The sequence below is a fragment of the Scleromatobacter humisilvae genome, from assembly GCF_023231945.1.
Taxonomy (GTDB): Bacteria; Pseudomonadota; Gammaproteobacteria; order Burkholderiales; family Burkholderiaceae_C; genus Scleromatobacter; species Scleromatobacter humisilvae.
This window is the reverse complement of sequence record NZ_JAJLJH010000004.1, coordinates 165,469-222,206: the sequence shown is the minus strand read 5'-3', so window position 1 is coordinate 222,206 and position 56,738 is coordinate 165,469. Positions and strand designations below refer to the sequence as shown.

The 56,738-nt window shown below is 63.9% G+C and carries 50 protein-coding genes, 1 tRNA gene and 1 pseudogene (2 of these 52 only partly in view); 39 read left to right on the top strand and 13 right to left on the bottom strand.

What is annotated here, in order from left to right:
• Positions 1–887, top strand: the 3' portion of a protein-coding gene (locus LPC04_RS16845; protein WP_275683415.1) for a sensor histidine kinase. 190 nt of this gene lie to the left of the window's left edge; 887 of the gene's 1,077 nt are visible here — the last part of the coding sequence; the start codon falls outside the window, past its left edge; the stop codon is at positions 885–887.
• Positions 884–1,636, top strand: coding sequence for a LytR/AlgR family response regulator transcription factor (locus tag LPC04_RS16840; RefSeq protein WP_275683414.1), 753 nt, complete (start codon positions 884–886; stop codon positions 1,634–1,636). The genes LPC04_RS16845 and LPC04_RS16840 overlap by 4 nt, the downstream gene beginning before the upstream one ends.
• A gap of 3 nt (positions 1,637–1,639) precedes the next feature.
• Here LPC04_RS16840 and LPC04_RS16835 read toward each other — a convergent pair whose 3' ends face one another.
• Both LPC04_RS16835 and LPC04_RS16830 read right to left on the bottom strand, forming a co-directional pair.
• Complete coding sequence (locus LPC04_RS16835; RefSeq protein WP_275683413.1) at positions 1,640–2,818, bottom strand: alpha/beta fold hydrolase; 1,179 nt, start codon at positions 2,816–2,818, stop codon at positions 1,640–1,642.
• A 102-nt stretch (positions 2,819–2,920) separates the two neighbouring features.
• Positions 2,921–3,508, bottom strand: coding sequence for a PaaI family thioesterase (locus LPC04_RS16830; protein WP_275683412.1), 588 nt, complete (start codon positions 3,506–3,508; stop codon positions 2,921–2,923).
• Between the two features lie 57 nt (positions 3,509–3,565).
• Here LPC04_RS16830 and LPC04_RS16825 point away from each other — a divergent pair, with 57 nt between their 5' ends.
• The gene (locus tag LPC04_RS16825; RefSeq protein WP_275683411.1) at positions 3,566–4,039 is read left to right on the top strand and encodes a MarR family winged helix-turn-helix transcriptional regulator; all 474 of its coding nucleotides are present in this window, start codon (positions 3,566–3,568) and stop codon (positions 4,037–4,039) included.
• Positions 4,040–4,052: 13 nt separating this feature from the next.
• On the opposite strand, the gene LPC04_RS16820 is transcribed toward LPC04_RS16825, so the two are convergent.
• Positions 4,053–4,385 (bottom strand): hypothetical protein, encoded by a 333-nt coding sequence (locus LPC04_RS16820; RefSeq protein ID WP_275683410.1) that lies wholly within the window; start codon positions 4,383–4,385, stop codon positions 4,053–4,055.
• Positions 4,386–4,693: 308 nt separating this feature from the next.
• On the opposite strand from LPC04_RS16820, the gene LPC04_RS16815 reads away from it, so the two are divergent.
• From LPC04_RS16815 to LPC04_RS16730, 18 genes and pseudogenes are all read left to right on the top strand, one after another.
• Positions 4,694–5,515: an alpha/beta hydrolase gene (locus LPC04_RS16815; protein ID WP_275683409.1), complete on the top strand. Its 822-nt coding sequence runs from the start codon at positions 4,694–4,696 to the stop codon at positions 5,513–5,515.
• 47 nt (positions 5,516–5,562) lie between these two features.
• Positions 5,563–6,657 (top strand): sterol desaturase family protein, encoded by a 1,095-nt coding sequence (locus tag LPC04_RS16810; protein ID WP_338055444.1) that lies wholly within the window; start codon positions 5,563–5,565, stop codon positions 6,655–6,657.
• Between the two features lie 106 nt (positions 6,658–6,763).
• The gene (locus tag LPC04_RS16805; RefSeq protein ID WP_275683408.1) at positions 6,764–9,115 is read left to right on the top strand and encodes a Tex family protein; all 2,352 of its coding nucleotides are present in this window, start codon (positions 6,764–6,766) and stop codon (positions 9,113–9,115) included.
• Positions 9,116–9,206: 91 nt separating this feature from the next.
• A complete protein-coding gene (locus tag LPC04_RS16800) occupies positions 9,207–9,809 on the top strand; it encodes a superoxide dismutase family protein (protein WP_275683407.1) in 603 nt (200 codons plus the stop codon).
• Between the two features lie 4 nt (positions 9,810–9,813).
• Positions 9,814–10,884, top strand: a complete 1,071-nt coding sequence (locus tag LPC04_RS16795) for a patatin-like phospholipase family protein (protein ID WP_275683406.1) — start codon at positions 9,814–9,816, stop codon at positions 10,882–10,884.
• 26 nt (positions 10,885–10,910) lie between these two features.
• Positions 10,911–11,411: a hypothetical protein gene (locus tag LPC04_RS16790; protein ID WP_275683405.1), complete on the top strand. Its 501-nt coding sequence runs from the start codon at positions 10,911–10,913 to the stop codon at positions 11,409–11,411.
• 220 nt (positions 11,412–11,631) lie between these two features.
• Positions 11,632–13,551, top strand: coding sequence for a threonine--tRNA ligase (thrS, locus tag LPC04_RS16785; RefSeq protein ID WP_275683404.1), 1,920 nt, complete (start codon positions 11,632–11,634; stop codon positions 13,549–13,551).
• Between the two features lie 122 nt (positions 13,552–13,673).
• The gene (gene infC, locus LPC04_RS16780; protein ID WP_275683546.1) at positions 13,674–14,234 is read left to right on the top strand and encodes a translation initiation factor IF-3; all 561 of its coding nucleotides are present in this window, start codon (positions 13,674–13,676) and stop codon (positions 14,232–14,234) included.
• A 186-nt stretch (positions 14,235–14,420) separates the two neighbouring features.
• A complete protein-coding gene (gene rpmI, locus LPC04_RS16775) occupies positions 14,421–14,624 on the top strand; it encodes a 50S ribosomal protein L35 (protein WP_275683403.1) in 204 nt (67 codons plus the stop codon).
• Between the two features lie 32 nt (positions 14,625–14,656).
• Positions 14,657–15,013 (top strand): 50S ribosomal protein L20, encoded by a 357-nt coding sequence (gene rplT / locus LPC04_RS16770; RefSeq protein WP_275683402.1) that lies wholly within the window; start codon positions 14,657–14,659, stop codon positions 15,011–15,013.
• Between the two features lie 162 nt (positions 15,014–15,175).
• Positions 15,176–16,201 carry a phenylalanine--tRNA ligase subunit alpha gene (gene pheS / locus LPC04_RS16765; RefSeq protein WP_275683401.1) on the top strand — a complete coding sequence of 342 codons (1,026 nt, stop codon included), beginning with the start codon at positions 15,176–15,178 and terminating at the stop codon, positions 16,199–16,201.
• Positions 16,202–16,255: 54 nt separating this feature from the next.
• Positions 16,256–18,679 carry a phenylalanine--tRNA ligase subunit beta gene (pheT, locus tag LPC04_RS16760; RefSeq protein ID WP_275683400.1) on the top strand — a complete coding sequence of 808 codons (2,424 nt, stop codon included), beginning with the start codon at positions 16,256–16,258 and terminating at the stop codon, positions 18,677–18,679.
• Positions 18,680–18,724: 45 nt separating this feature from the next.
• Entirely contained in the window at positions 18,725–19,084 is a 360-nt protein-coding gene (locus tag LPC04_RS16755; RefSeq protein WP_275683545.1) for an integration host factor subunit alpha, read from the top strand.
• A 101-nt stretch (positions 19,085–19,185) separates the two neighbouring features.
• Positions 19,186–19,548: pseudogene (locus LPC04_RS16750) on the top strand (MerR family transcriptional regulator); the annotation flags it as partial.
• 405 nt (positions 19,549–19,953) lie between these two features.
• A tRNA-Pro gene (locus LPC04_RS16745) sits at positions 19,954–20,030 on the top strand.
• Between the two features lie 418 nt (positions 20,031–20,448).
• Positions 20,449–21,054, top strand: a complete 606-nt coding sequence (locus LPC04_RS16740; protein ID WP_275683399.1) for a hypothetical protein — start codon at positions 20,449–20,451, stop codon at positions 21,052–21,054.
• 395 nt (positions 21,055–21,449) lie between these two features.
• The gene (locus LPC04_RS16735) at positions 21,450–21,815 is read left to right on the top strand and encodes a type II toxin-antitoxin system RelE/ParE family toxin (protein WP_275683544.1); all 366 of its coding nucleotides are present in this window, start codon (positions 21,450–21,452) and stop codon (positions 21,813–21,815) included.
• Positions 21,816–21,870: 55 nt separating this feature from the next.
• Positions 21,871–22,155 (top strand): helix-turn-helix domain-containing protein, encoded by a 285-nt coding sequence (locus LPC04_RS16730; protein ID WP_275683398.1) that lies wholly within the window; start codon positions 21,871–21,873, stop codon positions 22,153–22,155.
• Between the two features lie 86 nt (positions 22,156–22,241).
• Here the strand turns inward: LPC04_RS16730 and LPC04_RS16725 are convergent, their stop codons facing one another.
• From LPC04_RS16725 to trfA, 3 genes are all read right to left on the bottom strand, one after another.
• Positions 22,242–23,264: a tyrosine-type recombinase/integrase gene (locus LPC04_RS16725; RefSeq protein WP_275683397.1), complete on the bottom strand. Its 1,023-nt coding sequence runs from the start codon at positions 23,262–23,264 to the stop codon at positions 22,242–22,244.
• A gap of 128 nt (positions 23,265–23,392) precedes the next feature.
• Positions 23,393–23,701 carry a hypothetical protein gene (locus LPC04_RS16720; protein ID WP_275683396.1) on the bottom strand — a complete coding sequence of 103 codons (309 nt, stop codon included), beginning with the start codon at positions 23,699–23,701 and terminating at the stop codon, positions 23,393–23,395.
• A gap of 706 nt (positions 23,702–24,407) precedes the next feature.
• Entirely contained in the window at positions 24,408–25,241 is an 834-nt protein-coding gene (gene trfA, locus LPC04_RS16715) for a plasmid replication initiator TrfA (RefSeq protein ID WP_275683395.1), read from the bottom strand.
• A gap of 127 nt (positions 25,242–25,368) precedes the next feature.
• On the opposite strand from trfA, the gene LPC04_RS16710 reads away from it, so the two are divergent.
• The 3 genes from LPC04_RS16710 to LPC04_RS16700 all read left to right on the top strand — a co-directional run bounded on the left by LPC04_RS16710 (position 25,369) and on the right by LPC04_RS16700 (position 28,266).
• Entirely contained in the window at positions 25,369–27,192 is a 1,824-nt protein-coding gene (locus LPC04_RS16710; RefSeq protein ID WP_275683394.1) for a tyrosine-type recombinase/integrase, read from the top strand.
• A 101-nt stretch (positions 27,193–27,293) separates the two neighbouring features.
• On the top strand, positions 27,294–27,977 hold the full coding sequence (locus tag LPC04_RS16705; RefSeq protein ID WP_275683393.1) for a ParA family protein: 684 nt from the start codon (positions 27,294–27,296) through the stop codon (positions 27,975–27,977).
• Complete coding sequence (locus LPC04_RS16700) at positions 27,970–28,266, top strand: hypothetical protein (protein WP_275683392.1); 297 nt, start codon at positions 27,970–27,972, stop codon at positions 28,264–28,266. The genes LPC04_RS16705 and LPC04_RS16700 overlap by 8 nt, the downstream gene beginning before the upstream one ends.
• Positions 28,267–28,318: 52 nt before the next feature.
• On the opposite strand, the gene LPC04_RS16695 is transcribed toward LPC04_RS16700, so the two are convergent.
• Complete coding sequence (locus LPC04_RS16695) at positions 28,319–28,978, bottom strand: HlyD family secretion protein (RefSeq protein WP_275683391.1); 660 nt, start codon at positions 28,976–28,978, stop codon at positions 28,319–28,321.
• 211 nt (positions 28,979–29,189) lie between these two features.
• Positions 29,190–29,879 carry a hypothetical protein gene (locus tag LPC04_RS16690; protein ID WP_275683390.1) on the bottom strand — a complete coding sequence of 230 codons (690 nt, stop codon included), beginning with the start codon at positions 29,877–29,879 and terminating at the stop codon, positions 29,190–29,192.
• 60 nt (positions 29,880–29,939) lie between these two features.
• On the opposite strand from LPC04_RS16690, the gene LPC04_RS16685 reads away from it, so the two are divergent.
• From LPC04_RS16685 to LPC04_RS16655, 7 genes are all read left to right on the top strand, one after another.
• A complete protein-coding gene (locus tag LPC04_RS16685; RefSeq protein ID WP_275683389.1) occupies positions 29,940–30,488 on the top strand; it encodes a hypothetical protein in 549 nt (182 codons plus the stop codon).
• A 156-nt stretch (positions 30,489–30,644) separates the two neighbouring features.
• Positions 30,645–35,978: a DEAD/DEAH box helicase gene (locus LPC04_RS16680; RefSeq protein ID WP_275683388.1), complete on the top strand. Its 5,334-nt coding sequence runs from the start codon at positions 30,645–30,647 to the stop codon at positions 35,976–35,978.
• Between the two features lie 6 nt (positions 35,979–35,984).
• Positions 35,985–38,837 carry a helicase-related protein gene (locus LPC04_RS16675; protein ID WP_275683387.1) on the top strand — a complete coding sequence of 951 codons (2,853 nt, stop codon included), beginning with the start codon at positions 35,985–35,987 and terminating at the stop codon, positions 38,835–38,837.
• 4 nt (positions 38,838–38,841) lie between these two features.
• On the top strand, positions 38,842–43,824 hold the full coding sequence (locus tag LPC04_RS16670) for an Eco57I restriction-modification methylase domain-containing protein (protein ID WP_275683386.1): 4,983 nt from the start codon (positions 38,842–38,844) through the stop codon (positions 43,822–43,824).
• Positions 43,825–43,832: 8 nt separating this feature from the next.
• Complete coding sequence (locus LPC04_RS16665; RefSeq protein WP_275683385.1) at positions 43,833–45,821, top strand: hypothetical protein; 1,989 nt, start codon at positions 43,833–43,835, stop codon at positions 45,819–45,821.
• Between the two features lie 66 nt (positions 45,822–45,887).
• The gene (locus LPC04_RS16660) at positions 45,888–46,610 is read left to right on the top strand and encodes an HNH endonuclease (protein ID WP_275683384.1); all 723 of its coding nucleotides are present in this window, start codon (positions 45,888–45,890) and stop codon (positions 46,608–46,610) included.
• Between the two features lie 246 nt (positions 46,611–46,856).
• The gene (locus LPC04_RS16655; RefSeq protein ID WP_275683383.1) at positions 46,857–47,300 is read left to right on the top strand and encodes a helix-turn-helix domain-containing protein; all 444 of its coding nucleotides are present in this window, start codon (positions 46,857–46,859) and stop codon (positions 47,298–47,300) included.
• A gap of 87 nt (positions 47,301–47,387) precedes the next feature.
• Here LPC04_RS16655 and LPC04_RS16650 read toward each other — a convergent pair whose 3' ends face one another.
• Positions 47,388–47,675, bottom strand: coding sequence for a hypothetical protein (locus LPC04_RS16650; RefSeq protein WP_275683382.1), 288 nt, complete (start codon positions 47,673–47,675; stop codon positions 47,388–47,390).
• A 527-nt stretch (positions 47,676–48,202) separates the two neighbouring features.
• Positions 48,203–49,324 carry a hypothetical protein gene (locus LPC04_RS16645; RefSeq protein WP_275683381.1) on the bottom strand — a complete coding sequence of 374 codons (1,122 nt, stop codon included), beginning with the start codon at positions 49,322–49,324 and terminating at the stop codon, positions 48,203–48,205.
• Between the two features lie 252 nt (positions 49,325–49,576).
• Here LPC04_RS16645 and LPC04_RS16640 point away from each other — a divergent pair, with 252 nt between their 5' ends.
• The 8 genes from LPC04_RS16640 to LPC04_RS16605 all read left to right on the top strand — a co-directional run bounded on the left by LPC04_RS16640 (position 49,577) and on the right by LPC04_RS16605 (position 54,972).
• Entirely contained in the window at positions 49,577–49,810 is a 234-nt protein-coding gene (locus tag LPC04_RS16640; RefSeq protein WP_275683380.1) for a hypothetical protein, read from the top strand.
• 27 nt (positions 49,811–49,837) lie between these two features.
• Positions 49,838–50,269, top strand: coding sequence for a hypothetical protein (locus LPC04_RS16635; protein ID WP_275683379.1), 432 nt, complete (start codon positions 49,838–49,840; stop codon positions 50,267–50,269).
• A gap of 51 nt (positions 50,270–50,320) precedes the next feature.
• Complete coding sequence (gene umuD, locus LPC04_RS16630) at positions 50,321–50,779, top strand: translesion error-prone DNA polymerase V autoproteolytic subunit (RefSeq protein ID WP_275683378.1); 459 nt, start codon at positions 50,321–50,323, stop codon at positions 50,777–50,779.
• A gap of 9 nt (positions 50,780–50,788) precedes the next feature.
• A complete protein-coding gene (locus LPC04_RS16625) occupies positions 50,789–52,123 on the top strand; it encodes a Y-family DNA polymerase (protein ID WP_275683377.1) in 1,335 nt (444 codons plus the stop codon).
• A gap of 83 nt (positions 52,124–52,206) precedes the next feature.
• On the top strand, positions 52,207–53,013 hold the full coding sequence (locus tag LPC04_RS16620) for a GIY-YIG nuclease family protein (RefSeq protein WP_275683376.1): 807 nt from the start codon (positions 52,207–52,209) through the stop codon (positions 53,011–53,013).
• A 562-nt stretch (positions 53,014–53,575) separates the two neighbouring features.
• Positions 53,576–53,782 carry a hypothetical protein gene (locus LPC04_RS16615; RefSeq protein WP_275683375.1) on the top strand — a complete coding sequence of 69 codons (207 nt, stop codon included), beginning with the start codon at positions 53,576–53,578 and terminating at the stop codon, positions 53,780–53,782.
• Entirely contained in the window at positions 53,754–54,410 is a 657-nt protein-coding gene (locus LPC04_RS16610) for an HAD domain-containing protein (RefSeq protein WP_275683374.1), read from the top strand. The genes LPC04_RS16615 and LPC04_RS16610 overlap by 29 nt, the downstream gene beginning before the upstream one ends.
• 151 nt (positions 54,411–54,561) lie before the next feature.
• On the top strand, positions 54,562–54,972 hold the full coding sequence (locus LPC04_RS16605) for an HAD domain-containing protein (RefSeq protein WP_275683373.1): 411 nt from the start codon (positions 54,562–54,564) through the stop codon (positions 54,970–54,972).
• A 95-nt stretch (positions 54,973–55,067) separates the two neighbouring features.
• Here the strand turns inward: LPC04_RS16605 and LPC04_RS16600 are convergent, their stop codons facing one another.
• The 3 genes in view from LPC04_RS16600 to LPC04_RS16590 are tightly spaced (each overlapping or abutting the next) and all read right to left on the bottom strand, a layout consistent with a single transcriptional unit that may run on beyond the window.
• Complete coding sequence (locus tag LPC04_RS16600) at positions 55,068–55,544, bottom strand: hypothetical protein (protein WP_275683372.1); 477 nt, start codon at positions 55,542–55,544, stop codon at positions 55,068–55,070.
• Positions 55,541–56,311 carry a metallophosphoesterase family protein gene (locus tag LPC04_RS16595; protein ID WP_275683371.1) on the bottom strand — a complete coding sequence of 257 codons (771 nt, stop codon included), beginning with the start codon at positions 56,309–56,311 and terminating at the stop codon, positions 55,541–55,543. The genes LPC04_RS16600 and LPC04_RS16595 overlap by 4 nt, the downstream gene beginning before the upstream one ends.
• Positions 56,308–56,738 carry the 3' portion of a hypothetical protein gene (locus tag LPC04_RS16590; RefSeq protein ID WP_275683370.1) on the bottom strand. The gene runs 274 nt beyond the window's last position, so 431 of the gene's 705 nt are visible here — the last part of the coding sequence; the start codon falls outside the window, past its right edge — the gene reads right to left on this strand; it ends in the stop codon at positions 56,308–56,310. Before LPC04_RS16590 ends, LPC04_RS16595 begins: the two co-directional genes overlap by 4 nt.

Genomic DNA, 56,738 nt, shown 5'->3' with positions numbered 1-56,738 from the left:
TCTGGCTGGGCAACCGCTGGCTGCTGTTCAAGCAGCGCGAGCACTTCGACTGGTTCAACCATCCGCTGCGCAAGCTCGCGATGCTGGTCGTGGCCAACGTGCTCTACACCGCGCCGATCACGGTGGCGGGCCTGCTCGCCTGGTTCGCGCTGGCCGGCCTGCCGGTCGACCGCACCGCGCTGCAGGTGGTGGTGCTGACCAACGTGATCTGCGTGCTGTTCGTGACGCACGGCTACGAGACGATGTTCCTGATCCGCGAGCGCGAGTCCGACCTCGTGCGCGTCGAGCGGCTCGACCGGATGCGCGTGCAGGCCGAGCTGGCGGCGCTGAAGTCGCAGGTCGACCCGCACTTCCTGTTCAACAGCCTCAACACGCTGGGCCACCTGATCCAGCACGACGCGCGGCGCGGCCGCGAGTTCTGCGACACGCTCGCCGACGTCTACCGCTACGTGCTCGACAGCGGCCAGCGCGACCTGGTGCCGCTGGCCGACGAGCTCGCCTTCGTGCGGCGGTACCACCGGCTGCTGGAGCTGCGCTCGGGCGGCGCGATCCGGCTCGCGGTGGACGCGGCCGTCGAGCGCGACGCGCGCCGCTGGCGCATCCCGCCGCTCGCGTTGCAGGTGCTGCTCGAGAACGCCGTCAAGCACAACCAAGCCAGCGCCGAGGAGCCGCTCGAGCTGGCGATCTCGCTGCGGGCCGACGACGCTGCGGCGCCGGCGATCCGCGCCGTCAACGCGCTGCGGCCGCGGCGCAGCGCGCTGCCGTCGGCCGGCGTCGGCCTGGCCAACCTCGCGGCGCGCTGCGACCTGGTCACCGGCGTGGCGCTGGCCGTCCGCCCGAGCCGCGAGGCCTTCGAGGTCGACGTGCCGCTGTGGGCGCCCGCATGAGGATCTTCATCGCCGAGGACGAACCGCCGGCGCGCGAGCGGCTGGTCGAGACGCTCGCGCGCGTCGCGCCGCAAGCCGTGGTCGTGGGCCACGCCGACACCGTCCAGGCCACCGCGGCCTGGCTCGCGCGCGAGCCCGCGCCCGACGTGCTGATGCTCGACATCCAGCTCGCCGACGGCCTCTCGCTGGAGCTGTTCGACGGCCGCGAGCTCGAGGTGCCCGTCATCTTCACGACGGCCTACGACCGCTTCGCGCTCGACGCCTTCCGCGCGCTGGCCGTCGACTACCTGCTCAAGCCGATCGCCGACGAGCCGCTCGCCGCGGCGCTGGCCAAGGTCGCACGCCTGCGGCGCCATTTCGGCGCGGACGTCGGCGAACTGCTGCAGCAACTGCGGCCCGGGCCCGCGCGCTGGCGCCAGCGCCTGCTGGGCCGGCTCGGCGGCCAGTTCCATTCGCTGGCGGTCGCCGACGTCGCCTGTTTCGTGTCGGTCGACAAGCTGACCTTCGCGGTGCTGCCCGACGGCCGGCGCTACCAGGTCGAGACGCCGCTGGCCGACCTGCAGGACGAGCTCGACCCGGCGCAGTTCTTCCGCGCCAACCGGCAGGTGCTGATCGCCGCGCACGCCGTGCAGCGCTTCGCCGCGGCCGGCAAGGGCCGGCTGCGGGTGGAGGCGAGCGCGCTGGCGATCGGCGAGCTGACCGTGAGCCCGGATCGCGCGGCCGCGTTCCGCGCCTGGCTGGGCGGCTAGTTCCTAGAGCAGGCGGCGCAGGCGGCGCGGCGGCTCCACGTCCGACACGTCGCCCGCGTCCTCGGCGATGGGCCGGACGTCGTTGACGAGGTGCACCAGCACCTTGCCCGGCTCCTCCAGCTCCATCATGTGGGCGGACTTGTCGAACTGCACCAGGCCCTTGCGCGGCGCCTGCAGCGCGGCGAGCCAGGTCTCGGCGAGCGCGGACGGCGTCTCGTAGTCGTGGCGGCCGGCGAAGATGAAGACGGGGCAGTCCAGGCGCGTCACGCCGCGCACGTCCCAGGCCATCATCGCGGGCAGCAGGCGCGGCAGCGACTCGCCGATGCCGTTCTCCGGATTCAGTTCCTGGCGCGTGTACTCGGGCGAGAACTTCGCGGCGTCCTGTGCATAGTCGAAGTCGGGGCGGCCCCAGGTCAGGCCGCCGTAGTGGATCACCCAGGTGCGCTGGGTGATGATCTGGTCGACCGACACGGAACCGTCCGCGCGCGGGTACGGCGCGATCGCGAGCAGCTGCGCGACGGCCTTGTCGTTGTGGTCGGCGCGCGCGGCCTGCAGCGCCCACTCGTAGCCGAGGCGCTCGTTGTCGCGGCCGTAGATCATCTGGCCCATGCCGATGTAGGCGTGCAGCCAGTCGGGATGCTTGCGCGCCAGCTCCAGGCCGATGATCGAGCCCCAGGAATGGCCCAGCACGAAGATCTTCTGCTTGCCGTAGGTGGTGCGCAGCCAGGCCACCAGCTCCTCGCCGTCGGCCACCATGCGGTCCTTGGCGAGCGTCGGCTCGGTGCGGGCCGGGTCGTTGGCGACGTAGGTCTTGCCGGCGCCGCGCTGGTCCCACTGGACGACGGTGAAGTAGTCCTCCCAGCCGGACTGGTAGAGCCAGCTCACCGGCATCTCGGTCGACGCCGGGCCGCCGTGGATGAACAGCAGGATCGGGTTGCGCCGGTCCTTGCCGCGCACCGAGATCCATTGGTCGATGCCGCCGATGCGCACGGCGCGCGTCTCGTCGATGCCGGGCGGCGCCGGGATGCGGCGCACGTCGCGCAGGATCTTCTGCACCGGCGGCCGCCAGTCGGCGGACGAGGCGGCGGGCGCGGCGGCGTCCAGCGCGAACGCGGGCGGGGCGATGGCGAGGGCGGCGAGCAGCCAGGCGGCGGCGACAGTGGCGATACGGGACGGACGCATGGGCGGCGGATCCTTGGCGACGAAGGCTCCACCATACGCAAGTCGCGTTGCGCCGCGAAGCGCGACGCGACGATCTGCCGGATCTCGGCGCTGAAACGAGGCTCAGCGCGCCGGCGGCAGGTCGAACACGAGGCAGGTGGTCGTCGCGTGCGCGAACAGCGTGCCGTCGGGCCCGAACAGGCGCGCCTCGGCCGTCGCCAACTGCTTGCCGCAGTGGATCACCTTGCCCTCGGCGCGCACGCGCCCCACCTTGGGCGACAGGCCGCGCACGTAGTTGACGCTCAGCTCGGCGGTCGTGTAGCCGCGGCCGGCGGGCATCAGCGTGTGGACGGCGCAGCCGAGCGCGGAGTCCAGCAGCGTCGCGAACCAGCCGCCGTGCACGCCGCCCATCGGGTTGAAATGCGCCGGCCCGGGCTGGCCCTGGAACAGCGCGACGCCGGGTTCGACGCGGATCAGCGAGAAGTCCAGCGTCCTGGCGATCGGCGCGAACGGGAGCTGGCCGGCCAGCATCGCCTGCATCTGCTCCAGGCCCGTCTTGCCGGCCCATTGCGCGGGCGTGGCCACGCCGGGGCCGGCGCGCATCATCACCTCGTCGCGCGCATCGCCCTCGGCGATCCACTGCTGCAGGACGGCCTGGGCTTCGTCGGCGGACAGGCGGGGCGGGGCGGCGGGCGCGAGGACGGCGGACATGGCGTTCCTTCTGATCAATGTATATGCAACGATTGTAGCTGCAACTATAATCGCGGCATGTCGCCTGCTTTACACCCCGAGCCCGGGAAGACCGCCATCGCCGCGCGCCCGCAGGGCTGCACCAACCTGAAGTTGCGCCAGCTGATGCGGCGCGTGGCCCAGCACTACGACGCCGAGGTGGGGCAGGTTGGATTGAAGGGCACGCAGTATTCGCTGCTGAGCCACGTCGTCAAGCGGGGGCCGATCCGGCCGGTCGACCTGGCGGCCGGGATGAACGTCGATGCGTCGACGCTGTCGCGCAACCTGAAGCCGCTGATCGCGGCCGGCTGGCTGACATTGGAAGCGGGGGCGGACGCACGCAGCCGCCTGGTGCATGCGACCGATGCGGGTCGCGAGAAGCGCGCCGAGGCGCAGCGCCGCTGGCGGGTCGCGCAGGAAGGGATCAACGCGACGCTGGGGCCGCAGCGCGTGATCGCGCTGCACGCGCTGATCGACGAGGCGATGCAGGCGCTGGACGACGCGCAGGCCTGACGCCCGCGCCGTTTCAGTTGGAGGACGTCGGCGTCGCCTGCAGGCGCGTGGCCGAGAAGTTCCACGACAGCGCGTGCGCGCGGTTGGCGGCCTCGCGGGTGTCGTCGATGGGCAGGGTGACGTCGAGCGAGCCGAAGTCGGTGCGCGGCAGGTCGGGGCGGCCGCCCTCGTGCTGCATGTAGTGCCACACCACCATCAGCGCCTTGCCGAGCGCGTGGTATTCGCGGCCGCGGCCCTGCAGGCAGTAGGCCTCGCGCGCCTTGATCAGGTCCATCAGCATGGCGCGGTCGGTGGCGCTCAGGCCCGGGGCGAGGGGATCGATGTCTTGGATTTGGACGGCGGTCATGGGTGATCCTGGAGGCAAGGTGTCGTGAACGCTGGGCCGGGAGGGACGGCCCGTGATCAGCTGATGAACCCATGTTCGGCCATCCGGCGTGATTTCATTCACGAAATGACTCGACCATCCTGCGGCCTTTTCTGGCTATCGAAGTAACAGGCCGCAACCGTTTGCCCGACCGTGGCGGGTACCATCGCGGCCCCTGTCCTGCCCGGCCGTGTCCCATGTTCCTGTCGCGTTTCTGCTCGACCTTGGCCCTCGCGGCTGCCCTGTTGCCCGGCGCCGCCCCGGCCGCCGAAGCTACTCAACCTTACGTCTTGAGCGACACCGAGGTGCACGTGCTGCGCGCGCAGCACCTGTCGCGCGACTACGAGCTCGATGTCAGCCTGCCGCCGTCCTATGGCCAGGGCCAGCGAAGCTATCCGGTCGTCTTCGTCACCGACGCGCCCTACGCCTTCCCGGTGACGCGCGCGATCGAGGCGCGGGTCGCCGGCCACAGCACGGAGCTGCCCGAATTCATCCTGGTCGGCCTTGGCTACGCCCGGGGCGACACCCCCGAATACAGCCGCCGCCGCGACTACACGCCGAGCGCCCATGGCGTCCGCAACGCGATCTCCGACATGCCCGGCCGGCCCGTCGTCTTCGGCGAGGCCGAGGGCTATCGGCGCTTCGTCGCCGACGAGGTGTTCCCGTTCATCGCCTCGCACTACCGCGCCGACATGGCGCACAAGGTCTTCGCGGGGCATTCGTACGGCAGCCTGTTCGGCGCCTACGTGATGCTGACGACGCCGGAGATGTTCGACGCCTACGTGCTGGGCAGCCCGTCGCTGTGGTTCGACCAGCGCCTGCTGTTCGCGCGCGAGCGCAGCTTCGCGGCGTCCCACAAGGATCTGCGGGCCCGCGTCTACCTCGGCGCCGGCGCGTTCGAGACCCCGCAGCCCAAGGGCCGGCCGCACGACCCGCGCTACAACACCGACGACGACATGGTGGGCGACACGCAGGCCTTCGCACGCGCGCTCGCGTCGCGCCACTATCCGGGGCTGAGGGTGCGCACCGACATCGTCGCCGGCGAGGATCACCTGACCGTCGCGCCGGCGCTCATCACGCGCGGGCTGATGTGGACGCTGTCGGGCAACTAGGGCATCCGAGAGCAGCCGCCGTGCGCCGCGCGCCCTAGCATGGGCGGATGCAAGACGCCCAGGTCATCGTCCTCGCCACGCCCGTGTTCCTCGGGCTCATCGCCATCGAGCTGCTGGTGGGATGGCGGCGCAATCGCATCACCTACGCCTGGTCGGACACGCTGAACAGCATCGGCCTGGGCATGATGAGCCAGGTGATCGGCGTCTTCACGAAGCTGTTCATGCTGGGCATCTACCAGTGGGTGTACGCGCATGCGGCGCTGCTGCCCTTGAGCGCGAGCTCGCGATGGGTCTGGGTCGGCGCGCTGCTGGCCTACGACTTCCTCTATTACTGGCTGCACCGTGCCGGGCACACGGTGGCGCTGTTCTGGGCCGCGCACGTGGTGCATCACCAGAGCGAGGAATACAACCTGTCGACGGCGCTGCGCCAGACCGGCTCGGGCTGGCTCGCGGGCTGGCTGTTCTACCTGCCGATGGCCGTCGTCGGCGTGCCGCCGCTCGTCTTCGCGGTCGTCGCGCTGATCGACCTGCTGTACCAGTTCTGGGTGCACACGCGCCAGATCGACCGCCTCGGCTGGTTCGACCGCTGCTTCTGCGCGCCGTCCAACCATCGCGTGCACCACGCGGTCAACGACGTCTACCTCGATCGCAACTACGGCGGCATCCTGATCGTGTGGGACCGGATGTTCGGCAGCTACCAGGCGGAGCTGGACGAGCAGGCCTGCCACTACGGCACGCGCAGTCCGCTGCGCAGCTGGAATCCGGTGTGGGCCAACCTCGAGGTCTACGCCGCGCTGTGGCACGACTGCCGCCACGCCGCGAGCTGGGGCGACAAGCTGCGCGTCTGGTTCAAGCCGCCGGGCTGGCGGCCGGCCGACGTCGCCGCGCGCTTTCCGAAGGATGCCTTCGTGCTTGGCGCGATCCCGCGCTACGCGCCCGCGCTGCCGCCCGCGCGGCGCAACGCGGCGACGGCGACGTTCGCCGCTGCGATCGCGCTGACGACCGCCGTGCTGTGGAACGCGCATCGCCTGGCGCCGCTGCAGCTGGCCGGCGCGTCGGCCGGCGTGCTGGCGATGCTGTGGCTGGTCGGCTGGATTTCCGAACGCGGCGAGAGCGCTCCCGCGACCGTTTCCACGGCCTGATTTCCCTACCACATCCGCCACGCGAAAAGCCCCGTTCCCAGGGTCGGGATCGGTTACGTCGCTATGGCACACTCGCGCGCTTTGCGACGTTAGACAGGCACTCGCCTTGGACAAGATCCTTCTTCAAATCGCGGCGGAACTGAAGGTCCGCCCGGCACAGGTCAACGCAGCCGTGCAGCTGCTGGACGGCGGCGCCACGGTGCCGTTCATCGCCCGCTATCGCAAGGAAGTCACCGACAACCTCGACGACATCCAGCTGCGCGAACTCGAGAGCCGCCTGGGCTACCTGCGCGAGCTCGAAGACCGCCGCGCCGCGGTGCTCAAGAGCATCGAGGAGCAGGGCAAGCTGACGCCCGAACTGGCCGCGGCGATCGATGCCGCGCCGACCAAGCAGGAGCTGGAAGACCTCTACCTGCCGTTCAAGCAGAAGCGCCGCACCAAGGGCATGATCGCCCGCGAGGCGGGTCTGGAACCGCTGGCCGACAGGCTGTTCGCCGATCCGTCGCTGGATCCGCACGCCGAGGCCGCGGCCTTCGTGAACGCCGACGCCGGCTTCGCCGACGCGTTCGCGGTGCTCGATGGCGTGCGCGACCTGCTGTCCGAGCGCTGGGCCGAGGACGCCGCGCTGGTCAAGGTGCTGCGCGAGTGGCTGTGGGACGAAGGCCTGCTGCAGGCCAAGAAGATGGACGGCAAGGACGAGCACAACGCGGACGTCTCCAAGTACCGCGACTACTTCGACTACTCCGAGCCGATCCGCACCGTGCCGTCGCACCGCGCGCTGGCCGTGTTCCGCGGCCGCACGCAGGAGATCCTCGACGCCAAGCTGATCCTCGACGAGGAGCTCGTGCCGGGCCAGCCGTCGCTCGCCGAAGGCCGCATCGCACGTCACCTCGGCTGGGCGCACGCGAAGCGCGCGGCGGACGACCTCATCAAGCGCACGGTGTCGTGGACGTGGAAGGTCAAGCTGTCGCTGAGCCTGGAGCGCGACCTGTTCGGCCGCGTGCGCGAAGAGGCCGAGAAGGTCGCGATCCGGGTGTTCGCCGAGAACCTGCGCGACCTGCTGCTGGCCGCGCCGGCGGGCAAGCGCGTCGTGATGGGGCTGGACCCGGGCATCCGCACCGGCGTGAAGGTGGCCGTCGTGTCCGACACCGGCAAGGTGCTGGCCACGCACACGGTCTATCCGCACGAGCCGCGCAACGACTGGGAAGGCTCGCTGCATGCGCTGGGCCGGCTCGTCGCGCAGCACGGCGTCAACCTGATCGCGATCGGCAACGGCACGGCCAGCCGCGAGACCGACAAGCTCGCCGCCGACCTCATCAAGCGCGTGCAGCAGCTCGCGCCGGACGTGAAGATCGACAAGATCGTCGTCAGCGAGGCGGGCGCGTCGGTCTACTCCGCGTCCGAGTTCGCAAGCAAGGAGCTGCCCGACCTCGACGTCAGCCTGCGCGGCGCGGTGTCGATCGCGCGCCGGCTGCAGGATCCGCTGGCCGAGCTCGTCAAGATCGATCCGAAGAGCATCGGCGTCGGCCAGTACCAGCACGACGTCAACCAGAGCGAGCTGATGAAGACGCTCGATGCGGTGGTCGAGGATTGCGTGAACAAGGTCGGCGTCGACCTGAACACCGCGTCGGCGCCGCTGCTGGCGCGCGTGTCCGGCCTGAGCCAGGCGGTGGCGAGTTCCATCGTGCGCTGGCGCGACGCCAACGGCGCGTTCGCCGCGCGCACGCAACTGCTGGACGTCACCGGCCTCGGCCCCAAGACCTTCGAGCAGGCGGCCGGCTTCCTGCGCATCCGCGGCGGCACGAATCCGCTGGACATGACCGGCGTGCACCCGGAGACGTATCCGGTCGTCGAGCGGCTGCTGGCCGCGACGTCCCGGCCGATCACCGAAGTGATGGGCCGCAGCGACGTGCTGAAGTCGCTCAAGCCCGAGAGCTTCGCCGACGAGAAGTTCGGCGCGATCACGATCAGGGACATCCTGGTCGAACTCGACAAGCCCGGCCGCGATCCGCGTCCCGACTTCAAGGTGGCGCGCTTCAACGACGGCATCGAGGACATCAAGGACCTGCAGCCCGGCATGCTGCTCGAAGGCACCGTCAGCAACGTCGCGCAGTTCGGCGCGTTCGTCGACCTCGGCGTGCACCAGGACGGGCTCGTGCACGTGAGCCAGCTGTCCAACAAGTTCGTCCAGGATGCGCGCGAGGTCGTCAAGACCGGCGACATCGTCAAGGTCAAGGTGGTGGAGGTCGACCTCGCGCGCCAGCGCATCGCGCTGACGATGAAGCTCGATTCGCAGCCGCAGCACAAGGGCGCGCGCCAGGCGGACAACAGCTACCGTGCGCCGGCGCGCAACGAGCGCCAGGGCGGCGGCGGCCAGCGCGGCGCGCAGGCGCCGGGTGCGCCCTCGGGCCAGAACGCGATGGCGGCGGCCTTCGCCAAGCTGCAGGGCAAAGGTTGAGGCGTCACAGGCAGTTACTTCAGGACGAAAGCACCGCGTAACCGAATTACGCTATGGTCGCGTTCTCGCTGTCCTGCAGAACATCCCACTCATGCGCCTTGCACTGACGCTCTCCCTCGCCACCGCGGTCGGCCTCGCCGGCTGCGCCCACAAGCCGACCGTCGAGCCGATCTCCGTCCCGGCTCCCGCGCCGGCGCCTGCGCCGTCGGCCTCGCCCGAAGTGAAGGTGACCGAGCCCTTCTTCAGCCGCACCAAGTCGGCGGTCGCCACGTTGACGCCCAGCGCGACGAGCGGCGTCACCGGCATCGTGACGTTCTCGGGCGGCAGCACGTCGGTGGACGTCCACGTGATCGCCGCCGGCCTGCAGCCGGGCTCGATCCACGCGTTCCACGTGCACGAGAACGGCACCTGCGCCAGCGCCGACTTCATGACGGCCGGCGGCCACTTCAACCCGACGCACAAGCCGCACGGCCCGCAGGACAAGCCGCACCACGCCGGCGACATGCCCAGCCTGCTGGCCGACCCGGCCGGCAAGATCGACACGCGCTTCACGCTCGAGGGCGTGACGGTGGGGGGCACCGACGGCTTCGTCGGCCACGCCGTGATCCTGCATGCGGTGGCCGACGACTACGACGCGCAGCCCACCGGCAATTCGGGCGCGCGCATCGCCTGCGGCGTCATCGCGGCCCAGTGATCTCATGAAGGCGCTGCAGGTTCTGGCGGGTCCGGCAGCGCGCAAGCGCCTGCTGGAACGCGGCCTGCAGCCGTCCGACATCCGCGCCATCCCTGCCGCGGCCGGCGGTCCGAAAGGGTTGATCCTCAATCCGCTCGATCGCTTCGTGTTCGGCCAGTGGCTGCCGCGCAGCGAGCAGGTCGTGCATCTGCTGGGCGCGTCGATCGGCGCCTGGCGCATGGCCAGCGCCTGCCTGCCCGACGCGGACGCCGCGCTGGCCGACCTCGCCGCCGACTACATCGCGCAGCGCTACGAGCACGCGCCGGGCAAGGCGCCCAAGCCGCGCCACGTCAGCGAGCTGTTCGAGGCCAAGCTGGTCGAGCGCTTCGGCGGCCGCCAGCACGAGGTGCTGTCGCATCCGCGCTTCCGCCTGCACGTGTTCACGAGCCGCGGCGTGCGCGCGCTCGCGCGGGACGGGCGCGTGCGCACGCCGCTCGGCTACCTCGGCGCGTTCGCCTCTAACGCGGTGTCGCGCCGCGCGATGGGCGGCTTCCTCGAACGCGTGATCTTCTCCGACCCGCGCGACAGGCTGCCGGTGCCCACGCACGACTACCGCACCCAGCACGTCGAGCTGACCGCCGCCAACATGGAGCGCAGCATCCTGGCGAGCTGCACGATCCCGTTCTGGCTCGAGGCCGTCGCCTCGATTCCCGGCGCGCCGCCCGGGCCGTACTGGGACGGCGGCATCACCGACTATCACCTGCATCTCGACTACGCCGCGTTGGGCGACGGCCTGGTGCTGTATCCGCACTTCCAGAAGACGCTGGTGCCCGGTTGGCTGGACAAGGCGCTGCGCCATCGACATCGCGCGAGCGAGCGCCTCGCCAACGTCGTGCTGCTGTCGCCCAGCGCCGAGTGGGTGGCGACGCTGCCCGGCGGCAAGATTCCCGATCGCAGCGACTTCAAGGCCTTCGGCGACGACCACGACGCCCGCGAGGACGTCTGGCGCCGGTCGACCGAAGAGAGCGTGCGGCTCGCCGAGGAGTTCGAGGTGTTGACGCGGCAGTCGTCCATCGAGGCCTTGCCCTTGCCTTGAGACGGCCGCCGCCAGACTGATCCGCCATGCACGACCTCCGCCCGCACCGCCGCCTCGCCATCGCCGCGCTCGCCTGCGCGGGCGCCGCGGGCTGTTCGATGCTCCGCCACGACGCCAAGCCGGCGACCGTTGCCGCGCCGGTGGCGGCGCCTGCCGCTCGCGCATCGGTGGCCGCGCCGCCACCCGCGCCGATGCCGGCGCCCGTGGCCGCCTCCGCCGCGAGCTCGGGCCTGGTCGCGGTGCACCTCGACCCCGAGGCGATGGTCGGCCACACCTGGGTCTTCCCGTCGGCCAGTCCCATGCTTTACGGCGACAACCGCTTCGTCTTCAAGCGCGACCGCGTCGAGGCCAGCAATGCGCGCGAGCACGCGATCGGCAGCTGGGCCATCGAGCGCGACAAGCTCTGCGTCACGCTCAACATCAGCACCTCGGGCTCCGCCTGCTACTACGTCACCGGCACGCCGCCCGGCGACCTGCAGATCCGCGTGTTGCCGGATGGCGACCGCGTGCCGCTCAAGATCCAGTAAGGGTCCGCTAGAATCGAATCATCTCGATCCCCGGATCGATCAATCAACTCAAGAATGAGAAAGGCGCGACGGGTTATGACACCGCGAACTACGGTTTCGTTCGATTTCACCCGCGGGGTGCGCCCGGCCGTGGCGCCCTGACACGCGGCAATTTTTCATTCCCTCATTCAAAAGCGCGGCCGATGGTCGCGCTTTTTTGTTTCCTGCAAGGACATCGCCCATGATCTCGATTCAACTGCCCGATGGTTCCAAACGCGAGTTCCCGCAACCGGTCACGGTGGCCGACGTCGCCGCCTCCATCGGCACGGGACTGGCCAAGGCCGCGCTCGGCGGCCGCGTGGGCCCGCCGGGTCACACGAAGCTGGTCGACACGAGCCACCTGATCGAGGCCGACGAGTCGCTGGCCATCGTCACGGCCAAGGATCCGGACGGCCTGGACATGATCCGCCACTCCACGGCCCACCTGCTGGCCTACGCCGTCAAGGAACTGTTCCCCGACGCCCAGGTCACGATCGGTCCGGTCATCGAGAACGGCTTCTTCTACGACTTCGCCTACAAGCGCCCGTTCACGCCGGAAGACCTGGTGGCCATCGAGAAGAAGATGACGGAGCTCGCCGCCAAGGACGAGAAGGTGACGCGCCGCGTGCTGCCGCGCGACGAGGCCGTCAAGCACTTCAAGGACATGGGCGAGGCCTACAAGGCCGAGATCATCGGCAGCATCCCGGAAGGCCAGGACGTCTCGCTGTATCGCGAGGGCGCGTTCGAGGACCTGTGCCGCGGCCCGCACGTGCCGTCCACGGGCAAGCTGAAGTTCTTCAAGCTGATGAAGGTGGCCGGCGCCTACTGGCGCGGCGACCACCGCAACGAGATGCTGCAACGCATCTACGGCACGGCCTGGGCGACGAAGGAAGAGCTCGCGCAGTACCTGACGATGCTGGAGGAGGCCGAGAAGCGCGACCACCGCAAGCTGGGCCGCGAGCTCGACCTGTTCCACATCGACGATCACGCGCCGGGCATGGTGTTCTGGCACCCCAAGGGCTGGGCGGTGTGGCAGGGCGTCGAGCAATACATGCGCAAGGTCTACCAGGACAACGGCTACCAGGAGGTCAAGGGCCCGCAGGTGATCGACAAGTCGCTGTGGCAGCTCAGCGGCCACTGGGACAAGTACAAGGACGGCATGTTCTTCACGGAGAGCGAGAAGCGCGAGTACGCCCTCAAGCCGATGAACTGCCCGGGCCACATCCTGATCTTCAAGCAGGGCATCAAGAGCTACCGCGACCTGCCGCTGCGCTACGGCGAATTCGGCAACTGCCACCGCAACGAGCCCAGCGGCGGCCTGCACGGCATCATGCGCGTGCGCGGCTTCACGCAGGACGACGGCCACATCTTCTGCACGGAAGAGCAGATCCTGCCGGAATGCCTGGCCTACACGGCGCTGCTGCAGAAGGTCTACAAGGACTTCGGCTTCACGGACATCATCTACAAGGTGGCCACGCGCCCGGCGGCGCGCATCGGCGCGGACGAGCTCTGGGACAAGGCCGAGGCCGCGCTGATCGCGAGCCTGGAGGCTTCGGGCGTCGAGGTGGTGATGGCGCCGGGCGACGGCGCGTTCTACGGCCCGAAGATCGAGTACACGCTGAAGGACGCGCTGGGCCGCCAGTGGCAGTGCGGCACGATGCAGGTCGACTTCATGATGGCCCAGCGCCTGGGCGCCGAATACGTGGCCGAGTCGGGCGAGCGCCACGCGCCCGTCATGCTCCACCGCGCCATCGTCGGCAGCCTGGAGCGCTTCATCGGCATCCTGATCGAGCAGCACGCCGGCGCGCTGCCGGCCTGGCTGGCGCCGGTGCAGGTGGTGGTGTGCGGCATCACGGACCAGCAGGGCGATTACGTGCAGGAAGTGGTCAAAGCACTTCAAAAGCAAGGTGTCAAGGTCCAGGCCGATTTGCGCAACGAAAAGATCACCTATAAAATCCGCGAGCATTCATTGCAGAAGGTTCCGTACATCCTCGTCGTCGGCGACAAGGAGAAGGCAAGCGGGGCCGTTGCGGTGCGCGCCCGGGGCAACCGGGATCTTGGCGTGATGCCTCTCGCAGACTTCCAACAGAAGCTCGCTGAGGACGTCGCCACCAAGGTCTGACGCACCCGCCTTCCTGGTTCCCGCGAGCGTTCGTGCTCTCGGTATCGGGTCGGCGGTTTGCCCCTCGCGTTCGCCAACCCACGCTTTTGCGTCCTGATCTTGCCCAGGATTCGCCTTGAAGGATTTGCACCATCGCTACCTTTGCTGACCGCCGGACTCCCAATGTCGAGCGCAAACACCGTCTCAACCGAGAGATCACCGCACCCATGGTGCGTCTGAACGGCCCTGAAAACGAGCCGCTCGGCGTTGTGAGCCTGATGGAGGCCCTGCGGCTGTCCAGCGAATACGACGTGGATCTGGTCGAGATCTCGGCCACGGCGGAACCGCCGGTCTGCCGCCTGATGGACTACGGCAAGTTCAAGTATCTCGAGCAGAAGAAGGCCGCCGACGCCAAGTCCAAGCAGAAGATCATCGAAGTCAAGGAAGTGAAGTTCCGTCCTGGCACCGATGAAGGCGACTACAACATCAAGATGCGCAACCTGCGCCGGTTCATCGCCGACGATGGCGACAAGGGCAAGGTCACGCTGCGCTTCCGCGGTCGCGAGATCACGCACCAGGACATCGGCATGCGCCTGCTGGAGCGCATTCGCGACGAGTTGTCCGACGTCTCCGTGGTCGAGCACATGCCCAAGCTCGAAGGGCGCCAGATGATCATGGTGCTTGCCCCGAAGAAGAAAAGTTAGTCTATAATCCTGGATTCTGTCTTCGCACACCCTTGTGCGGCGACGGAATTCACGGTGATCCCCGTGAAAAGCGCGTCCTGTCGGATGCGCTTTTTTGCGAGGTTTCGCCAGAAGCCCGGCAGGCAGACAAGTAACGCCGATCAACGACGTTCGCCTGGACCAGGGTGCATTAAAAGGAGCATTCACATGCCCAAGATGAAGACCAAGAAGAGCGCGGCCAAGCGGTTCCGCGTCCGTCCGGGTGGTACCGTCAAGCGCGGTCAGGCGTTCAAGCGCCACATCCTCACGAAGAAGACCACGAAGAACAAGCGCCACCTCCGCGGCGCCGTCAACGTGCATGAGACCAACATGGGTCACATGGCTCAGATGCTGCCGTTCGCCGGCCTCTGATCTTCAAGTTACGGACTGAAAGGAACTAAAGCATGCCTCGCGTCAAACGTGGTGTAACGGCTCGCGCCCGCCACAAGAAGATCCTCGCCCTGGCCAAGGGCTACCGCGGTCGCCGCAAGAACGTCTACCGCGTTGCCAAGCAAGCGGTGATGAAGGCGGGCCAGTACGCCTACCGCGATCGTCGTACCCGCAAGCGCGTCTTCCGCGCGCTGTGGATCGCCCGTATCAACGCCGGCGCCCGTTCGCACGGCGTCACGTACAGCCGTTTCATCGCCGGCCTGAAGAAGCTGTCGATCGAACTGGATCGCAAGGTCCTGTCCGACATGGCCATCAACGACCCGGCCGCCTTTGGCGCCATCGTCGCCAAGGTGAAGGCTCAACAGGCTTGAACGTGATCACGCTGCCCCCGGCTCCGGCGGGCGGCGATCCAAGCCAAGGGTAGACTGCTCGCAGTCGCCCGCGACAAGGCCGACACCCTGGGTGCCGGCCTTTTCTTTTTCCAGTCTCACAACGCGATCAAGCTCTGCGGCTCGATCGACTCGACGGCCAACATGAACGACCTCGACTCCCTGGTGCAGTCCGCCGAATCCGATTTCTCCGCCGCCGCCACGCCGGCCGACCTGGAGAACGCGAAGGCCCGATTCCTCGGCAAGACCGGTCGCGTGACCGAACTGCTCAAGGGCATGGCCGCGCTGCCGGTCGAGGAGAAGAAGACGCGCGGCGCCGAGATCAACGTCGTCAAGCAGCGCATCGAGGCCGCGCTCACCGCGCGCCGCCAGGCGCTGGCCGACGCCGAGCTGCAGGCGCAGCTCAAGGCCGAGGCGCTGGACGTCACGCTGCCCGGCCGCGCGCGCGGGCAGGGCGGGTTGCATCCGGTGTCGCGCTCGCTCGAGCGCATCGAGCAGATCTTCGGCTCGATGGGCTTCGACGTCGCCGACGGCCCCGAGATCGAGGAGGACTGGTACAACTTCACCGCGCTGAACACGCCGGAGGACCACCCGGCGCGCTCGATGCACGACACCTTCTACGTCGAGGGCGGCCAGCTGCTGCGCACGCACACGAGCCCGATGCAGGTGCGCTACGCGATGCAGCACGTCCAGAAGTACAAGGACGCGAAGACGATGCCCGAGATCCGCGTGATCGCGCCGGGCCGCACGTACCGCGTCGATTCGGACGCCACGCACTCGCCGATGTTCCACCAGTGCGAAGGCCTGTGGATCGGCGAGAACGTCAGCTTCAAGGACCTGCGCTCGGTGTTCGCCGATTTCTTCCGCACGTTCTTCGAGACGGACGACCTGCAGATCCGCTTCCGCCCGTCGTTCTTCCCCTTCACCGAACCGTCGGCCGAGGTGGACATCGCGTTCTCGAGCGGCCCGCTGAAGGGCCGCTGGCTGGAGGTGGCCGGCTCCGGCCAGGTGCACCCGAACGTCGTGAAGAACTTCGGCCTCGACCCCGAGCACTACATCGGCTTCGCGTTCGGCATGGGCCCGGACCGCCTGACCATGCTGCGCTACGGCGTCAACGACCTGCGCCTGTTCTTCGACGGCGACCTGCGCTTCCTGTCGCAGTTCCGCTGATCTCGCGCAGCGTCGTCGACACCGTCTCCACCGAATACGAATCCGAGTCCCATCATGCAATTCCCGGAATCCTGGCTGCGCGAGTTCTGCAACCCGCCGATCTCCACCGACCAACTGGCCGAGCTGTTGACGATGGCCGGCCTCGAGGTCGAGGAGATGCAGCCGGTCGCGCCGCCGTTCTCGGGCATCGTCGTCGCCGAGATCCTCGAGGCGGTGCAGCATCCGAACGCCGACAAGCTGCGCGTCTGCAAGGTCGACGCCGGTGCCGCGTCGCCCGGCGGCCCCTTGCAGATCGTCTGCGGCGCGCCCAACGCGCGCGTGGGCATCCGCGTGCCGCTCGCGATGGTGGGCGCCGAACTGCCTCCGGGCGAGGACGGCAAGCCGTTCAAGATCGGCGTGGGCAAGCTGCGCGGCGTCGACAGCTTCGGCATGCTGTGTTCGGCGCGCGAGCTCAAGCTGTCGGAAGACCATGGTGGCCTGCTGGAGCTGCCGGCTGGTACACCACTGGGTATCAGCATCCGTGACGCGCTCAAGCTCGACGACACGCTGTTCACGCTCAAGCTCACGCCCAACCTGGCGCACAACCTGTCGGTGCTGGGCATCGCGCGCGAGGTCTCCGCGTTGACCGGCGCGCCGCTGAACATGCCCGTGTTCACGCCGGTCAAGCCGACGCACGACGACAACGTGCCGGTGCGCATCGAGGCGACCGACCTGTGCGGCCGCTGGGCCGGCCGCGTGGTGCATGGCGTCGATCCGAAGGCGACCACCCCGGCGTGGATCGTCGATCGCCTGGCCCGCTGCGGCCAGCGCTCGGTGTCGCCGCTGGTCGACATCTCCAACTACGTGATGTTCGAGCTGGGCCGCCCGTCGCACATCTTCGACCACGCCAAGATCCACGACGAGCTCGTGATCCGCTGGGCGAAGCCGGGCGAGACGCTGAAGCTGCTGAACGGCAACACGGTCGAACTCGACGAGAAGGTCGGCGTCGTGGCCGACAGCGCCGGCCCCGAGTCGCTGGCCGGCATCATGGGCGGCGACGCCTCGGCCGTGTCCGACGACACCACCAGCGTCTACGTCGAGGCCGCGTTCTGGTGGCCGGCGGCCGTCGCGGGCCGCTCGCGCCGCTTCAATTTCTCGACCGATGCCGGCCACCGCTTCGAGCGCGGCGTCGACGCCGAGACGATTCCCGCGCACGTCGAGCGCATCACGCAGCTGATCCTCGACATCTGCGGCGGCCGGGCCGGCCCGCTCAACGATGTCGTCGCGAAGCTGCCGGAGCGCAAGCCCGTGACGCTGCGCGTCGCGCGCGCGGCCAAGGTGATCGGCATGCCCGTCACGCAGGAGGAATGCGCCGGCGTGATGAAGCGCCTCGGGCTCGCCTGCACGGAAGGCGAGGGCACGATCACCGTGACGCCGCCGTCGTGGCGCTTCGACCTGCAGATCGAGGAAGACCTGATCGAGGAAGTGATCCGCGTGCTCGGCTTCGGCCGCCTGCCGGACACCCCGCCCGTCGCGCCGGTCACCGCGCGCGTGCGCCTCGAGTCCAGCCGCTCGACGCACGCGGTGCGCCGCGCCGTCGCCGCGCTCGACTACCAGGAGACGATCAACTTCTCGTTCGTCGAGGCGCGCTGGGAGCACGAGCTGGCCGGCAACCCCGACCCGATCAAGGTGCTCAACCCGATCGCCGCGCCGCTGGCCGTGATGCGCTCCGGCCTCGTCGGCAGCCTGGTGCAGATCCTGCGCAACAACCTGGCCCGCAAGGCGCCGCGCGTGCGCATCTTCGAGATCGGCCGCGTGTTCTCGCGCGATGCGTCGGTCGCGTCGACGCTGACCAGCGTGGCCGGCGTGTCTCAGCCGCTGCGCGTGGGCGGCCTGGCCTGGGGACCGGTCGACCAGCTGCAGTGGGGCGAGGCCGAGCGCAACGTCGACTTCTTCGACGTCAAGGGCGACGTCGAGCAACTGCTGGCGCCGCGCGCCGTCCGGTTCGTCGCCGCCGAGCATCCCGCGATGCATCCGGGCCGCTGCGCGGCGGCGATCGTCGACGGCCAGGCCATCGGCCACGTCGGTGAGTTCCATCCGCGCTGGCGCCAGGCCTACGAGCTGCCGACCGCGCCGATCGTGTTCGAGCTGGACCTCGCCGCGGTGCAGGCGCGCGACGTCCCGCAGGCGCAGGCGCTGCCGCGCCAGCAGGCCGCGCGCCGCGACCTCGCTCTCGTCGTCAAGGAAGACGTCCGCCACGACGTGCTGATGGCCGCGCTGCGCGACGACGCGACCGGCCTCGTGCGGTCGGCGACGCTGTTCGACGTCTACCGCCCGAAGGCCGACGCCGCCGATTTCGCCGCGGGCGAGCGCAGCCTGGCCGTGCGGCTGGAGCTGCTGTCCGACGACGCGACGCTGACCGACGAGATCATCGACGCGGCCGTCGCCGCCGCCATCGCGCGCGCGACCGCGGCGTGCGGCGCGCGCCTGCGTGCCTGAGGGTCTGCGATGATGGCGAATATGGACGATCCCACCCGGCCCGACATGACCGACCCGACGCGCACCGACTCCGTGATCCTGCCTTCGCTGGAGACGCCCACGCTCACGAAGGCCGAGCTCGCCGAGCTGCTGTTCGACCGCATCGGCCTGAACAAGCGCGAATCGAAGGACATCGTCGAGGCCTTCTTCGACCTGCTGCACGAGGCGCTGGTCAAGGGCAACGAGGTCAAGCTGTCCGGCTTCGGCAACTTCACGATCCGCGAGAAGGGCTCGCGCCCGGGCCGCAATCCGCGCACCGGCGAATCGGTGCCGATCAAGGCGCGCAACGTCGTCACCTTTCATTCGAGCCACAAGCTCAAGGCGATCGTGCAGGGCGACATCCCGCCGCCCGAAGAGTTCGAGTAAAGTCTGAGCCCCACTCCGAAGACCGTTGATCTGCAACGCGGCGCAGGAGCCGGGCACCAGGAGGGGGAGCGGACAATGAGAACTGCCGAAAGGGCACGCCAATGACAGTGGACAACAAGCCGCTGCCCGCCATCCCTGCCAAGCGCTACTTCACCATCGGCGAAGTCAGCGAGCTGTGCGGCGTCAAGGCCTACGTGCTGCGCTACTGGGAGCAGGAGTTCACCCAGCTCAAGCCCATGAAGCGCCGCGGCAACCGCCGCTACTACCAGCACCACGAAGTGCTGCTGATCCGCCGCATCCGCGACCTCCTGTACGAGCAGGGCTTCACGATCAGCGGCGCGCGCAACCAGCTCACCGACGCGGTCGGCAGCCACGCCGCCACGCCGGTCGCCGCGGACGATCCGCTCGATCCCGACGAGCTCGACGACGAGCGCATCAACGACAGCGCCGAGACCGCGCCGGTGCCGCTCGCCGTGTCCTCGCGCGACCCGGCCACGCGCACGCGCGCGACGGATCGCGGCAGCTTCGCGGATCTCGACGACGCGGCCCTCGAGGCGATGGCGCGCGACGACCTGGCCATCATCGAGCGCGCCCAACGCGGCGTCGGCGAGTTCGCGACGTCCGCCCCGTACGCGCACGCGATCGCCAGCGTGCCCGTCGGCCAGGCCGGCGTGCGCGCGGCCGCGCTGCAGACGCGCCGCGCGAAGCCTGTCGCCAGCAGCGCCGCCGCCGCGCCGCACGGCGAGCTGTCGACGCCCGAGCAGATCCGCGCCGAACTCCTCGCGATCCGCGCGCTGTTGGTCAGCTGACAACTTTCTTCGCCGCGCTTCGGAAGAGCCGAAATCTCGGGCTATAATCTGAGGCTCAGTCGGGGCGTAGCGCAGCCTGGTAGCGCACTTGCATGGGGTGCAAGGGGTCGCGAGTTCGAATCCCGCCGCCCCGACCAATTTATTCAGGAAAATCAGGTACTTAGCGAAGTCTGACCGGCTCGCACTTCCCCAGAATCGGTCAGTGTTGAATACCTGTTGAATACTTTGAAATCCGAGTTCCGAGCTCGGATTTGATGATGACGATGATGAAAGAGTCCTGGATGGCAATGCCGCCCAGGACTTTTTTCTTGGTCTCGGCAGCTGACTGGGTGCAGTCGACATACGAAAGGGCCGGGCAACATGCCGTTTTCGGACACTGTTCGCAAGCAACTGAGTCGCGACGCAGGCGGTTTCTGCGCGAATCCCGACTGCCATGCGAACACGGGCACCTTTGAGCCAGGCGTGTCGGGCCTCTGCGGTGATGGCGCGCACATCGTTGCAGAGAGTGAGAAGTGGGCTCGAGGTAGGTCGACGCTGTCGTCGGAGGAGCGAGCAATGGCCAGCAACGGCGTCTGGCTTTGTCCAACTTGTCATCGCAAGGTTGACGTCGCCTACCCGGACAACTACTCGGTGGCCGAGCTGAAGAGCTGGAAGGAAGCCGCCCCGGAATGGGTTCGAGCAAACCGCGGCTTAGCCCTTAGAGCCGTATCGCATCCCAACGAGAGATTGCGCGTTGCCAGACCCAGCGCGGCATCTCTCCAAGGGGCAAAGAACTTTCTGGCGTTCCATCATCCCCTGTATGGGGCGCTCTGGACGCTCGCTCGTTCATCCCCCGAGCCGTTCGACCGCGACTTAAGGGTTACCGACGCCCTCGAGGGTGAAATCCGCGTACGGCTGCGTCGGCAGACACTAGACCGTTCCTGGATGGCTGACTGGTCAACGACCTACCATTGTGATGACGCTCAATTGCTGGCATTGATGCAGGAGCTCATTGCGATGGCGTCTAGGCTTGAGCGCCCCATCGGCGATTTTGGTCAAAGGCGGATTGAATTCCGCCCCGTCGTCGACTCGCTTGGCCAAGCAGCTCTCGACTACATCGCAGCTTTTGAGGCGTTTGCTGCAGCCGTTCAAGCCTGTGAGTCCTACGGGCTGTTCCTTTGAGGAGCGGTGCTGAGTGCGCCGTTGAGCCGGCGCAAGTGCGCATCGCCACTCTCAAGGCGCCTTCTTAGTTGGCGCTGACAAGGGCGAGAGAACCGTTGAGGTGGCCGCACTGGACTCGAACTTGCTCGCCGCGTGCTCGGCTCGCGCCAACAACGTCCCGTCGAGGAACCTCTTCTCAGGTGTGTCGGCTCCGATGTCGGCAAGGCCATCGCGGCCCTGGGGCGCCTGCCAAAGCTAGCACCGCGCCAACTGGGCAGAGGTCCAAGGCATGTGGCCGGGCCTTGGAGGCGTTGATGCGGCAACGACGCTCAGACCGCGAGGCGCTGCTCGTCGGTGTCGAACGGCGGTTGAGCGGCGAATTGACAGGTTATACAAGTTTTTGTATATTCCATCTCATGCCAAGCAAAAAGGTCGAAGAAACAAAGCCCAAGGACGTGGTGTTCTTAGGGCCCTCGCTCGACGACCTGCGCGACTTTCCGAGTGAGGCCTGCCGTGAGGCGGGGCATCAGCTTGACCGGGTGCAGCGAGGTCTGGAGCCCGCCGACTGGAAGCCTATGGGCGAAACCGTCGGCGCGGGTGCAAAGGAAATTCGAATTCGCGATGCCGACGGCATCTACCGGGTCGTCTATGTGGCGAAGTTCCGCGACGCCGTGTACGTGCTTCACTGCTTCCAGAAGAAGACCGAGAAGACCAGCAAGACAGACGTCGATTTGGCAGCCAAGCGGTACAACGAGTTAGTCAAGGAGCAGAAGAGATCCTGACCTCCGGCCGCCAGGCCCAACCCCCAACCCGTTTCGGGTAGCAGGAGATTGAAATATGGCTAAGAGCCAACGCTTTGCAAGCGTGTGGGACGCGATTGAAAACACGCCTGAGGAAGCCGAGAACATGAAGCTGCGCTCGGCGCTCATGATGGTGATTGAGCAGTACGTCCATGGCAAGAAGCTGACTCAGACCGAAGCCGCCAAGGTCTTCGGCGTTACACAGCCGCGCATGTCCGACCTCATGCGCGGCAAGGTCAGCCTGTTCAGCCTGGACGTCCTCGTCACCATGGCCAGCGCCGCCGGCATGAGCGTGAAGCTCCAGGTACTTGAAGCAGCCTGAACTCCCATGATGAATCTTACGGGCGGGGCCCCCAATGAGAGGTGCTGGCGGGGTCAGCGCGCAGACGCGGTTGATTGGTGTGCCTCCTATGGCGACTTCTTTGTTGGCACCGACAAAGGCGAAACGACCGTGGGCGTCACCTTGTCTCGCATGTAGCCCTCGGTCGTCGTAATGCTCGCATGGGCTGCGAACTTCTGGACTTCCTTGAGGTCGTCGGTCGCTCGGTGGATGTCGGTAAGCGTCTTCGGACGAATGTCCTTCAACGTGTAGCCCGAGTCCTTGTATTTGGTGAGAGCGAGCGCACGCCGCCAGGCCGTTCGGACGCCGGTCTGCTGAAAGAGCTTGCCATCCAGGCGATGAATGACGTACTCGGATTCCACCGGCGCAGGCACTGCCTTGGAACGCTTTCCGAGTCGCCGCTTCTCTGCTTCTTCCGCTGCGCGCCGAATCAACGCGTCATTTCGGTCCTGCACAAATTCTAGAACGCTGTCTAGAACGCGCTGGATTTCTGGTGTGATGGTGAATGCGACGCGCTTGCCCGACGAGCCCTCGGTCTTCGTTGGTTGAAAGGGCATCCGCTCCTGTTCGAGGTCGGACCACTTGAGCTCGCGGATGTCCTTCCCGCGTTGCCCTGTCAGATACGAGAGCTCGACGAATGCACGATTCATTAAGCCGTTGTGAGTAGCCCTCTGGCCGCCCTCGCGCTCCATTGCGCCCAGCACCTCTGCGAGCGCGTCGTCCGGGATGTATACGCTGCGCCGTTGGAGCGAAGCCTTCTCTGCTTTGTCAGCTGGGTTTACTCGAAGCCGCCCGCGGCGAACGCCCCAGTCGAAGACTTGGCGGGCCACCTTGCGCACTTCGTTGCGCATCCTGGGCCGGTCATTCCAGAAATCCAAGAATTCTTCGATGGCAGGCGTGTCCACGGCGTCCGCCTTGAACTGTCCGAGGCTGTGGGCGACTTGGTCGGCGATGCCGCCATAGGTCTTTCGCGTGTCGTCGCTCAGCTTGGCGGTAGCCAGGTACTTCTGCTTCCAGTCCTTCACAAGCGCTGCGACGGAATCTTGCGTCGACTCCAGGCTGAGTAGCGCGGCTGCGAGAGCATTGAGCATGGCCGGTTCCCCGGCATCGACACGCGTCAGACGGACTGGCTTGCGGCCTTTCGGACGAAACCAGTAGGTTCCGTGCACGACGTACACGCGGCGGGGCAGATGCCCGTCCTTCAATCGAGGACGCATTCTCAGGCGGCCCGACGAAGGGGCGGCACTATGCGAGGACGTTCTGGAGCTGCTTGCGTCGCCACGGCGACACCTCTGCAAATGGCGTCGAAGTAGGCCCGCTCCAAGATGACTTCATTGCGCACGTTTACCCTGGCGCGAATGAAACCTTGCTTGTGCAGTTCTCGCACTTGCAGCGCCGGCTTGACATAGCCCGTGACGGCGCTGACTTCCTCTGCTGTGAGCAAGAGCCGGTCGGAATTCGATTGCGCAAGAGCCGCCTGGCCAGGTGCAGGAGAGGTGCCGATTTCGGTCTGGTCGTGGGGCTGCATTGAACCTGGCTTAGGGCGTTTTCTGTACGCGGCTAGTATACCATACACGCGTTCATGTGTCAATGTCACCTGTCCCGCGATGACCTTGATGTCAAGGTTGGGTGCTTGGCACCCCTGCGCGCAGACTTGTACACAGGGCTCGACGGGTTAGAAACCGGTTAAACATCGGTTAAGGATGAAAATTGGTCTAAAAACCCAATGGCGACAATGAGTTGCGAGAGGGGGGCGGAATCCGGAACCGACAAAGCGGAATCTCATACCGCCGTCGCGGAATGTGGTGCCGACAGCACCGGAATGTGGCACCGGAATGCAGTACCGACGCCGATTTCGCCTGCGACTAGACCCCCTCAGCGCCGAAAAATGAACCACCGGGCCGCCGCGGCCGCTACAACCGGAATGCTGTACCGACCGGGCGAGGCTCGGCGGGCGGAATCTGGAACCGACGGAACGTGCTTTGATGCGGGCCCGGAATGTCGTACCGACTTGGTCGAGAAGTGCGCGCGACTGGAAGAACGTTTTCGCGAGAGCTTGGCGCCATGGGCTTGGCCACAATGGCGCCTCTGGTCATTCCCGGCCATCACTTTGACCCCTATGGCACGCTGGAGGAGCCACGCCGGACGAGAGCGGTGCTAGGCAAGGAGCAGTACCTCGAGCGCCTTGGTGGGAGTCATTGGAAGGGGCAGGCACGTAAAGGCCGTGTCTGCCTCTAGATTCGTTGCCACTTCACTTTGGATGCACTCTCGTACAGCGTCGGGCCAGTGATGATGCCGATGCGTTCCAGCTCCTCGAGGGCCTCCAGCAGCGCTTCGCGGAACTTCCTGACGGGCGACGCGTACCCCGACCAGTCTTTGAGGCTGGTGACAAACCATCGCTGCAGGCCGCGCTCGTGGCTGCACGTGAAGCTCTGCAGCCACTTGGCCAGGTCAACACGCTTCGCGATTTGAAGGCGCTTGGACCAGTCAACCATCGTGTAGTCCGTGCCGCTGAACATCACCAAGATGTCAGAGTCAAGAACGACGTCGAACGTGCCCACCTCCTTGTCTGTGATGATTTTGCTGATGAGGGTTGTCTCCAGCCTGTACCGCCGGTTCTCAACCTTCAGGTGTGCGTGCTGGAGGCGGGTTAGAACGCTACCGAGCCATTCGTAATTCTTGCCGCCGTCCGCTCGGCCTGTCTGCGCTAGCAGGTCTGCCCTATTCACGCGAATGGGGTTCTCCGCTCCGATGCACTTCCCACGCGCCAGGTGGACGAGCTGCATGAAAACGTCAGCGTCCGATTGGTCTAACTGCTCGCCCCTGTAGTGGATTTCGACACCAGCAGGCGATGCAAGGGTTTCGTTTCGCTGCTTGCGCCTGCCCGGCCGGATGGGTGAAAACAGGGGCGAGCGTGCCAAGTCATTGCTCAGGGCACGCAGCTCGTCATGAAAGAGAGGCAGCTGACGAGGAGAGCTCGCTGCTGATACGCCTTGCGAAGAGTGCGCGGCCGTCCGTGCCCGCTGCGCTTCGCGGACCACAGATGCGCGCGCGAGCGCGTCTTCCAAGGACGGCAGAGAGCGTGACTTCATGATGCGTGCACTATACACTACACGCATCACTTTGTTTTTGGCCTACAGATAACTTGGGGTATCGATAGGCCAAAAATCCACGTCAAAACGGGAGGCCTGCTGCATGTCGTCCAAGACTTCTTTGAAATCAAGCACTTACAGGGCGCGGCTCGGCCCGCATCATTTCGCTTACCTTCGCGCGTGGACGGAAGGCCTGCCTCGGGATGATGCGGCCAGACGCTACCTCGGCCTTGAGCATGGCCACCAGCTGGTCACCCTTCATCGCCAGGTCGTCGACGAGCTGCGCGCTCTGGCCAGGCGACGCCACGACTCGCGATGGCGCCTCATCGGCATTGACGTCGGTGTGAAATCGGGAATTCAGGAAAGCAAGAATTCCGTCGTTCCGCCCATGGAGGAGTGGGCGGAGGAGCATGGGCTCGGCGACTTCGCCTATGCCGAGCAGTTGGAGGCATGGCAGGAGGCATTTCCGCCGGACGTCGCGGGCGACCGCGTGCGCAGGCGAAGCGCCAGGTTGCGCCAGCGGCAGCTCGAAGTGCTCGCCGTCCTGGCCAACGCGGCTGCGACTCCGGTATCCGTAGCTGACCCTCTCGATGCCTGGGTAGACCCCGCCATGGCAGAGAAGCTGCAGCGGGCTGGCTACCTCACGCTCGGCGACCTGGCCAAGGCAGTGCGCCGTGGCGACCGCTGGTATACGCCCTTGAAGGGCGTAGGCGTTGGCAAGGCCAAGCGTATCGAGCAGCACCTGATAGCGCTGCTCGGCGGTCATGAATTCGAGAAATCCGGAAAGCTGGAAAGCATGAATTCATGGTCATTGGCCATGACTTCTTCGACTTCTGCCTTGAGTTCATTGCAGCGAGCTGAACTGGATGGCTCCAACGGGTCGAACCGAGCTCAAAGAGCACCGACCATCGATGCCGCCGATGACAGCCAGGCCGTCAATGTCTGGCTTGCGGCTACGGCCCGGTCGCCGGCGACCAAGGCAGCCTATGCCAAGGAGGCGGAGCGGTTCATTCTGTGGGCGGTCATGGAGCGCAAGAAGCCGCTCTCCAGCTGCAACACCTCGGACTGCCTCGCGTACATGTCATTCCTTAATCGCGTTCCCGACGAATGGCAGAGTCGCAGGAAGGCGACCCGGCATGGAGCCGGGTGGGCGCCGTTCCGCGGCCAGCTCGGCCTCGAGTCTCGCCGGTCTGCGGTCAAGGTGCTGCATCGACTATGCGAGTGGCTGACGGAGAGGCGCTACCTCGACGACAACCCTTGGGCCGGCGTTGACCGCTCGCTCGTCGACGGCGAGGAAATGCCGGCCGCGCCTGAGTCACGGGCCTTCAGCCGCGAGGTCTTCGCTCACCTCTGCTCCAGCCTGCCCAACCCGGCGAAGCCGGGTGAAAGCCGGAACGGCTTTCTCCTGCACTTCGGCAGGTACACCGGGCTGAGGGCAGCCGAGATGGTATCGGCGACGCTCGGTGCGATGAAGCGAAATGAGCATGGCTGGCGAATCCGTGTCGTAGGAAAGGGGCGGAAGCCGCGGCTGGTCACCGTGCCGTCGCCGGCGGTTGTGGTGCTGAACCAATATCTCGAGACCCGTGGTCTTCGTCCACTCGGCGAAACCGCTGCGAACACGCCGCTCCTTGCCTCGCGTGACAATCCTGTTGACTGCCCGACCTACAGCGCACTCCACCAGAGCTTCAGCGCCTTCGTTCGCCGCGCAATGCGCAGCTCCAACCTGCCTCTCGAAGAGCGGGAGCGGGCTATGGAGGCCACTCAGCACTGGCTGCGGCATACGTACGCGACCCGTGCGGCTGAAGCCGATACGCCACTGGATGTACTGCAGGCTGAGCTCGGGCACTGCGACCCGGCCACCACGGCACGCTACTACGCTGCTCAGGAGCGGCGCAGGCAGGAGGCAATGGAGAGGGCTTCACGCTGAAGGGCAATCAAGCCTGGTTCGCCTTCGTTTATGACGCGTACAAAATACAGTAAACGCGCTGATAGAATGATGAATTCCTGAAACAGCGAAAGCAGGAATTCATGAATTCAACAATTCGAGTCATTACCGTTGCCAGCATGAAGGGCGGGTCCGGAAAATCCACGGTTGCCCAGAACCTCGCGGTCAGTCTTGAGCTCGCGGGCCATGGCCCCGTCGTGATGGCGGACACGGACGCGCCGCAAGGAAGTCTCAGCGCCTGGTGGAATCGACGAGAGGCGGAGACGCCGGCCATGGCTGAGCTCGCGGGCGGACTGGCTGAACTCCCAACCAAGCTGCAGGCCTTGGCGGCGGCGGGATATCGTTGGTGCATCATCGATACGGGCCCGCGAGACCCGTTCGAGGACGAGCGACCGGCTATCGCTATCCGGGTCGCCGACCTGGTCGTCATTCCTGCCAAGACGTCCATCAAAGACCTTGAGGCAGCGGCACCGACGATTCGCTATGCGACCGAACAGGGCAAGCGCTTCCTGTTCGTTTTGAACGAGGTCAAGGCGAACACGCTCATGACGCCGCAAGCCGTCGCAGTGTTGTCGGAGTACGGCCCCGTCGTTCCGAAATTTCTAGGCGATAGGACGCTCTTCCAGTCTGCTGACAACGACGGACGAACTGCAATCGAATTGCAGCCCAAGGGAAAGGCGGCCGAGGAGGTGAGGGGGCTGATGGAATTCGTGCTTTCTCGATTTCCAGAATTCGCGAAACCCATGAAGGAGAAAGTCCGTGCCTAAGCCCGCTCCATTGGTCATGAAGAAGGGGCTTGCGTTGCCCGCTTCGCTAACCGAAGGTGTGTCAATGCAGGCGTCGCCGCGCGAACTTCCGCCTGCGGCGGCTGCGAGCGAGGTGGCACTTTCGAGTGTTGTAAGGACTGCAACCGATGAACTTGTACCGTTGTCATTCAAGGTTTCGAAGCATTTCAACCGCGCGTTCCGCCAGGTGGCGCTCGACGATGAGTTGAAGCTCAATGAACTACTGTTCGCTGCTTTCGAAGCCTACCGACGCCAAAGGAAGAATTCATGAATTCATGAATTCATGTACTCATCCTTTCACAACTCGGCACCAAGCGCTGGTGTCAGCCGAGTCCCTCATTTTTTTGCAAGCCGTCGAGGGCCTTGGCAAGGGCGCCACGCAACGAAATCTGCCTACTCTGAGCAGCGCGCAGGCCAACCGAGTCCTGGTTTAGCTTCACCGACGTGATACTGTCGATTTCGACTCGCACTTCGGCGAGCGCCGACGTGAGCGTTGCGATTCGAGCAGTCGCCGCGAGTTGAACAGCTTGCTCGCGCATGGTCGTCACCATTTCGGCCTGAATCTGAGCGTAGCGCTCTGATTCGGCCTTTGACTGCTGCAGGTGTTCCTCCGTGAAGCGCGCCTGCTTCGCCATATGCTCGACTTGAGCTTGCATCGCCTCAAGCGTCTCGCGCTGAGTCTTGGCTAGTCGTTCGGATTCCACACGGTCGCTCATCGATTTCTCTGTGGCATCTTCGATTTGCTTGACTTGAGCGATGACGGTCAAAGCAACTGCGACAGAGCCGACGAAGGCGGCGATTGGTCCCACCGTCCCTCCGATGTAGGTTCCAAACTCTGCCCACCGTGTGTGTTCGTTGCTGAATCCAAGCTTTCCGAATTCCGCAAGGTAGGCGTAAAAGGCGACCCCAGTGACGGCGGTACCAAAACCCGCAAGCCACGCAAGCCAAGTTCGCAACTTCGCGGGGGTCGCTTTGTAGAACATGACGGCCAGGGGAGGTTCAGACGAGGTAGCGGTCGCTGAGTGGGTAGGGCCGGTCATATCTTTCGGACTTCGTCGATGGATTTGTGAAGGAGCATAGGGTCGCGCGCAGCGACGCATGAATCTCTCAAGCATTCAGTAGTTCATGAATTCATGCCACTGCGCGATGAACTCATCTGCTCACTCTATGACTTCCCGCGTTGAGACGGTGACTTCAACCCGGCCCGTACGGCCAAACGAACGTGACACGGTCGCTGCCCTGAGCGATAAACGTGACCTTCGCTGTAGGGCGTACGTATGCCAAATAACGAACCGTCCCCGGTGACGCAGGGTCATCTGCAAGCGGAATGGCAATGACGTCGACGTGTTGGAAGTCCGCGTCTTTGGCGAAGACGTTGTCCCAGAGGTCAGGACGCGAACCCACTTGCGCATCGCGCTTAAGGTCAGCGTTGAGCGGTGCGCCTGCCTCGGCCGCAAGCTGCGAAAACGTGGCCAACAGCTCCGCTTGCAATGCGGAGTGCATGCGTCTCCAGTTCACGAAACGCAATTTCGGCCCTTCGTGCCGAAGCGCCGCTCGGTCAACGGTGAGCGCTCGAAGGTCGCCCACGTCGACATCGAGGTCCGCCCATACGAACTCTGCATGAACACGCCGAGCCTCGCGACGCATGACCTGCAATTCCGTCAACGCGTCTTGTCGGCCATACAGCATCAACAGTGCGTTCTTGGGAAGTCGCGTCGCCAGTTGCTCGGCATGGACCGGAACTGACGCCATCGGCAGTTCAATCCTTCCCTCAGACGAGACTCTTGCCGCACCAGCTCCTGTCAACACTTGAACTCCTTCCAAGGGGGAAGGGCTGGCTGGAGGAGTGAAGAGGGCGAAGCTGGTAACGCGAATGGTCGACATGTCTAGTGTGGTGCGCCAGTATTTAGTGTATCTTATACGCTTTCATTCTCGCGACCTCCCATGATTCCGACCGACCGACCAGTGCTTGGCAGAGACCTCGAGGCCATCGCTCAGGCGCATGGGCTTCAAGCGTCCGATGCCATCTGGATGTTAGGACTTACCCCTAACAAATGGTCCGATTTCGTGCGTGCGGCGCCCGAACAGCCAGTCGGGGACCCGACCCTTGCGCTGCTGGTACGAATTCTTGACCAGAACCCGGAACTTCGACTGATTCCGGAGTTTCCGACTCCGGCGGAGATGCGTGAACTCTTCGTCGACCAGCTCGGCGTCTCCCCGCGCGAATTTTCTGTGCTCATGGGATTTCAGGCTACCGCCGGCGACCGGTGGATTCGGATGCGTAGTCGAATCTCGGCGACCACCTACCATCTTTTTTGGGCGCTCCAGCGGACGTTGCAGCAGCTGCCGAAGTCCGAGCGCGAAAAGTTCATCGCCGGGTGGCGGGATACCGTTGCCCAGGAGGCATCAACGCGTGGAGTTGAGGACGTGTTCCGTGCCGGCAGCTGGAGTGTCAACGCAGCGAACGACGAGGCGGTCGGTGAAGCGGAGTAGAAAGTCATGTTCGCAGCCATAGCCTACCCGCTGACTCATCGCCCATCTGGGATACATTGAACTTTGCACGTAGCCGGAAGGCCACTATGCCGGTTCCAACGTCCGACCAGCAGACTAGAAGAATGAGTCGGACTAGAGCGGCCGAAAGGGGAGGACATGGACGTTTTCAAGTTTCGCGAGCATCTGATTGGCGAGTACGCCCAATTCAGCCGCAGTTTCACCCGGCTTCGCTCGGATGACATCCGAGCGTTCGTCGACCGTGAGTATGCGAGCCAGCGCTATTGGCCCGAACCGCTCATCCAAATCAACCCGACCTACCGCTTAGGCGGAACCGTCGACGAACTGGTGGCCACCGGTCAGCTCAGTGCGGAGTGTTCGGAGATTTTTCGCCTCGGGAAGTCGGCGAGTTCTGCGGGAACAACACTACCTCTGCATCTGCACCAGGCGGAGGCTATTGGTCTGGCGCTGGCCGGCGAGAGCTACGTTCTGACGACGGGCACTGGCTCCGGCAAGTCGCTGAGCTACTTCATCCCTGTGGTCGACGCCTGCCTCAAGGCAAAAGTGGAGGACGCCACGCCACGCACGCGCGCCATCGTCATTTATCCGATGAACGCCCTGGCGAACTCACAGCTCGAGGAGCTCAAGAAGTTCTTAGGGTCGGAAACGTCCAAGCGGGCCGTGAGCTTTGGCCGGTACACGGGCCAAGAGAGCGACGAAGAGCGGCAAGCGATGGCGGCCAATCCGCCAGACATTCTCCTGACCAACTTCATGATGCTCGAACTGCTGATGACACGGCAGAATGACATCGACAAAGCGGTGATGCGCAATGCCAAGGGCCTGCGCTTTCTCGTTCTGGACGAGCTACACACCTACCGCGGCAGGCAAGGTGCTGACGTAGCACTGCTGGTTCGCCGAGTGCGTGAGGCGCTTTCCGACAATCTCATCTGCATCGGCACATCGGCAACGATGGCGTCGGAGGGCACGCAGATGGCCCGCAACGCGGTAGTCGCGAAAGTTGCCCGGCGTCTCTTCGGCACATCGATTCCCGACCGCAATGTCATCACTGAGACATTGCGCCGGACGACTCCTGAGAATCAGACACTCGAAACGGTAAGAAGTAGCCTCGGCGTCGCCATTCGCGCGGGGGTTCCTACAGACATCGACTACGCCGCGCTCGCAGCGCACCCGATGTCCGTTTGGGTTGAGCTGACCCTCGGCTTGACTTATGAGGACGACAAGCCTCGCCGTGCGCGTCCTCGGACCTTGGCTGATGCGTCGCAGTTGCTTCACGAGGCGTCTGGTGAGCCAGTTGAGGACTGCCTCGACTACTTGCAGCAGTTCATGCTGCGCGCGTACGCCGTCACCGATGGTGCCGGCAAAAGCCTTTTCGCCTTCAAGCTGCATCAGTTCATCGCAGGCGGCGGGAAGGTCTACACGACGCTCGAGGCCCCCGGTACCAGAGCCATTACCCTCGACGGGCAGCAGTTCGTTTCAGGTGACGACCAGCGGCACCGCCGCTACTACCACGTCCATTTCTGCCGGGACTGCGGGCAGGAATATATCCCCGTTTGGGACATCGACGGTCCTGAAGGCCGGGCCTTTGAGGTTCGCAGTATCGACGAGCGGCAGCACGACGACGAGGAAGTGAAGTTCGGATTCCTCATGCCCGACGGACAGGGATTGTGGGCGCCGGAAGTCTTGGAACGGTTTCCGGAGACGTGGCTCGAGGAGCGCGCCAATGGCGAATGGCGCATCAAATCTGCTCAGCGCAAATTCATACCTCAGGCAGTGAAGGTGCGACCGGACGGCGTCACGACGGACGATAGCGGTCTTGAGGCCTGGTTCATCCCAGGGGGGTTCCGGTTCTGCCTATCGTGCGGTGTGTCGCACACGTCCTCTGGCAAGGATGCCCTGCGTCTGACGTCCTTGTCCGGCGAGGGCCGCAGCTCGGCTACGACGATGCTGACTCTGTCGGCGCTGCGCTACTTGTACGAGCAGGACCGGCAGTTGTCTCCAGACGCCAAGAAGGTACTTGGATTTTCAGACAACCGGCAGGACGCTGCTCTTCAAGCGGGCCACTTCAACGATTTCTTGCAGGTGCTGCTGACTCGCGGTGCACTTCTATCCGCCGTACGCAAGGGCGACGGGAGGCCGCTTTCTGAGCGCGAGGTGGCCAACGCAGTTTTCGAAGCCCTCGGTTTCCATCGCGACGACCTCGCAGTGCGTGCCGAGTACATGCAGCAGCCTGAGGTGAAAGGCAACACACGTCGACAGGTACAGGAGGCCATGCGAGGCATCCTGGGCTATCGCACTTACTTTGACCTGCGGCGGGGCTGGCGGTTTAACAACCCCAATCTCGAACAACTCGGACTTGTAAAAATCGGGTATCAGGACATTGATGACGTCGCGGCCGACGCTACCGCGTGGGCCGAGGCCCCTCAAGTGTTGCAGGCGGCGACGCCAGGCGCACGGGCGACGGTTCTCCGTGCCCTGTTCGACTTCATGCGTCAGGGCTTGTGCATCGCCACGCGCTATCTCGACCGCACCGAACTCGAGCAACTCCGTACCCAGAGCTACGCGAACCTGCGTGAGCCCTGGGGATTCACTGAAGACGAACGACCCATTCCTGCTCGCTGGTTCGTAACCTCGCGTCCTCGCGAGGAAGCTGACCGTCGCGGCAGACGCGTTGTAGTTGATGACTTCCTAGCCATTGGTTCGGCCCGTTCGCGCTTAGGCAGACAACTGCGGCAGGGCAGTACCTGGGGCGGCGGCAACCCTTACTATAGGGACATCGACGACCAGACTTACCCCGCTGTCATCGACGCTCTTCTGACGGCTGCGGCGTCGTACGGGCTCGTCAGACGTGAGGAAACCGACTTTGGTCTGACGGGCTGGCAGCTCAATGGCACGTCGCTGCTGTGGGAAGTCGGCACCGGCGCGACCAAGCGCCAGGCGGACGACAACACGTTCTTTCGTACTCTGTACAGCAACATTGCCAGCCTGCTCAACAGCCCGGTTCATCAGCTCTTTGAGTTCGAGGCGCGTGAGCACACCGCACAGGTCGAGCAGGACGACCGGATGGAGCGTGAGGCTCGCTTCCGCTTCACCGACAAGGACCGCGACGAGTGGCGGACGAAGAATGGCACCGAACTCGAATGGTTGCCGGTTCTATTCTGCTCGCCGACCATGGAGCTCGGCGTTGACATCTCGTCGCTGAATACGGTTTACATGCGTAACGTTCCGCCGACGCCGGCCAACTACGCCCAGCGCAGCGGTCGAGCGGGACGTGCAGGTCAGCCAGCCCTGGTCATCACCTACTGCGCAAGCCAGTCTCCGCACGACCAGTATTACTTCCGTAATCCTGTGCGCATGGTGCATGGCCAAGTCAACGCGCCAACACTTGACCTTGCCAACCTCGAACTCGTCAAGAGCCACATGCACGCCATTTGGCTCGCCGAGACCGGAAAGCGTCTGGGAAACAGCGTTCGTGATTTGCTTGATATGAATGCGCCGGAGCTTCTTCCCATCACCGAAGACATGTCCAGCGACCTGGATAAGGCCGAAGCCAAGCGTCGCGCCCATGCGCGTGGACTTCGTGTGCTCGCAATGCTGAAGGACGAACTCACGCCCCGCAATGCACCTTGGTACACGGATAACTGGGCTGAGGCGGTGTTTCAACGGGCCTACATTGAATTCGACGGTGCCCTGCAGCGCTGGCGCGACCTCTACCGCGCCACCGCGCATGCCATCGAACTCAACTTCAAGATTGAAAACAACCCCGCTGCCAGCGAGCGCGAGCGGCGCGAGGCTCAGCAGCGACACAACGAGGCCCGTAAGCAACGAGACCTTCTGCTAGCCGGCGACAGTGCCTTCAACAGCGACTTCTATACCTATCGCTACTTGGCCAGCCAGGGATTTCTTCCTGGCTACAACTTCCCCCGCTTGCCCTTGCTTGCCTACCTGCCTGCACGCCGCGGCAGCATTGGACGCGAGAGCTTCCTTTCCCGACCGCGCTTCCTTGCGCTGGGAGAGTTCGGTCCCTACAGCCTCATCTATCACGAGGGCAGTCAGTACCGCGTTATCAAGGCTTTGTTGACTATTTCGGGTCAAGACCAGGTCAGCGACGGCTCTAGGCTGCCCACCGAAATTGCCCGTCTTTGCGGCGCTTGCGGCTACGGACATTTCCGGTCGCAGCGCGACGCGGATCGTTGTGTCTCATGTGGTGCTTCTCTTTCGGAGGCGCCTGAAGTAAAGAATCTCTACCGCATCGAGAACGTCTCAACCAAGCGCGCCGACCGCATCACCGCCAATGAGGAGGAGCGGGTACGGCAGGGCTATGAAATGCAGACGACGCTTCAATTCGCAGAGGTCGAAGGAAAGCGCCAGATGGTGACCACAGTCGTCGAAGACGACGAAGGCCCGATTCTGGAATTGCAGTATGGCCAGTCGGCGACAGTTTGGCGCATGAATTTCGGGTGGCGCCGGCGAAAGGAAAAGTCCATCCAGGGTTTCATGATGAATCCGGTCACCGGACACTGGGTCGGGGGAGTGGACGACGGCAGCGGTCAGAATGAGGCTGAAAGTGAGGCCCCTCCGGATAAGACGCCTCCGCAGCGGATAGTGCCGTACGTCGAAGACCGCCGGAACATCCTGATTGTGCGGCCGCACTTTCGACTAGGTGTGCTGGAGCCCGAGACGCTGACGACTTTGCAGTACGCACTCAAGCGTGGAATAGAGGCTGTCTTCCAACTCGAAGAGAGCGAGCTGATGGCCGAGCCCCTGCCCACGCGCGACAACCGTCAGTCCATTCTGTTGTTTGAAGCAGCTGAAGGAGGCGCTGGGGTGCTGACGCGATTGGCGACTGAGCCCGATTCATTGGCGGCGGTCGCTAGGAAGGCGCTCGAGGTCATGCACTACGTCGCGCCGCCGCAAGGCCAGCCTTGGATTCGCAAGTCGCTTGTTGAAGAATACGACCACGCGGGCAATCCGTTGTGCGAAGCTGGCTGCTATCGCTGTTTGCTGTCGTATTACAACCAGCCTGACCACGCACTCATTGACCGCAAGGACAAGAGTGCAGGCGGCCTGTTGCTCAATGTGCTTTGTAGGTTGACCGCGGCCCGCACTCGACAAGGCACACAGGGCCGCGACCCGCAGGAGCACGATGCCCAACTCGCACGCACCGCCGGCAGCACGCTGGAGCAGGCATGGTTAGACCATGTGAACGCGAATGGCTACCGGAAGCCCGACCGTGGTCAGCACGTTATCGCCGGTGCCCGCGCGTGCGCAGACTTTTTCTACGATGACTTGAACCTCGCCGTCTTCATTGACGGGCCGCACCACGAAGCGGAAGCGCAGCAAGCCACAGATTCCGCCATTGACCGAGCTCTCGACGAGTTGGGTTACCTGGTGGTTCGCTTCCCCAAGGAGCAGGCGAGCTGGCCTGAACTCTTCAAGAACAACGCCGACCTCTTCGGTCCCGGCAAGGCCTGATTCGACATGAATGCTCCTACGCCGGAATTCCTTCCGGGCAGCTTGGTCGCGGCCCGCGGCCGTGAATGGATTGTCCTTCCGGGCTCCGACCAGCAGACGCTTCGCCTGAGGCCATTGGGTGGCGGTGAGAGGGATGAGTCGCTCATCTATCTGCCGCTCGAGCGGCAAACGGTGCAGCCGGCTACGTTTCCGTGGCCCACTGTCGCCCAAGCGCGGAATCACTCGGCAAGCCAGCTTCTACTGGACGCGCTGCAATTGAAGCTTCGCAGTGGCGCCGGCCCTTTTCGAAGCTTTGGCAACATCGCAGTCGAGCCGCGTGCCTATCAGCTCGTGCCGCTGTTGATGGCGCTGAAGCTTCCTACCGTGCGTCTCCTCGTTGCCGATGACGTTGGTATTGGCAAGACCATCGAAGGCGCACTCATCGCCCGAGAACTGCTCGACCGAGGAGAGATTCAGCGCATTTCCGTGCTATGTCCGCCACATCTGTGCGAGCAGTGGCAGCGCGAGCTCGCCGAGCGCTTCCACATTCAAGCCGTTGTAGTTCGCTCCAATACAGCGGACCGACTGGAGCGCGACCTGCCGCCCGGCACTTCGTTGTTCCATGCTTATCCTTTCACGGTGGTGAGTCTCGACTACATCAAGTCGGAGCGCCGGCGAGAAGCCTTTCAGCGCTTCTGCCCGGAGTTCGTCATCGTTGACGAGGCCCATACCTGCACCCAGGCTGGCCACGGCCGCCAACAGCGCCATCAACTACTCAAAGGTCTGGCAGCCGACAACGCGCGTCACCTCGTACTGCTTACTGCCACCCCGCACAGCGGCGACGACGAAGCCTTCTTTAACTTGCTTGGCCTGCTTCGGACTGACTTCACTCAACTTCGAGACCTTCCGGTCGGTCAACGCAGCGACCTGCGCGAAGACCTGTCTCGGCACTTCGTACAGCGTCGTCGTCCAGACATTGCCGAGTGGCAGGACACGTCGATGTTCCCCGACCGACGCTCGGCCGAAATTACGTACAAACTCACTGGCGCCTGGGGTCAGCTTTTCGACGACGTGCTGGCCTACGCGCGCGAGTTGGTCGAGCGCTCTGAGGGGCAAGCGCTGCGCGAGCAACGGATGAATTGGTGGGCGGCACTGGCGTTGCTGCGTTGCATCTCGTCGTCACCCGCCGCTGCTGTTAACGCACTGCGCACTCGTTTGCAAGGTGCACTTGGCAACGCGGAATCGGCCGAAGCCACTTCCCTTGAGGAGTTTGAAGCGCAAGCCACCGACCGCGTGCTCGACGGCACGGATGATGATTTGTCTTCCGACGACCTCGAGCCTGGCGCCAGGACTGAAGACAGCCAGCGCCTGGAAACCCTGATGGCAAGTGCTGCGGCGCTTGCTGGGCAGCAGAACGACCCCAAGCTTGCCAAGGTGCAGGAGCATGTCGCCTTGCTGCTTAAAGAGGGTTTCCAGCCGGTCGTCTTCTGCCGGTACATCGCTACCGCGCACTACCTAGCTGCGGCGTTGCAGGAGAAGTTCAAGAGTGCCACCGTCAGGGCTGTAACGGGTGAATTGACGCCCGATGAGCGGGAGGCGGCGGTAGACCAGTTGGGCGACAGCGAATCCCGCGTACTTGTTGCGACGGACTGCCTGTCCGAGGGTATCAACCTTCAAGGACTGTTCACCGCCGTCGTGCATTACGACCTCAGCTGGAACCCGACTCGTCACGAACAGCGCGAAGGACGCGTAGACCGATTTGGACAGAAGGCACGCGAGGTGCGCAGTACCATTCTCTACGGGGAAGACAACCCAGTGGACGGTGCCGTGCTGCAGGTCATCCTCCGCAAGGCGGAAAGCATTCGCAAGGAGCTGGGTGTCCTGGTGCCTATGCCAGACAACGAAGGCAAACTCACCCAGGCCCTCATGAATGCCGTGCTCCTGCGAAAGGGTACGCTCAACGCGCAATCGCAGCTCGACATGTTCGGCGAGCCGGCTAAGGAGATTGACCTCGCATGGCAGAGTGCAAAGGAAAAGGCCAAACAAAACCGAAGCATCTTTGCCCAGCGTCGCCTGAAACCCGAAGACGTGCTGCCGGAGTGGCGCAAGTCCGCGACTGTGTTGGGTGGCGATGCGGAGGTCGAGCGCTTCGTGAGCCGTGCAGCCGCTCAGCTCGGCGCACCGCTGCAGCCCATCAAGCGGCACTTCAAGCTGATGACCGAGCACATGCCGTCTTCTGTGCGCGAGCGGCTGGCGGCCGAGGGCCTATCGAACACCTTGCGCATCGACTTCCATCAGCCGGCGGCACAAGGCGCAACCTTCATTCATCGAACCCATCCACTGGTTTCGGTGTTGGCTGACACGCTACTGGAGCAGGCGCTGGACGATGGAGTGGCTACAGCTGATGATGCAGCAGTTGCCCGCGCTGGTGTGGCATTCGTTCAAGGCGTGGCACTTAAAACGACCGTGCTCCTGCTGCGAATTCGCCACCAGCTCACCTTTACGCATGGCAGCCAGACTCGTTTGCTGATGTGCGAAGAAGCGGTGGCTGTTGCGGCGGCTGGGGCCGAGCCATTCACCGAGCTTTCCCCTGACATGACACGGCAGCTCCTGGGTTCGGAGGCCACACGCAATATGCCAGCTCCGCTGCGCGACCGGCAGCTTCAAACCGCACTCGACGCTTTGCCTGAGTGTCAGCCCCAACTAGAGGCCATCGCAAATGCCCGTGCCCAGGCACTGCTTGCTGACCATCGCCGTGTGCGTGAGGCGGCCGAGGGCCGCGGCAGTTACCAAGTCACCGCGAGCTTGCCCGTGGACGTGATGGGCCTGTACGTGCTGCTGCCAGATTCAACAGCATCAACCTCTGCCGTGGGAGCCTGACACCATGGCCAAGAAGTCTCTCCACCAGCTTGCCTATCGCGCCATTCGCATTGAAGGCGGCCTCATTCCTGCCGAGGAACTGACGCGTTTGACATTGTTAGCCGACCCGAAGGCCAGCGAACAGACTGAGAGTCACTACCGGATTGCTAGAGGCCTGAAACTGCGTGACGAAATTGCGCGCGATTTCAAGATTGCGCTCAATCTGTGGCAGGACTTCCAGTCGCTGCGCAAGCGGCAGGACGTCCAGGCGCACGATGTCACAGTACGAGAATGGCTCTTGCCGCTGTTGCGCGACGTCCTGCATTTCCACGATGCGTCGCGCTGTCCAGCAATCGAGCATGCTGGCCACCAGTACGCCGTCGGACACACAGGCACAGGCGGACGAGTGCCGTTGGTTTTCGCGGGCTTCGACCAACCACTGGACGCGGCTGCCGAGCGCTTTGGAGAGACCAACCCGGACACCGGCCGTACCCGCCGCCGCAGCCCGTTCATGTTGGCCCAGGAGGCACTCAACGCCATCGACGCCTCGCTTTGGGCAATCGTCAGCAACGGCCTGACGCTGCGCATCCTGCGCGACAACGCCAGTCTGACGCGACCCGCTTACGTGGAAGTTGACCTCGAGGCGTTGTTCACTGAGGAGTTGCTGGCTGACTTTAGTGCGTTCTGGCTGCTAGCCCACGCCTCGCGCTTTGGCGCCGCGGAGACGCCGCCCTCCGACTGTCCTTGGGAACGTTGGCGAGCCGCTGGTCAGCTGGCTGGCGTCACCGTGCGCGGCAAGCTTCGCTACCAAGTAGCGGATGCGTTGCGAGCGCTGGGTACGGGATTTCTGTCGCACCCTGCAAACGGAGACCTGCGTGCGGCGCTGCAAGACCCACAGCGTGGGTACGACAGGCAGGCCTTCTTCGAGGAACTCCTTCGTCTGGTCTATCGCTTCATCTTCCTGGCTACGGTGGAAGACCGTCGCGACCGCGGCACTGGTGAGCGCCTAATCTTTGCTCCTGACGCCGCTGAGGAGGCCAAGACGCGCTACATGTCCGGCTACTCGCTCACCTGGCTGCGCGAACGTGCTGTTCGCCGCAGTCAGCATGACCGCCATGCCGACTTATGGCAGGCGTTGACCATCACTTTCGGCTCGCTAGGAATCGGTCAACCAGCCCTTGGCCTGCCTGCGCTCAGTGGGCTCTTCGATGCCGACCAGTGTGCACGGCTAGACGCTGCGCAACTCGACAATCGCTCGCTGCTCGCCGCTGTGTTCCAGCTAGGATGGTTCCGCGCCGAGGGCGGCCTCTCGCGCGTCAACTACCGCGACATGGGTCCGGAGGAGCTCGGCAGTGTCTATGAAAGCCTGCTGGAGCTGGTTCCTGACCTGCAGGGCCTGGCATCGCCAGCGACCGCCCGTTTAGCTTTTGTAGGTGACGATGAGAGCGACGCCAGCACGAAAGGCAACACTCGTAAACTGACCGGCAGCTACTACACGCCTGACAGTTTGGTGCAGGAACTCATCAAGAGCGCGTTGGAGCCTGTCATCTCAGAAGCCGTAAGGGCTAGCCCGCAGCGCCCTGTTGAAGCCTTGCTCGCGCTCACTGTGTGCGACCCCGCGTGTGGCAGCGGCCACTTCTTGTTATCGGCCGGGCGTCGACTGGCCGACGAAGTCGCTCTACATCGTGCGGCAGCTGAGCGAGACGGCGGCGCTCCAACCCCCGCGGACTATCGTCACGCGCTTCGCGATGTGGTGGGCCACTGCCTATATGGCATCGACAAGAATCCGATGGCTATTCAGCTGGCGAAGACCGCACTTTGGCTGGAGGCTTACTCCCCTGACCGGCCGCTTAGCTTCTTGGACCACCATCTGCGAGTGGGTGATGCGCTCCTTGGCGTGCTTGACCCGAAGGTGCTGGAAGACGGCATTCCAGAAGAGGCGTTCACTGCACTTTCCGGAGACGACAAGGCGGTCGCTAGTGCACTCAAGAAGCAGAACAAGTCTGACCTAAAGAGCTGGCGGCAGATTGCCAGTGGCGACCTGCTCAGCCGAGCAGGTCTTGCTGCGCGTGCCATGGACGTGGAGGTGCTGGATGATGACACCCCAGAGACATTAGCGGCAAAGCGCCAAGCGTGGGCAAAATCCATAGCCGACGCAGAGCACAGCACCTTTGCCCGACTGGCAGATACCTATGTTTCGGCCTTTCTTGTGCCGAAGTCTCCTGAAAATAGGGATATCGTTCCGTTGTCAGGCTACCTTTGGGGCGTATTGAACAATCAATCCGCTAATGCGGAGATTGACGAGGCAACCCAACTTCTTTGCCGTCGCCACGGAGTATTCCACTGGTGGCTAGCGTTTCCACAAATTGCGGCAGGCGGTGGCTTTAGCGCCATGCTTGGAAATCCTCCTTGGGAGCGCATCAAGCTGCAGGAGGACGAGTTCTTTGCGACGCGTAGTCCGCTTGTCGCTGCCGCAAAGACCAAGGCCGAAAGGGCCCAGCGTATCAAGTGGCTAAGTGAGGGAACGCTGCTACATCGTGTCAATCCCGACCAGGAGCGTGCTGAAGGGTTGGCGCCGCCGAACACTGCTGAAGTGGCACTTCACGCGAGTTTCATTTCCGCACGCCGTGGTGCTGAGGCGGCCAGTCTCTATGCCCACGACAGCAAGCGTTATCCGCTCACCGGCGTCGGCGATGTGAACACGTACGCGTTGTTTTCGGAGACATTTTTGCAGGCCGTAGCGCCTAGCGGGCGAGCTGGCTTCATTGTGCCGACCGGCATAGCGACTGATGATTCAACTAAAGCCTATTTTGAAAATGTCGCAGTAGGAGGCTTTTTGAGAAGTCTCCTGTGCTTGGAGAACGAAGAATTCGTGTTCCCATCCGTTCACCACGCATTCCGCTTCGCATTGCTCACACTAGGAGGAAAGCCCTCACCTGAGCCAGCCACACTCGCGTTCTTTGCACGCCAGCCTACACAGATTCATGATAGCCGGCGTCGTTTCCAGCTTACACCCGATGAATTCGCACTTCTGAATCCCAACACGCGTACCTGCCCAGTGTTTCGTAGTGGACAGGACGCTGAACTGACAAAACGCCTCTATCGACTCGCGCCGGTGTGCGTCCGAGAATCTGAGGCGGCGGCCTCGACTGACATTGCTCGCCCCGATGTGAACCCATGGGGTATCCGCTTCCAGGCAATGATGCACATGGGCAACGACAGTGTTCTGTTTAGAGAATCGTCGACGGATGCCATTGGGCGGCCGCGCCTGCCGCTCTACGAAGCGAAGATGATTCACCAGTACGACCATCGATGGGCAACGTATACGGACAGCGCCAGTGATGCTGGTGAACTTGAAACCGTTGACACCTCCGAACTCCAAAAAGCAGACGTCAACTTTTCTGTTCGGCCACGCTTTTGGGTGGACGAGCGTGAGGTGCTGGCACGAATCGCACGCGTTCCGTCACGCGTCTCTCGGGCTTGGGTGGCGTTGGGCACTGAGAGGAATCGGGAGTCGGATGCGGCGGCGAGACACATGCAAAGCGGAATCTCGGAGATTTTGCTTGCGCTCGCGCAGTGGACCGCCAGCGAGCTATTCCATCGCCTAGCTGGTCCAATGCCAACAATGGCCGGATGGAGTCCAAGCCAGGCGCACTCACACGTCTCGCCGACAGAAGCGATGCTTCAGGCCAGATATCCTATCCTCTGGAATTTGCTGCGCGCTGATGGATTGACTACAAAGAAGGCGCTCACCGAATTTCCGAAGTGGGCATTGCAGAACGCGGATGTGCGCCTCACCGATGACGAATTGGCTGAGCTCGATGAGTCCCTGGACGCTTCCGAACCCGACCCTTCGGTGTGCGCGCTCATTGACGGATGGATGGACCGCCGCAGCCCGCGCTGGTTAGTTGGCTGGCGGAAAATCACAGGCGTAGAAAAGGTGCGAACTGTGATTGCCGGCGTCATCCCGCGGGCCGCTGTTGGTGATTCCATGCTGCTCGCCTTCCTTGATGCAAGCCCAACGCATTGCGCGGCTTTTTATGGGAGCTGGTGCTCGCTTGTCTTTGACTATGTGGCACGTCAGAAGGTGGGAGGCACTAACCTCACGCTTGGGTATGTCAAGCAGTTCCCGACTCTTCCTCCTGAAGCCTATTCGCAAGCCCATTTAGATTTCATTGTTCCCAGGGTTCTAGAGCTCACGTACACCGCGAATGACTTAAAGCACTGGGCTGACGACCTCGCAGCTTACGACTTCCGTCCTGCTGCCGACAAAGGTAAGCCGTTCCCTTGGAACCCAGAGCGACGTTCACAGATTCGCGCTGAGCTCGACGCCTACTATGCGCGTTTGTATGGTCTGACGCGCCACGAGCTTTGCTACGTACTTGACCCGAAAGATGTGATGGGCGCTGACTATCCGAGTGAGTCGTTTCGTGTACTGAAGGAAAGTGAGACTCGCGCCTTTGGCGAGTACCGCACGCGGCGGATGGTGCTCGCCGCCTGGGATGAACAAGCGGCCCAGTCGACTTCGTCGCAGACTGTCAGCGGTTCGTTCACCGAGCAAGGCATGATTCGAAGTATCGAGGAAGGCCGTATGGCCGGCCTTGTGATGGAAATGGTTGCAACAAGAGACGAGAGCAGTACGCTAGTCGAAATGCAATCGGCAATCGCAGGTCTTACCTCCTCTGCGCACTACCTCGGCCCGGCAGACGCCTCCCGTTTCGAATCCCTTTTGAGTGCGCTTGGCGTTGCTGACTTGGCGCCGCTCTTGAATCGTCTACTTCCTATAGTGCAACGCCTTGTTGGCGTTGATGTGCTCTCGCGCTTCACTCGAGGCGGTGAGGTCTTCTACACGCGCGGCGCCGGCGTTCCACCCGGAGATGTCATTCGGCTACCAGAACATCCCGAAATCGCACGGCTTCTTTGGTTGGCCGAGAGTCGACGCATGGCGCAGCATGCCGAGAAGGACGGAGCAGTCTCTGGCAACCCGAAGGCAACTGGCACCCAGTAGAGGTCATGATGGCAACCTGGCTCAGGGACTTCAAGCCAACACGCAGTCAACCTCGACTGTGGGTGGAGACGATATGGCTCGTTGAATCCCGTGAGCCACTCGTCATTACGCGCACCATCGAACTGCATCCGGGTCTGAACATCGTCTGGGCTAAGGAGTCCGCCTCGAACGAAGCCTCGGGCTTGTCGAGTGCAGGGCACGGTGTTGGTAAGACCTCACTTTGCCTTTTGCTCAGGTACGTGCTCGGCGACGATGCACCCGCCAATGCGACTCTGCGCGCCAAGGCCGCGGGGAGCTTTCCAAAGGGGGGCGTGGCCGCGAAGGTTCATGTGGATGGCGTCGTCTGGCTGGTATTCCGGCCGTACGGCCTGTACAGCCACTCCACGGCAGCTCAATGCGAAAGTTTGGATGAACTGCTGCAGGTAACTGTGGCGAATGACTTCGGTGGCTACAGCAACGCGCTTGAGGAGTTCTCGATTGGTCGCCTTGCGGCCCGCTCGTTGCCAGGAACGAACCAGCCGCTGGAGTGGCGTCACCTGATGGCTTGGTGCATCCGGGAGCAACGAACCCGTTTCGATGGCTTCTACCACTGGCGAGAAGGCGAAGGCCTGGGCTTCAAGCGTTCGCGACGCGACCCACCACTGCTGGTTGCCTCAGTGCTGGGTTTGGTCGATGTAGGGCTCGACCGGCTGCTTCGCGACATCGAGGCTAAGCAGAAGGCGGTCGAACAATTCAAGGAGCGCATCCCTGAGCTCGAACGTGCGCCAATATTCGAACTTGCCCGCGCCGAACGCCAGTTGCGTTTGCGGGCGCGCGCGGAAGAAGATGAGCCAGTCTTTGCGAGCACGGTCGGCGAATCCGTCGAGTCGCGTGTACAGGCGGCCATTCTGGCAATGGAGCAGGACGAGCGCCGATGGGACTCAAGCGTGGAGCAGGCCGAAGATGCTCTGGCGGCGGAGCAGGTACGCCTTCATGGGTTGACCAGGGCCCGTGAGCTGGCCGAGCTCGAGGCTGGCATTGCCAAGTCCCTGGTCGATGCGAACCAGGCCGACTTCGAGCGGCTGACCAAGCTTCGAGACAAGCTCGAGGGTCTGGACGGACGATGCGACCACGGCAACGTCGAGTTCGGCGAATGCCAACATATCCAAGAGCGCAAGAGCTCGGTCAACATCACCTGGCACCATGACGCTCGCCAAGCCAAGGCGGCGGCACCTGAACTTGCTGAGCGCTACGTTACGAGGAAGGGGGCCTATGAGGAGGCCGCGAAGGCGGTCACTGACCAGGCGCTTCGCATCTCGGAGAAGAGGGCGGAACTTCGCCGCCTGCGCGTTCGCGTTGCGACCAGTGAGAGCGCTCGTGCGTTCTTGAAGCAGTCCTGGGATGAGCTGCAACTGCTGCACACCCAACGAGCGAATGGCGGCGACACGACCGAGCTAGTTGAGGCACGGAAGCGGCTTCTAGAATTCGAAACTGAACTAAATTCGCTCCGCGCGGCGGAGGTCGCTCAAAGCGCCCAACAATCGTCGAGAGTCGACGCCATCAGAGCGCTGACGTCGGCGGTCTCGGAAAGGCTACTTGGCGCTGCTGGGCACGCGCGGTTTGTGCCTGGCCACGAGGTGCGACCGTTCGAAGTGGCACGCGGCGGCGAAGCCTACCAAGTCCTGGAAGTGCTCCTGGGAGACATCGTCTGCTTGCTCGACTCCGTTGTCTCAGAGGCCAGCAGCCACCCGGGCTTTTTAGTGCATGACTGCCCTCGAGAGGCTGACATGAGCGAGCGCCTTTACCGAGAGTTCTTCCTCGCCGCCGCGGAGGCAGGTGACCAGCTTGGCGGCGGTGGCGGAGTGCCGTTTCAGTTCATAGTCACGACAACCTCACCGCCTCCAATTGAGCTCCAGGGCGAGGGAACCGTGGTTCTGGAATTGGAGCCTGGCGTTGAAGGCAGTCTTCTATTCAGGCGGGAGCTCATGCCTACCTTGCCTGGTTTTGAGTTGGAGTAGGTGGATGTTCGGAGCTGTGGAATACCGAATTCCCGATTGTCCGAGCTGGATGACGGGTGGTGAATCGTGAGCCCGTTGCAGCGACTCCGTATCGAGAAGGCGGCAGCTGATTGCGGCTTCGAGATGACGCCGGTCGACCATGATGGTGGCCTGAAATTGCGCTCGGCTCGGTTTCCAGAGTCGCTGCTCGTCTGCCTGCGCGATGAGGATTCCTTCGATATTTCGACGACCACCGCTGCGTTGCTGGATGGCGTTGATGGAGCAGGCGCTGTCACGGTGCATGGATGGGGCGCGCTGTACGACGTACTGCGCCAAGCTGCTGCACATGCGCGCACGCTGCCGAATCGAGTAGCGGATGCATTTCGCCGTGGGACGGCAGGCCTTCCGAAAACCACCGAGGCAGAAAGAGTCGTGGTGCAGCGTGTCGGTCAGAACCTCTTCCGCGCTGCGTTGCTTGACTACTGGCAAGGCAGATGCTCTGTGACGGGCCTTGAGGTTTCAGAGCTGCTGCGCGCGTCCCACATCAAGCCGTGGGCCGCTTGTGACAGCGACGACGAGCGGCTCGACGTATTCAACGGGCTTCTTCTCGCTCCACATGTTGATGCGCTCTTCGACGGAGGCTGGATATCGTTTGCCGACGACGGACGTGTCCTCATTGCTGGGGCGTTAAACAATGATTCGCGGACACGCCTATCGGTGCAGGCGCAGTGGTGTGTCAGCCCACTCAGGACGGAGCATCGGGCGTATCTGGAGTTTCATAGGCAGCACGAGTTTAGAGGCGCCGACTGACATGCTTGGACGCCGCACCTAGCGAGAATGAAGTACAGCAAGCTGGGGAAGGAGAGTCGCAAGCCCAGGACTGAACGTCTCGACCAATGCCGACCCGCTGATGTCAGCCTGGCCATTAAGAAAGTAGGTGGGCGGTTGGTGCGGGCGCCAGGTTACAGCAATCCAAACTCATCCGCGGTCATACTATGACCACGACAACCGGTTCCATCCAGCGCCCATAGCCTCTCAACAAAATCTGACGCCCATATGCCCGACATCGTCTCCGTCTTAAAAGCTGAAATCACTCGCCTCGCTCGCAAGGAGCTCAAATCGGAGGTCACCGGCCTGAAGAAGGCCTTGGCCGCACACCGCGCTGAAATCGCTGTGCTTCGCAAACGCGTGAGCGAACTCGAGGGCGAGGTGAAGCGCACGACGAAGTCGATTTCAAGGCGAACATCTGAGAAGCCAGTGGATGCCGAGTCGCAAACACAGGGTGGCCTTCGCTTTCGTGCCGCAGGCATGGCCAGCAATCGCAAGCGCCTCGGCCTGTCGGCCGCAGATTTTGGGCTCCTTGTCGGTGCGAGTGGCCAGAGTGTCTATGCATGGGAAGCCGGCAAGTCAAAGCCTCATGCGAGCAGCCTGGCGGCCATTGCCGCTCTGCGCGGCATCGGTAAGCGCGAAGTCGAAGAGCGGCTCGCTGCCTTGAAATAGAGCGTTGCTTGCAGAGCGGTCGGCGCATCTACAAGACGCGAAGCCAGAGCGAGCCCGATGGTCAGTGCTCTAGGTGAACAGCACCGCCTACGACATCACGGCTGCGTAGGTCTCTACCGCATGCCGAGCGATTGCCTCCGCATCCACAGCCAGACGACGCAAGGGGTACGTTCCGGCAACGATGCCGCGGTAAGCGACCTCGAGGGCCGTCACCGGCCCTGTGATGTCTGCGCCGGCCTCAATCGCGGCGACGATAGAGTTGAAACCGCCGCCAACCAACAAGTCTTGGCCCTCGCAAGTCATCTCGTAGTCGTAGAGACCTGGCTCCGTCTTGAAAATCGACAGGCGACCTACAAGCGGGTTGGAATCATTCATGAGGAAGCTCCGACTTCGCCGGAAAAATGCAAGGGCGGAAAGATGGAGTGGACGGGAATGCCAAAGAAAACCCTGGCCACGCGGCCAGGGCGCAACCCGCAGCTGTCAGCAGCAGGGCCTGCCAGGGAGGAAAGCAGGCGGCAGGCGCATGCGCCAGCCGGTTGCAAGGCTACCATGTGAATTCGACCTCCCGCGATTCACGAGCACGGCACCAACCTGACTAGCGGTTGCTGGATGTGTCCCGCCCAGACATCTCACGGCATTCGTTCCATGTCGCGGTGTTTGGGTATCGGTGCACGAGAATCGCCTGAAGCGTATCGTCCTCGAGCAGTTGCCAACGAAGGCGGCCGCCGTTGCTTAGCGACAGCCTGTCTCGTAGACGCTTCGGAACGGTGGTGACGCCTGCCGTCGACAGATTGGATTCATTGCTAGCCATGCTGAAGTCTGCGTCCATCCTGAAGACGACGCCCCGCGCGGATTGGCTGATTTCTAGCCATTCCGAACGCGGAGTCCCTGGGGAACGCCGCCTACGTCGCCTGCAAAGCCTTCTGTTCGCGCCAATCGTCGACGAAGACGGCCAGGTTGGCCAGCATGCGCGCAGCTTGCCTAAGCACCGTCGAATCTGTCGCCTCGGTGACGTTCTGGCAGACGACGCTGAAGTGCTTCTGCCCATCGTGGTTGCCATGTGCGTGATGCCAAGCAACGATGCCGCTCGCAACGAGCTCCTCGTACGTCAATGCAACGCCTCTAACCGGAGCGTAACCGGGGTGGCATAGGTGATAGTGCCGTCCACCTTCCGGGCGCGTGAAGACGTACGGGCACGTGCCGCCGATGAGACTCAGCAGTTCTCGGCGCTCTTCAACCGGGGCCTTCGAGCCGATGTACTCGAGTTGCTTCGCCCAACGCATCATTTCCGTCACCGCGGCGTGCGTTTCGTCCCCGGCTTTCACGAAGCGCTTCGGCAGCGTGGCAAGAGGCAGGTCGAGTTGCGCCCACGGTACGGCTGGTGTCGTAAGCTGCGCGATGAGTAGTTCACCGTCGCCGACCTGATGTCCGTCGACCCAAGCGAAGCGCGGTGGGAAAAAGAACTTCTCGCGTGTCAGTCTCAAGATTTCATTGGGCGAATCCGGAACTTGCTGTCCCAAATACCGGAAGAACCGATAGTTCGCCAGGTCATCGCGGGCGTGTTCGAGCAGTTCATCGTCGTCCAAGAGGTCCACGAGAGGCTTGTCGGGCTCGTCTTCGACGTCAAACACGAGGGAGGCCCAGATGTCGCGTGACGCGAGTGGCCAAACAACCTCGCATTCCTCGAACTGACTGCCCGCCAGCGCGGCACCGTCAGCGTCCTTGACGTCCATCGCGATGATGAGCCCGTGCTCGAACAAGCGGCGGGCGTCTGCGACGTCGGCAGGCTTGGGCAGCGCCGCCTTCAAATAGTCGTCCAGGATGGGCGGCAAGAACCGCCGCGGTGGCGACAGAACCTGCGTGACGCTCTGGCAAACGGTGACGTGCTTCCAACTGGTGTAGCCGGCATCGACAGCAACGGCGTCGAGTTCGACCGCAAGGGTGTGGCCGCTGGATTTTCGACGCGTCTTGGCGAGGCGCTTGAGCTTCTCAACCGCGGTCGACGTGGTGGGGACGTGGGACATGCGTGCTCCAAGGTTGAAGCGGAAACATCCGGTGCCCACTGCCGAATTCCGCCAACGATGGGGGATTCACGCGAAAGAAAGGAAGGTTGTCGTCCCGGCGAACCAGGTGGGCCATGGTGGGCAGCACGCGCCGACAAGCGCGAACCCGAAGTCTACAACCGAAATCGGGCGGCGTCGAACGGGACCTGCGGCGGTGTCGGTCGACATGCTCAGGCGCTATGCTGCTGGTTGACGAGTGGAGGCGAGACCGAGATGCGATTTGCGGATATCCCAGAGGGCTCAGATTTTCTCGATGTCGACGGCATCGCCGTAGTTCGGCTACCGGCTGGTCAATGCATCGCGTTCGCTACTGGCGACGGCGCAGAGCCTGAATCGAGGCCGTACCCCAATGAGCTAAAGGCGTGGCACGACGGCGACCGGCTCGGGCGCGACGAGTTTGCGGGCTGGCTCAAGACCGGCAGAAACATGTTCGACGTGGAAAGCTGAAGCCGAGCGATGCCCCGTAAGCACACAATGCCGTCCTTCCTTGAGGGCGTCGTCGCGCCAGAGGCATACGAGCGGTGGCTCAATCGCAAAGCGATTGCGCATGCCAAACGGGACCGAGGCCGTGGTCACTCAGGCGAGACATCGACGCGCCCCCTTTACAAGGAGGCCATACATGCAGCCGTGGTGCTCTCCGACGGGGTGGACGCTTACACCGGCGAGGCGTTGGACTGGCACCTCATCAGCACCTGGGACAACGACGCATCGACCGCTGGGCGTCATGAATACAAAGCGCGATTCGCACTTCTCCCGACCGTTGACCACGTAGATGCGGGCGCAACTGAGGCGAGTTTCAAGATATGTGCGTGGCGCACCAACGACGCAAAGCACGACATGAGCGTGACAGAGTTCATCGAGCTTTGTCGACTCGTGCTCGCTCACGCAACACGCCTTGAGGGCTGACCGCGATTGCCATCCGTTTGCCTCACGCACGGCTTGGCCTACACTGGATGAATGAACAGCGATGGCGATTTCGAGAACGGTGCGCGGGTTGGGCGTGACAACGCCGGGCCGACGTCGCCACGAAGAACCTCGAATGCCTTCGGCTCGCCCGGCACCGACTCTACCGTCAAGCGCATCGACCTCAACGACGCGCTCATCAAGCACCCCGACGCCACGTTCGTGATGCGCGCTGCTGGCGAAGCCATGCACGGCGCCGGCATCTCAGACGGTGACGTACTCCTTGTCGACCGTGCCATCACTGCGAGTCACGGCGCCGTCGTCATCGCCGTCGTTGACGGAGAGCTGCTGTGTCGCCGGCTCGAGGTCGCTGGAGAAAAGCCAGGCCGCGGGCCTGGTCAGGTCCGTCTCGTCGCGACCGACGATGCGACCTCCCCAGTCGACATCGGTCCGGCAGCGCAGCTTGAGGTCTGGGGTGTCGTGACGACGGTCATCAAGTCGCTGTCGTTCTGAAGGTGCCGCGTGTACGGACTGATTGACGGAAATAATTTCTACGTCTCGTGTGAGCGCGTCTTCGCGCCACGCCTGGTCGGCAAGCCTGTCGTCGTGCTCAGTTCGAACGACGGCGCTTGCATTGCACGCAGCAATGAGGCGAAGGAAATCGGCGTCAAGATGGCCCAGCCCTGGTTCCAGGTCAAGCACCTCGAACGCAGCGCAGGGCTCATTGCGGTGTCAGCGAATCACGAGCTGTACGGCGACATGAGCGCACGCATGATGGACGTCGAGGCGCGCTACGCGCCCCGCCAGGAGGTCTACAGCGTCGACGAGTCCTTCCTCGATTTCACCGGCGTGTGCGACGACCTAATGGCCACCGGCAAGGCAATGCGTGCGGCCATCCTGCAGGAGACGGGACTTCCGACGAGCGTCGGCTTCGGAGCGACGAAGACTCTGGCCAAACTCGCGAACCACATCGGAAAGACCGCCGACCGCAAGCCGGGTCTGTACCCGGCACACCTGGCGCAGGTCTGCGACTTCGGACGCCTTCAGCCGCAGGAGCTCGACGCACTGTTCGCAGCCACCGAGGTAGGCAACGTCTGGGGAGTTGGCAAGAAAATCACCGAGAAGCTGAAAGCCGGAGGAATTCACACCGTGCTCGACCTGATGCGCGCCGATTCCGCGCAGCTGCGCGCCCAGTTCTCGGTCACGCTCGAGAAGACGCTGCTCGAACTCCGTGGCACCTCGTGCATGGAAGTGGACGACGCACCGGCGCCGCGCCAGCAGATTCTGGTCTCGCGCTCGTTCGGCACCGCCATCACCAACGTCGAGGGCATCATCGAGGCTTGCAGCGAGTTCGTCTCACGCGCGGCGGAGCGGCTGCGTGGCCAGGGCAGCCTCGCCGGCGCGGTCGGCATCTTTTTCACGACGAGTCCGTTTCGTCAGAACGACCGCCAGCACAGCGTCAACGTGACGGTACCGCTCGTGCGCCCTACAGCGGATTCGGCGGTGCTGGTGAGTGCGGCAGCGGCCGCGGTGCGCGCGCATTTCCGACATGGCTTCAACTATGCGAAGGCGGGCGCAGTGCTGACCGACCTTCGCCCCGTTGGCCAAGAGCAAGGTGAGCTCGACCTGTTCTCAAGTATCGAGCAAGAAGCCGCTGCGCACACGGAGGCGGCACGAGCGAAGCTGATGACTGCTATGGACGCATTGAACCATCGCTTCGGTCGCGATTCGGTGAGACTCGGAAGCACCGCGGCCGCGAGCAGTAGGGACGAGATTCGTGTCTGGGCAACGAAGCAGGAGCGCCGGTCGCCACGGTACACGACCCGATGGGATGAAATGCTCGTGGTGCGAGCGTAGACAAGCGGTAGCATCACCGGATGAGCATGCGGCCCCGCACCATCCAAATCTACCTCCCGTCCGGAGACCCGCGTGGTCTCCGCGTGGCAGCGCTGACGACGAACATCGTCCAGGTCATCGAAGTGCCACGTGCGCTCCTGGCGGAGTTCTACGCAATGGACGAGGCGCAGCGTGTCGGGGTCTATTTCCTCATCGGCGACAACGAAGCGAGCCAAACTTCGTCGGTGTACATCGGACAGACGGGCGAGCTGGGAAAAAGGCTTTCGCAGCACAACAAAACGAAAGAGTTTTGGAATCGGGCGCTTGTCGTCATCTCGCTGACCAACAGCCTGACCCAGACTCATGCACTGTTCCTTGAGTGGCTCAGCATCAAGCTGGCCAACGAGGTCGGGCGATACAGCGTCGAAAACGGGAACAGCGGCAGCGAACCCTTCACGCCCAAGCCTCTCGAGGCCGACTGCCACGACATCTTCGACACGATGCGCATGCTTCTGGCCACTCTGGGCCAGCCAATCTTCGAGCCGCTTGCAAAGCCCAAAGACGTCGCCGCGCAGAACAACGAACTGTTCTTCTGCGCCTACGCCGGCACGGACGCCACAGGCGAGTACACCGAGGAAGGCTTCGTCGTCCTTAAGGGTTCGAAGGGTCGCCTCGAGATGACGCCCAGCAGAGTGAAGGCTGGGTCAGACAAGCGCCGCCAGGCGCTCATCGAGGACGGCACGCTGGCCATCGAAGGCAGCTTCGTGGTCTTTCAAAAGGCGGTGCTGTTCAAGACACCGAGCGGGGCCTCCGACATGGTCACCGGTGCGAGCACCAATGGTTGGACTCTGTGGCGAACCAAGGGTGGCAAGACGCTTGACGAGCTGAAGCGGAACGTGCCACAAGCCTAGTGCGTGACTGATTGAGTGCGGAGGTCGGATGACAGAGCAAGAGAACCCGTGTCTTCTCGACGAGCTCCCGCCTGGCGCACCACTGCCTGGCCGCGTCAACCTTGGGCCTTCGCGTCCGAGACCAGCGTTGCTTCCTGATGGGACGGATGCTCAAGCGCGGAAGCGGCTCCATGACGGCGAGTTCGGTGAGCCTTCAAAGGACTCTTCGACAGGCGCACTGCCTCCATCGCAAGCTTCCGAGCTCGAGCCTCGGCCCGCCACGTTCGATGCCGATGTCCAGCGCGCGGTCAGCTGGGATGTGCTGAAGGCGGAACTCGCCACTCGAGTTCTGTGACGAATGGCGAAGGGGCCCGATGGCCCCTTCTGAAAAGTCGCGGCGTGCACTTTGAACCCCGTCACGGGGTCCGCTCTCGCAAGCGGGGGCGGAGAGCTGGTTACGCCGCTTTGCTCTCGCTTTCGACGCGGTCTATTCCGCGTAGACGGTCGACGAGTCCGGGTACCTTGGTGCCAAGCTTTCGACCGCAAATGAATTCTACCGCGGCGACGGGGCTAGACTCCGTCGATGCCTATTCACAGCACACCATTCGGCCGAACGGTCATCACCGGCGAGGACGCAAAGGCGTTCATGCGGACGCTGAAGCAAGGCCGCGGGAACAAGGCTGCTGCCGAATCCGCGGCCAACGGCCGCAAGCTTGTAGCTGAATTCGCAGCGCGTGGCTCGGTCACCATCAAGCTCCGCGATGGCAACGGAACCCGAATTCCCGACTGACCCGCTGACTCCAGGCGACCTCGCGTGGTTCGAGGCTTCGGTAGCTGAGCTTGACCGAACTCGGTTCCGCGCCGGGCGGGAGGTCGTCGAGTTCGAAGCACCTCCAGGTACCCCAATCGTTTTCCTGGACATCGACGACGTCCTTTGCCTCTCTCGGGTGGTCGGTGTCCAAGATGCAGCCGCCGCCATGTACGGCAACCACCCGTTGCCGGTCGACGTCTTCGAACTCCTCTTCCACGCGCCTGCCGTTGCCGCTCTGCGTTGCTTGCACGAGCAGCTGCAGGGCAAGGTGCGATACGTCGTCACATCGGCCTGGAGGCTTCGCTTCAGCCGCGCCGAGTTCGCTCATATCATGAACTGCGGAGGCCTCGACATCGTCGCCGCGGCACTTGACGTGCGAGACCGCTGGTGCACTCCGTCGATGCCCGCGGCGGCCCGCTTGGACGAAATCACCGCCTGGCTGCTCGCGCACGGCGCCGGCGAATCGTTTGTTGTGCTCGATGACGTGCACTCCGGAGGCTCGCTGGCCGGCGCCGGCGGCGTGCTCGAGGGCCGGGTTGTCTTGTGCGACGAAGGCGTTGGACTTGTTCCCGAGCACCTCGAACCACTGCTGCGCGCGCTCATGTGAGGAATTCGGGGGGCTTTCGTCGAAATCGGCCGCCCCAATCGGGCGCGCTCCAGGCGGAGTGACCAACAGCGACTCGAGCTCCCTCGTGGAATCGGCAAGAGCTCCCCGAATTCTTCACAATAGCGCGATGACACGCCGACGATTCTTGAGCTTGGACGTTGATGGCGTTCTCCATCCAGACCCGAAACGGGTGCCGCGGCAGGAGGTCGCCGCGCTCGCCTGGCTCGACCACCTTGTGCCGCTACTGGTTGCCCACCCCGACGTCGAGTTGCTCGTGCACTCAAGCTGGCGCGAAACGTACACACCCGCCGAACTGCAGGACATGCTGCATCCGCTCGAGGAGCGCTTCGCCGGCGTCGCTCCGCCAGGCGAGCGTGGCGCCGCCATCGCGGAGTGGAAGCGGTCGAATGCGCCGGATGCGGTGCTGCTGGCTATCGACGACGACATCGAGCTGCAGGCCCAGCCCGGCATCGAGGTGCTGCACTGTGACCCCATGAGCGGGCTCTCCGACGTCTCCGTGCAGCGCGCCATCGAGGACTGGCTTGCGCGGACGCGACCCTGAACCGCGGCTTAGGAACAATCGTCCAACGACCGGTTGGCCTATTGGCGGAGCCCAATGCTTGAGATACACCCCGCCTTCGCGGATGTTGTTCGACATCAGCTCGTCCTCTCTGCGGGATGGTTCTTCCTGGACGGCTTCCCTACTGGTGGCGGTCTCGCGACGACCGCGGCGCGCATCTGCGCTGTCAGGGCCCGAGCGAATTCGACTACCTTGTTCACTCCCTGCTCTGCGAGAACTTCCGGGACGGTCTTGCCCTTGAGCGCGCCGTGCTTTCGCTTCCAGCAAATGAACTGCTCCACCGGTGTGAGCCCCGCAAGCTCCCGAGTGACAGCGGCCACGTCTTCCCGACTCAGCTGGAGGAACTCGCGCGGGTAGAAACGCAAGCGCTTGACGGTCACCGAGAACACCTCGCCACGGCGCTCGGCGTGCCCGAGCGCCCGAGGCGTCAAGCCCCAAGCGCTCGCGACCTGTTTGGCGCGAACCAGCTCACCGGTGCGCACCCACTCGACCTTCGCAGCCTCGCCGCGGGCCACGGCGCCGGCGACCCCTCCGCTTGCAGCTGCTGCCGTCATGACGCCAGTCCTCGGTCTTCGCGCGCTTCATCGAGTTCACCAGGCCGAACTACGGTGTCTACGCCGTCGACACTGATGGCAGTGATGCCCCGGAGTCCGACACCAAAGCTCTTGAACCCCTGTGCCTCCCACTTGGTCGACGAGTCCAGGCGGTCATGCTGGTGCCCATGGACTGCGACCTTGACGCCGAGCGACTGCGCGAGCACGTCCAAGATGTCAAAGCCATTCGGGTGATATCCCGGTGCCTCGTGCGTCACGAGGACGTCAGCGCGCAGCTCGGCCAGGTGGTCGACCTCGTCGGGGTAGATGCTGCCGCAGTGTTTTCGATGGTGACCACCTTCCCATCGGTCCTGCCGCGGAGTCGCCTTCGCGTGTGCGGCTCGAGTCCGGAAAGCTGGCACACCGCCGCGAGCTGATGCCGGACTCGGATGCCACACGGACTCACGGAAGACCCCGCCGAGTCCGGCGATGCGAAGTCCAGAGTCCGGCAGAGTCACGACGCGGCCGTGGAGATTGCGCGCCGCCATCTCCGGAGTCGCGACGCGGCGCCAGACGTCATCGGAGTCCGAGTCGTGATTGCCCGGAATCCACCAGACACGGTCCAGGATGGGCCCGAGCTCCTCGTGCAGCGGCCGCGCCGGCTCGATGTCGCCGAGCAGGATGACGGCCGAGGCTTGCGTGTCGCGCGCGGCTTCGATGATGTACTGCAAGCTCCCGCGCACACCGCCGTGCGGGTCGCCGCAGAAGAGGATGGGCCCTTCGTTCATTCGAGGCGACCTCTCTCGGACCCAAGCCAACGTGCAACTTCATCGGGCGAGCCATCAGATGACTCAAGCCGAGTTCCGTCTTCCGAGAGAGCGCTATATCCCTGGGAGAGAAGCTGCACAGCGTGTTCTAGCTTGAAGAGGCCTCCGGTTACCGCCTCGACATCGACAGGAACATCGAAGTACGCCCCCGTTTGGGCCAGGTCGCCAAGCTCAAAGACGAAGGAAAGTCGGGGAAGCTTATAGTCGACTAGCACGTGCAACGCCGGCCAACCTTCATCCGTGTATTCGGCAAGCAGGGCAGCGCGATATCCGCCGCCCTTTAGTGCCTGCATCACTCCGAGCCTCGACTCGTCGCATCGTCGTTGTCGCTCGACACGTGGGTTCCCGAGCATCGACGAAACCGAACCGTTGTCGTGAGCGTAGAACG

What these genes read in the sequence shown, in the direction of transcription:
- LPC04_RS16645 (WP_275683381.1), bottom strand. Translation starts at nt 49,324, where the DNA reads ATGTCCCACGTCCCCACCACGTCGACCGCGGTTGAGAAGCTCAAGCGC.
- umuD (WP_275683378.1), top strand. Translation starts at nt 50,321, where the DNA reads ATGAACAGCGATGGCGATTTCGAGAACGGTGCGCGGGTTGGGCGTGAC.
- LPC04_RS16685 (WP_275683389.1), top strand. Translation starts at nt 29,940, where the DNA reads ATGATTCCGACCGACCGACCAGTGCTTGGCAGAGACCTCGAGGCCATC.
- LPC04_RS16800 (WP_275683407.1), top strand. Translation starts at nt 9,207, where the DNA reads ATGCGCCTTGCACTGACGCTCTCCCTCGCCACCGCGGTCGGCCTCGCC.
- LPC04_RS16795 (WP_275683406.1), top strand. Translation starts at nt 9,814, where the DNA reads ATGAAGGCGCTGCAGGTTCTGGCGGGTCCGGCAGCGCGCAAGCGCCTG.
- LPC04_RS16825 (WP_275683411.1), top strand. Translation starts at nt 3,566, where the DNA reads ATGTCGCCTGCTTTACACCCCGAGCCCGGGAAGACCGCCATCGCCGCG.
- LPC04_RS16665 (WP_275683385.1), top strand. Translation starts at nt 43,833, where the DNA reads ATGGCAACCTGGCTCAGGGACTTCAAGCCAACACGCAGTCAACCTCGA.
- rplT (WP_275683402.1), top strand. Translation starts at nt 14,657, where the DNA reads ATGCCTCGCGTCAAACGTGGTGTAACGGCTCGCGCCCGCCACAAGAAG.
- LPC04_RS16680 (WP_275683388.1), top strand. Translation starts at nt 30,645, where the DNA reads ATGGACGTTTTCAAGTTTCGCGAGCATCTGATTGGCGAGTACGCCCAA.
- LPC04_RS16650 (WP_275683382.1), bottom strand. Translation starts at nt 47,675, where the DNA reads ATGAATGATTCCAACCCGCTTGTAGGTCGCCTGTCGATTTTCAAGACG.
- LPC04_RS16670 (WP_275683386.1), top strand. Translation starts at nt 38,842, where the DNA reads ATGGCCAAGAAGTCTCTCCACCAGCTTGCCTATCGCGCCATTCGCATT.
- LPC04_RS16640 (WP_275683380.1), top strand. Translation starts at nt 49,577, where the DNA reads ATGCGATTTGCGGATATCCCAGAGGGCTCAGATTTTCTCGATGTCGAC.
- LPC04_RS16835 (WP_275683413.1), bottom strand. Translation starts at nt 2,818, where the DNA reads ATGCGTCCGTCCCGTATCGCCACTGTCGCCGCCGCCTGGCTGCTCGCC.
- LPC04_RS16790 (WP_275683405.1), top strand. Translation starts at nt 10,911, where the DNA reads ATGCACGACCTCCGCCCGCACCGCCGCCTCGCCATCGCCGCGCTCGCC.
- LPC04_RS16810 (WP_338055444.1), top strand. Translation starts at nt 5,563, where the DNA reads ATGCAAGACGCCCAGGTCATCGTCCTCGCCACGCCCGTGTTCCTCGGG.
- LPC04_RS16675 (WP_275683387.1), top strand. Translation starts at nt 35,985, where the DNA reads ATGAATGCTCCTACGCCGGAATTCCTTCCGGGCAGCTTGGTCGCGGCC.
- LPC04_RS16690 (WP_275683390.1), bottom strand. Translation starts at nt 29,879, where the DNA reads ATGTCGACCATTCGCGTTACCAGCTTCGCCCTCTTCACTCCTCCAGCC.
- LPC04_RS16705 (WP_275683393.1), top strand. Translation starts at nt 27,294, where the DNA reads ATGAATTCAACAATTCGAGTCATTACCGTTGCCAGCATGAAGGGCGGG.
- LPC04_RS16710 (WP_275683394.1), top strand. Translation starts at nt 25,369, where the DNA reads ATGTCGTCCAAGACTTCTTTGAAATCAAGCACTTACAGGGCGCGGCTC.
- thrS (WP_275683404.1), top strand. Translation starts at nt 11,632, where the DNA reads ATGATCTCGATTCAACTGCCCGATGGTTCCAAACGCGAGTTCCCGCAA.
- LPC04_RS16600 (WP_275683372.1), bottom strand. Translation starts at nt 55,544, where the DNA reads ATGACGGCAGCAGCTGCAAGCGGAGGGGTCGCCGGCGCCGTGGCCCGC.
- LPC04_RS16615 (WP_275683375.1), top strand. Translation starts at nt 53,576, where the DNA reads ATGCCTATTCACAGCACACCATTCGGCCGAACGGTCATCACCGGCGAG.
- LPC04_RS16610 (WP_275683374.1), top strand. Translation starts at nt 53,754, where the DNA reads ATGGCAACGGAACCCGAATTCCCGACTGACCCGCTGACTCCAGGCGAC.
- LPC04_RS16730 (WP_275683398.1), top strand. Translation starts at nt 21,871, where the DNA reads ATGGCTAAGAGCCAACGCTTTGCAAGCGTGTGGGACGCGATTGAAAAC.
- LPC04_RS16830 (WP_275683412.1), bottom strand. Translation starts at nt 3,508, where the DNA reads ATGTCCGCCGTCCTCGCGCCCGCCGCCCCGCCCCGCCTGTCCGCCGAC.
- LPC04_RS16740 (WP_275683399.1), top strand. Translation starts at nt 20,449, where the DNA reads ATGGCCAGCAACGGCGTCTGGCTTTGTCCAACTTGTCATCGCAAGGTT.
- pheT (WP_275683400.1), top strand. Translation starts at nt 16,256, where the DNA reads ATGCAATTCCCGGAATCCTGGCTGCGCGAGTTCTGCAACCCGCCGATC.
- pheS (WP_275683401.1), top strand. Translation starts at nt 15,176, where the DNA reads ATGAACGACCTCGACTCCCTGGTGCAGTCCGCCGAATCCGATTTCTCC.
- LPC04_RS16695 (WP_275683391.1), bottom strand. Translation starts at nt 28,978, where the DNA reads ATGTTCTACAAAGCGACCCCCGCGAAGTTGCGAACTTGGCTTGCGTGG.
- LPC04_RS16655 (WP_275683383.1), top strand. Translation starts at nt 46,857, where the DNA reads ATGCCCGACATCGTCTCCGTCTTAAAAGCTGAAATCACTCGCCTCGCT.
- LPC04_RS16840 (WP_275683414.1), top strand. Translation starts at nt 884, where the DNA reads ATGAGGATCTTCATCGCCGAGGACGAACCGCCGGCGCGCGAGCGGCTG.
- LPC04_RS16725 (WP_275683397.1), bottom strand. Translation starts at nt 23,264, where the DNA reads ATGCTCAATGCTCTCGCAGCCGCGCTACTCAGCCTGGAGTCGACGCAA.
- LPC04_RS16635 (WP_275683379.1), top strand. Translation starts at nt 49,838, where the DNA reads ATGCCGTCCTTCCTTGAGGGCGTCGTCGCGCCAGAGGCATACGAGCGG.
- rpmI (WP_275683403.1), top strand. Translation starts at nt 14,421, where the DNA reads ATGCCCAAGATGAAGACCAAGAAGAGCGCGGCCAAGCGGTTCCGCGTC.
- LPC04_RS16735 (WP_275683544.1), top strand. Translation starts at nt 21,450, where the DNA reads ATGCCAAGCAAAAAGGTCGAAGAAACAAAGCCCAAGGACGTGGTGTTC.
- LPC04_RS16820 (WP_275683410.1), bottom strand. Translation starts at nt 4,385, where the DNA reads ATGACCGCCGTCCAAATCCAAGACATCGATCCCCTCGCCCCGGGCCTG.
- LPC04_RS16755 (WP_275683545.1), top strand. Translation starts at nt 18,725, where the DNA reads ATGACCGACCCGACGCGCACCGACTCCGTGATCCTGCCTTCGCTGGAG.
- LPC04_RS16595 (WP_275683371.1), bottom strand. Translation starts at nt 56,311, where the DNA reads ATGAACGAAGGGCCCATCCTCTTCTGCGGCGACCCGCACGGCGGTGTG.
- LPC04_RS16720 (WP_275683396.1), bottom strand. Translation starts at nt 23,701, where the DNA reads ATGCAGCCCCACGACCAGACCGAAATCGGCACCTCTCCTGCACCTGGC.